The sequence below is a fragment of the Streptosporangium roseum DSM 43021 genome, assembly GCF_000024865.1.
Classification (GTDB): domain Bacteria; phylum Actinomycetota; class Actinomycetes; order Streptosporangiales; family Streptosporangiaceae; genus Streptosporangium; species Streptosporangium roseum.
This window is the reverse complement of record NC_013595.1, coordinates 8,682,843-8,739,119: the sequence shown is the minus strand read 5'-3', so window position 1 is coordinate 8,739,119 and position 56,277 is coordinate 8,682,843. Positions and strand designations below refer to the sequence as shown.

Genomic DNA, 56,277 nt, shown 5'->3' with positions numbered 1-56,277 from the left:
TTGAACGAGATCATGTAGGCGGCGGTGCTCAGGATGGTGACGGCGTACACGACCCACAGTTGCGGTTGCCTCATGGTGCGGAGCTCGCGCCTTACGCTGGGCTTCTCTCCCGCGTCTGTCGCGGGCATCGCGAGCAGGCTCAAGACCGCGCCGGCGGCGGTCAGGGCTGCCACGCCCCAGAATCCGCCCCGCCATCCCGTGAAGTAGCTGAGCAGTGCCCCTGCCGGGCCGCCGGCGATCATCGCGAGGCTGAGCCCGCTGACGACGACTCCGGAGGCGCGTGCGGTGCGGTCGGGCGTGACAAGGCCGATCGCGGTGACCGCCGCGACCGCCCAGTACCCCGCGTAGGCGAGGCCGCAGACGAAGCGGGTGGCCAGCAGCACCGTGTAGTCGTCGGTCAGAAGGCCGATGGTCACCGAGGCGGCGAAGATGGCTTGAGTGCTCACCAGCGTGGTCCGCCGCGGCCAGCGCAGCGTCATGATGGCCAGGGGAGGCCCTCCGACGACGACACCGATGGCGAATACCGAGATCAGCGCGCCGGCGGAGGACAACGTGATCCGGAGGTCGTCCGCGACCGCCGGCAGGACCCCGGCCAGCAAGAACTCCGCGCTGCCCATCGCGAACAGGCTCAACGCCAGCAGGTAGACGCCGAACGGCAGCCTCCCGCGAGCGGCCGGTGCCCGCCGCTGTGCGGTTTCGACGCTCACCGGCCATCACCCCGCACCGCTACGGCGGCAGAGGCGCGGTGCTGTTCGACGGCGCGATCGACGTCCTCGTCCAGCAGATCGGTGTTCATGGCGAAGGCGGCGGCGGACCCCATGCCGGCGGCGGTGATGACCTGGGCGCGCGGGTCGATGACGTTACCGGCGGCCCAGACGCCGGCGACGCCGGTCCGGCCGGTGCGGTCGGTGGTGACCCAGCCGTTGTCGCCCTTGTCGCAGCCCAGGCGGGTCAGCAGCTCGTCGCGCGGCACCATGCGGGGGAAGAGGAAGGCGGCGGCACGCGGGACGGCCCGGCCGTCGGCGAGCTCGATGCCGTGCAACCGGTCGCCGTCGACGACCAGCCGCTTGATCTCGCCCTCGACGATGCGCAGGCCGCGCGCCTCCAGCCGCTCCCGATCCTGCGCCGTCAGCTCAAGGGCGTGCGGGAAGAAGACGACGTCGTCGCTCCACGCCCGTAGGAGCAGCGCCTGGTGCACCGCGCCCGGATGGGTGCCGAGAACGGCGAGAGGCCGGTCACGGACTTCGTAGCCGTGGCAGTAGGGGCAGTGCAGGAGATCCTTGCCCCACCGTTCACGCACGCCCGGGATGTCGGGCAGTTCGTCGCGCAGCCCGGTCGCGACCAGGACGCGGCGGGCCCTGATCACCGGCCCGCCGACCATGCGGACGTGGTAGCCCTCGTCGATCTGCTCCACCCGGCCCTGGATGAGCCGGACGCCGTACCGGGCGACCTCGGCGCGGCCGAGTTCGAGCAGCATCGCCGGGGGCAGGCCGTCGCGGGACAGAAAGCCGTGCATATGCGCGGCGGGCGCGTTGCGCGGCTCGCCGGCGTCTATCACCGCTACCTTGCGGCGGGCCCGCCCCAGGATTAGGGCGGCATTCAGGCCGGCCGCTCCGGCGCCGACCACCACCACGTCGTAATCCTCATCGCCGGCGGCGTGCGGCGCGCCGCCGTTCTGGTCGTTCGTCGCCTTGATCATGGCGATCACCTCCGGGCCCGATGGTGCGCCGCCTCGTGGCGAATCGACAACTTTCGTTGCCATTTCTGGGACGCAGGAGGTGGAATGAGGGCATGGACGAGCAATCCCCGATCGCGGCCACGCTGGCCCAGGTCGGTTCCCGCCTCAAGCGCATCCGCACCCAGCGCGGCATAAGCCTGTCGGCGCTGGCCGAAGCCACCGGCATATCCAAGAGCACGCTGTCGAGGCTGGAGACGGGCCAGCGCCGCCCGAGCCTGGAACTCCTGCTGCCCATCGCGCAGGCCCACCAGGTGCCGCTGGACGAACTGGTCGGAGCGCCGGAGGTCGGTGACCCGCGGATCCGCAGCAAGCCCAGCGTCCGCAACGGCCGTACGGTGATCCCCCTGACCGTCCATCCCGGGGCCCTGCAAGCCTGGAAATCGATCATCCCGGCCGAGCAGAACCGGCCCGAGCCGGTCACGCACGAGGGCTACGAGTGGCTGTATGTCCTGTCCGGGCGCATGCGGCTCATCGTGGCCGGTCACGACCTGATCATGGGACCGGGTGAGGCCGCCGAGTTCGACACCCGCCTGCCGCACTGGTTCGGCCCCACGGGCGAGTCTCCCGTGGAGGTCCTCAACCTGTTCGGCCGCCAGGGAGAACGCATACACGTCCGCGCCAGGCCTCTCTCCCGAGAGGAGCCGGCGTCCTGAGCGGAAGAACGGGCCGGCCTCCGGCGGCGCCGGCGTCTTCTGGTCGCCGTTGTCGGGGCTGTGGGAAGGTGGGGCAATGACTGATCGGGGACTCAGGTTGTCGCGAGTCCTGCTGATCGCGGGGTTCGTGCTGGCCTCGCTCAACCTGAGGCCCGCGCTGGCCGGGGTCTCCCCGGTGCTGAGCGAGATCATGGCCGACCTCGGGCTGAGCGCGGCCGGCGGCGGGGCGATCACCACGGTGATGGTGGTCTGCCTGGGCGTGCTGGCCCCGCTCGCCCCGCTGCTGGCCCGCCGGTTCGGCCTGGACCGGACGCTGCTGGCCGGGCTGCTGATCCTGGCCGCCGGGGTGGCGCTGCGCGCCGCAGGGAGCGTCCCGGCCCTCTACGCGGGGGCGGCCGTCGCCGGTACGGCCATCGCCATCATGAACGTGGTGATGCCCGCCGTCGTCAAGCAGCACTTCCCCTCCAAGGTCGGCCTGTTCACCTCGGTGTACGTCTCCGGCCTCGTGCTGGGCGCCGCCGCCGCGTCCGGGCTGACGGTGCCGCTGGAGCGCGCCGGCGGGTACGGCTGGCGCGAGGTGACCGCGATGGCCGCCGTCCCGGCCGTGGCGGCGGCCGTGCTCTGGCTGCCCCAGGCGCTGCGGCGCCCGGCGCGCGGGGGAGCCGCGCCCCGGTCCTTCCGCGCGGTGCTGGGCAGCCGGACGACCTGGGCCGTCACCGCCTACATGGGCCTCCAGTCGCTGACCTTCTACATCATGCTCGCCTGGGTTCCCACGATCTTCCGCGACGCGGGGCTCCCCGCCGACCAGGCGGGCTACATGCTCGGCCTGACCAACCTCGCGCAGATCGCCGCCACGCTCACGGTCCCGGTCCTCGCGGGCAGGGTCCGGTCGCAGGTGCCGCACGTGACGGTCGCGGCCGTGCTCACCATCGTGGGATACGTCGGCGTGCTGGTCGCGCCGGCCACCGTCCCCTGGCTGTGGATGGTCGTTCTCGGCCTGGGGCAGGGCGCCTCGATCGCGCTCGCCCTGCTGATCATCGCGCTCCGCGCCCCCGACCCCGCCTCGGTCACCGCGCTGTCGGCCGTCGCCCAGTCCGCCGGATACGTGCTGGCGGCGCTCGGCCCCTTCCTGATCGGCGTGCTCCGCCAGAGCTCGGGCGGCTGGACGCTGCCGCTGCTGGCCGGGCTCGGCGCGTGCGGGCTGCAACTGGTCGCCGGGTTCCTGGCAGGCCGCCCGGTGGCCACCGCCGCGGAGAGGGCGCGGGCCGCCACCGTCACGGAACGGGGCTGAGCTTCCGCCCGTGGCGCCGGCCGTCCTCGTGAGCGGTACCGTCGCGGTTGTGCTGCAACAACCCGAACCTGCGACGGCCGATCGCCGTGAGCGCGGACCCATCGTCATCGGCCATCGCGGCGCCAGCGCGCACCGGCCCGAGCACACGCTGCTCTCCTACGAGACAGCGATCGCGCTCGGCGCCGACTACATCGAGCCCGACCTGGTCTCCACCAAGGACCACGTGCTGGTCGCCAGGCACGAGAACGAGATCTCCGGCACCACCGACGTCGGCGGCCACCCCGAGTTCGCGGACCGCCGTACGACCAAGACGGTCGACGGGCGCCCGGTGACCGGCTGGTTCACCGAGGACTTCACCCTCGCCGAGCTGAGGACGCTCAGGGCCGAGGAGCGCATCCCGGACCTGCGCCCGGACAACACCGTCTTCAACGGCATCGACCGGATCCCGACCTTCGAGGAGATCGTCCGGCTCGCGCAGCGCCACGGTGTCGGCGTCTACCCCGAGACCAAGCACCCCGGCTACTTCGCCTCCATCGGGCTCCCGCTGGAGGAGCCGCTGCTGGAGGTGCTCGCCCGGTACGGCTGGCGCGGGCGGCGCGACCCGGTCTTCATCCAGTCGTTCGAGACCGCCAACCTGCGTGAGCTCAGGACGAGGACCCGGCTGCCGCTGATCCAGCTCATCACCGCCACCGGCGCGCCGTACGACTGGACGGCGGCCGGAGACCCGCGCACCTACGACACCATGGTCACCCCCGAGGGGCTGCGCGAGGTGGCGGGCTACGCGGACGGCATCGGCGTGGACACCCGGCGGATCGTCCCGGCCGGGCCCGACGGCCGTCTCCTGCCGCCCACCACGCTCGTCGGCGACGCCCACCGGGCAGGCCTGAAGGTCCACACCTGGACCGTCAGGAACGAGAACTCCCACCTCCCGGTGGACTTCCGGCTCGGCGACCCGGCCAATCCCGCCTTCCCCCGCGCCACGGGCGATGTGATGGGCTGGCTGGAGAAGCTGTACCTGCTCGGCCTGGACGGCGTCTTCGCCGACGACCCGGGCATGGCCCGGGCCGTCAGGGAGCGGGTGCTCTAGCGGAGCCGGTACGGCTCCCGCGGGGCGGGTCGGCTGTTGTGCCCCTTCGGTCGCCGGATTCGATCAGAACCTCTCTGACCGAATCCGGCAACACCCGGGGCCGCCTCGCTGTCAAATCCCCGGTGGAGGCGGGTCGTCTCTAGGCGACGGCGACCTCGGCCTCGTCCATGGGGCGCAGCTCGTCGGCGTAGCTGACCGAGGCACGGCGCATCACGCCGCTGTCGCTGATGGAGTACTGGCCCAGGCGCCACAGCGGCGGCGAGTAGGCGTGGATGGAGACGCTGCCGTCCACCGCGCCGGTCAGCCGGTGGATGTGGTCGGGGCCGAAGGAGAACGACTCGCCCTCCGAGACGACGGTCTGCACGTGCTCGCCGCCGATGCGCGGGTTGCACTCCAGCAGCGTCCCCGCGACCACCCGGACCGCGCCGGAGGAGATGTCGTGGTCGTGCCAGCCGGTGTCGTCCTCCGGCCGCCAGCACAGCAGCCAGATGTCGACATAGGCGTCCCGGTAGAGGGAGGCGTAGTGGCGGCCCCCCTCCTCGGGGAAGTCCACCTGGTCCTCCCACCGGGACGGGTCGGCGGCCAGCTCGTTGACCAGGTCGCGGAGCTCGCGCCGGTCGAGGGCGCGGGCGGGCAGTGCTTCGTAGCTCATCGCCGGCCTCCTGGAGGCGCACAGCGCCCACGGCCCTGGGACTGGTTCACGTTCACTTGCGCGACTCCTTTCGGTTCAACAGACGGCTGGGATTGGTGACCGCGACGGCGTGCCGTGCGGCGTCGCCGAGCGCGGGGTCGGGGGCCCTGGCGTAGGGCTCGTCGGATCCGTTGACCACGACGTCGATGCCGAGCTCGCGGACGATCGCGTCGATGGCGCGCGGGCCGTAGGAGGAGGTCTCCAGGAACATGTCGGGATCCACCAGGCCCCGGCCCTCGCCGCTGCGGTTGATCAGCCGCTCGGAGTGGAGCGGCGCCAGCCCGGCCAGCAGTGCGAAGCAGACCCGAAGCCCGGGGTGGCGGGGACGGCCGAAGGTGGAGAAGGCGTACCAGGAGGCGTGCATCTGCTGCACGTACGGCACGACGGCGGGCCACCAGCCGGGTCCCCCGGGCTCGGCGGCGGGGCCGGGGTGCACGAAGAGCGGCAGGTCGCGCTCGGCGAGCACGTCGAGCAGCGGGGCGACCCTCGCGAGGTCCTCACCGGTCCGTACGGCCGTCGCGGGCAGCTGGAGCCCGGCGAACCCCTGGTCGAGGGCCTTGGCGAGCCTGGCGGGGTCGATGTCGACGAGACAGGTCGCGGCCCAGGCCCCGAACGGGGCCGGCAGGGCGAGGGCGTCCTCGTGGTAGGCGTCGATGATCGGCCAGGCGTCCTCGGGCGGCAGCGACTCGATGCCGAGCGGGCTGGACAGTGAGACCAGGGCCAGGTCGAGTCCCTCGTTCAGCGCCAGGCGGCCGGTGAGGTCGTGGTCGCCGGGGTCGACCTCGTAGGCGGGCTCGCCGTACAGGTGGAGGGTCCAGCCGTCGAGGCGCGGAGGGGCGGTGCGGCGCCGGAGCGCGTCGATGAGCGCGGGCGTCCACAGGTGCTGGTGCACGTCGACGGTCATTTTCCCTCCTCCCTTCGTGGTATTCCCTACCTAGAATATAGGTAACCGGTCTGACCTTACTACGTTTCCGGGTGACACGTTTCAGTGAACCGTTTCAGTGAACCGTTTCACCTTATGTGTGTCAATGCCCTGAATCGCCGCGATATAGCGGAGACCACCCCATGGAAGGGGGAGAGGCATAGGCTGGCCGGATGCCCCAGCCCCGGAAACGAGCGACGATACGCGAGGTGGCGAAGGCCACCGGCCTTTCCCCGGCCTCGGTCTCGTATGCCCTCCGAGGCATGCAGGTCTCCGAGGAGACCATCGAACGGGTGCGCCGGGTCGCCGCCGAGCTCGGCTACGAGGCCGACCCCATCGCTCGCGCGCTGGCCAGCGGCCGTACCGGGATGATCGGCCTGCTCTGCGGCTCCCTTGAGGACCTCTGGCAGCAGGCCCTGGCCGTCGGCATCGGCCGGGCGCTGAAGGACAACGACCGCTACGCGCTGATCCTGGACGCCACGGGCGACCCGTCACGGGAGCGCACGCTGGCCAGGCAGCTCCGTGACCAGCGGGTGGACGCCCTGATCGTGCAGCCGGTGGACCCGGCGGCGCCGCTCTGGGCCGAGCTGTGCGAAAGCCTGCCGGTGGTCTCGATCGGCGACTCCCTGGCCGGGGCGAGTACGGCGGGAGAGGTCGTGTTCGACAACCGCGCCGGCGTGACCCTGGCGCTGGAGCACATGCGCGACCGGGGGCACCGGCGCGTCGCCGTCCTCACCCCGACCCGGGCCAGCACCCCCGACCGCCCCGCCGACGTGCACGTCCTGGCCGAGGCGGGCCGGCTGGGACTGGACATCGAGGTGGTCACCGCGCCCCAGGCGCTGGTGGCCGCCACGGACGTCGCCCGGCGGATGCTCGCCGGCGGGCACCGGGCGTTCTTCTGCTTCGCCGACTCGATCGCCTACGGGGTGTACGCGGCGTCGGCCGAACAGGGCCTGCGGATCCCCTTCGACGTCTCCGTGATGGGCTACGACGACCACCCGATGTCGGGGCTGCTCAGCCCCGGGCTGACCACGGTCGACTGGGACATCGACGGCATCGTCCGCGCGGCCGTCCGCCTGGTGGTGGCCGCCGCCGACGGCAACACCCGCCGCCGCCGGATCGTCCAGGCCCCCGAGCTCCGCGAACGCGGCTCGGTGGGCTGACCCGAGACCCCGCCCGCGCCGCCCGCCGTGCGGGAGCCCTGTCGCTACGCCAGGGTCTCGGCTGCCAGGTGGGGGCTCGGTCCATCGGGTGAGGGGGCCGGCGGCCCGGCGAGGCCGGGCGGCGGCCCGTCCGGCACCGGGAACCCCGCCCCGGCGTGTGGCCGGTAGGTCAGGCCGGGCAGCAGCCCGCGTGCGGTGTCGAGGTCGGTGTCGAGAGGACGGTCGGCCGTCCGCAGGTCCAGGCCGACGTCGCAGGGGAGGCCGCGCTGGCGCAGCGCCCGGACCGCCGCGACCAGCTCGCAGGCCAGGACCGTTTCGAGCGGTTCGAGGGCGGAGAGGGTGGACCGCGCGGCCTGCGGGGTGAAGCTCGCGTGGTCCTCGGTCCCCAGGGAGAGCACGGCGGTGCCGAGGGTGACCGGGGCGGCGAGCTGGCGGAGGTCGGCCAGGGCCGAGTGGGCGACGTATTCCAGGATCATCACGCCGGACAGGCCGGGGCGCTCGGCGAGGAAGGGCAGCAGCCCGGTGTGGGCGGGGTCGGTCAGGGTGGCGAGCCTGGCGGCGCTCAGCGAGGCGGCCTGGACGAGGGCGGCCCTGAGGGCGTCGAGGGCGAGCGCGATCCGGGCCGAGTGAAAGTTGCCGTTGTGCCAGGCCCGGCCGTCGGCGATCAGCGGGTTCTCCGGGGCGGTGTTCAGCTCCTCGGTGACGGCCCGCTCCGCCCGGTCGAGGGCGTCGAGGGCGGCGCCGTGGACCTGGGGGAGGGCGCGGTAGCCGTACGGGTCCTGGACCCGTCGCGGGGTGGTGGCGCCGATCAGGGCGCGGAGCCCGGCCGCGACCGCCGCCTGGTCCGGCCTGCGCTGCACGGCCTGCGCGAGCGGTTCGAGCGAGGCGTCGATCGCCCGGAAGGAGTGGGCCGCGACGGCCGTCGCGGCGGTGAGGATGATTCTCAGGCGGTGGCAGGCCAGAGCCGCGTCCGCAAGGGTCGCCGCCCCGGAGCTGATGAAGGGGAGGGCGTCGCTGGAGGCCAGCGCGAACCGGGGCGCGACGCCGTCTCCCGGTCCGGAGGGCGGTGTCCAGGGGATCTCACCGAGGAGGCAGAGGGCGGTGGTGGCCAGCGCGGTGAGGTCGCCGGTCCCGATGGCGCCGTAGGTGCGGATCGGGGGAGTGAAACCCCGGTTGACGGCGGCGGCGAGAACGGGGAGGAGGCCGGGGTTGAGGCCGGAGCCGCCGGTGAGGAGCTGGTTGAGGCGGACCACGAGGGTGGCGCGGGCGCGCGGTTCGCCGATCAGGGGTCCGGCGCCGCCGGCGTGGCTGCGCAGCAGGTCGAGGCCGGTGGCCTCGACCGTGACGTCCTTGTTGGCGCCCACCCCGGTGGTCTGGCCGTACAGCGGGCCGCTGAGGGAGCGGGCCGTCCGCCAGGCGGCCTCGGCGTGTTCGGCGGAGCCCAGCAGGATCCCGGAACCGTGTGCGGCCCGGTGGACCTGCTCGCAGGTCAGGTGGGCGCCGTCAAGGACAACCGTCATCGGGTCAGTCGCCGAACACCAGGTCGAGCAGCCAGCTCACCAGACCGACGATGATCGCGCCCCAGAACGCGGCCCAGAAGCCGTCCACGTGGAAGGGCAGGTGGACCTGGGCGGCGATCCAGCTCGTGAGCAGCAGCAGGCCGGCGTTCACGACCAGCGCGAACAGGCCGAGGGTGAGCACGTAGAAGGCGCAGCCGAAGGTCTTGATGATCGGCTTGAGGACCGTGTTGATGACGCCGAACAGCAGGGCGACCGCGAGGAGCGTGCCGATCTGCTTGGTGGTGGTCTCGGTGGTCACCGTGATGCCGGCCACGAGCTGGGTGGCCACCCAGAGGGCGGCTGCCACAGCCAGGATCTTGATGATGATTTTCACGTTTGCGCATCCTCGCATGGGAGATCGGACGAGCGATAGATCCACACTGTTAAATGCGGATATATCAGGACACTGAACACTTCGCGACCATGGTGGCCGCCGGGACTGTGGTGTGCCGGGGCGGAGGCGCGGAGAGCCTCCTTCCGTGACCCTGTGTAGTTGGAAAGGGTAAAGGTTTCATGGCGGCCCACCGCTCCCCCCGTGGCGGGGGAATGGCTCCCGGGAAGAGCGTGTGCCGCCCCAGGAAGGCTTCATCATGTCCAACGACACGTCCAACGGCTCCGGTTCCGCCGGCCGTACGGCATCGCGGGAGATCCGGCTCGCCTCGCGGCCTTCCGGCTGGCCGACGGGGGAGAACTTCGAACTGGCGGAGGTGGAGCCGCCCGCTCCCGCCGACGGCCAGGTCCTCGTCCGCAACCTCTACATGAGCGTCGATCCGTACATGCGAGGACGCATGAACGACGCCAAGTCCTACACCCCGCCCTTCGAGCTCGGCAGGCCCCTGGAGGGCGCCGCCGTCGGCGAGGTCGTCGAGTCGCGCGCGCCCGGCCTCGCCGCCGGCGATCTCGTCCTGCACGGGTACGGCTGGCGGGAGTACGCCGTCGTCGACGCCGGTCAGGTCAGCAAGGTCGAACAGATCCCCGGAGTGCCGCTCTCCGCCTACCTCGGCGTGCTCGGCATGCCCGGTCTGACCGCCTACGTGGGCCTGCTCGACATCGCCGCGTTCAAGGCGGGCGACGCGGTGTTCGTCTCCGGCGCGGCCGGCGCGGTCGGAAGCCTGGCCGGGCAGATCGCCCGCCTGAAGGGCGCCTCCCGGGTCGTGGGCAGCGCCGGCTCGCAGGAGAAGATCTCCTACCTGACCGGGAAGCTCGGCTTCGACGCCGCCTTCAACTACAAGACGGCCCCCGTCCGCAAGCAGCTCGCCCAGGTGGCCCCCGACGGGATCGACGTCTACTTCGACAACGTCGGCGGCGACCACCTGGAGGCGGCCCTCGACGCCTTCAAGGACTACGGGCGGGTCGCGATGTGCGGGGCGATCTCCGTCTACAACGCCGCCGAGCCGGTCCCCGGCCCGAGCAACCTGTTCCTGGCCGTCGGCAAGCGGCTCACCCTGCGCGGGTTCATCGTGACCGACCATTTCGACCGCATGCCCGACATGGTCGCCGAGGTGGGCGCCTGGCTCCGTGACGGCGAGATCACTTTCGAGGAGACCGTCGTCGACGGCCTGGAGAACGCTCCCAGGGCGTTCATCGACATGCTCCGCGGAGCGAACACCGGGAAGATGGTTGTCCGGTTGGTCCACTGATCGTGCATGATCGCCATATTCCGGGGGCAGAAGGGGCGAAAGGAGGTGGGTCAGTTGGAAACGGATGAACTTGAGGCGCTGTCGGCCCAGGAACTACATGATCGGGCGGTCCGCTACGCCGTCCACCACGGGGACTTCGCCTTCCTGTGGGAGCTGCTGAAGGTGATTCCCGCGGCGGAGGCCTCCACCGGGAACAAGGACGAGACGGCGAACGACCTCAGCCGGGTCTCCGCCCTGCTCAGCGACGCCATGGTGTCCGGCGAGGGGCAGCTCGGCGAGGCGTTGCGCCCGTTCTACATCGACTACCTCTCCAAACACCCCGAAGCCTAGGCGGCTGCCCCCTCCGGCCTGTTCGGTAGGGTGATCGGCAGGGTTACGGGAGGAGCCGTCATGGCACAGGTGAGAGTCGAGCGGACCGACGACGGGTACGTGGCCCGCAACGATCGCGGGGCCGAGGTCGCCATGGGCAGCGGCGACGAGCAGGGGGTGTTCACCCCCGTCGAGCTGCTGCTCGCGGCGCTCGGCGGCTGCAACATCGTCACCGTGGAGCCGCTCACCGCCCAGCGCGGCCACAGGCTGGTCCGCCTGGCGATGACCGTCCAGGCGGAGAAGGTCGAGCCGACGCTGCTCGGGCCCATCACCATCACCTACGACGTGGAGCTGCCGGAGGGCGACGAGAAGGCCGCCGAGGTCTTCCGTGCGGTGGCCCACCGTGTGGAGGAGAAATACTGCACGGTGAGCAGGGCGCTGCGGGAGAAGACCGAGATCCTGCTCGAACTGCCCGAGCGACCCGACGCGTCCGAGTGACCCGACGCGTCCGGCGGGTGGTCTCCCGGACAGGCTGACGCGGTCCACTCTGTTCGATCGGCCCGGTGTGTCCGGCGGATGTCATCCGGACGGTCTGACGGGGGTCGCTCCGCGAGAGTGGCCCTTCCTGTCCGGCCTCCGGTGGCCTGGCGCCGTTGGTCCGGCTATACCGGGTCAACCCCGGGTGTAGGCGCAAAATCAACCCGTGGATGACGTGCTCGTTACATTTGGTTCTGTAATGTTGAAGCAGGTCAAGGGGTTCTGCGAAGCCCGGGGGGAGCATTGCAGAGACTTTTCACCGGATACAGGACGCGAGGGGGATCGCGTCCCTGAGCGGAGCCGCCGGAGTCTTGGGGGAGACGAAGGAGAGGCCCGCGAGGAGGCCGGGGCCGGACAGTTGGGGGACTGTCCGGCCCCGAGTCTGTCCAGGGATTGGCGCCGACGGTCGAAGGACCGTCTGGCCCCTCGCCGGATCGGGCCGGGCGGCCGGGGGACCGTCCGGCTCGATTCCGTCCGGCCCGAATCCGTCCGCGACGTCGTCCCGTGGTCGCCTGATGTGCGTCTCCGTCGGGTCTGCTGCTAGAGTTACCTCCGTTGCAAGCGCCGCTAGCTCAGTTGGTTAGAGCAGCTGACTCTTAATCAGCGGGTCCGGGGTTCGAGTCCCTGGCGGCGCACAGCACGGAGAAGCCCGGTTCGGTGGCCACCGAACCGGGCTTCTCCGTTTTCAGGCATCTCCGGGCCCCGATCTCCGGCCCCGCCGTTCCGGCCCCGCCGTTCCGGCCTGGCCTCCCGCCGCCATGCCCGGCCCTCGCGCCCGCACTCCGCGCCCGACCGCCGTGCCCCACCACTGCCCGCGCCGTCACGGTGACACCTGTTTGCCGGGCTTTTGCCTGTCTGCGGCACCGGGCGCACCGTACACACAGGGGCGGACTTATGGGGTGTGTGCGTCGTTTGTCCGTTACTGTGCCGGGGCAGAGGCCTGTCATGGGGATCGGGGGCGGTGCCGGCGCCTGCGTGGTGACGGCGCTCGTCTTGCCGGCCGGACCGGCGAGCGCGGCGGATCTGGTCGCGGCGCGCCTGCAGATGGCCATCTCGCTGGGCTGGCACATCGTGCTGGCCTGCCTGGGGGTCGGCATGCCCGCACTGCTGCTGTTCGCCGAGTGGCGGGCGATCCGCACCGGTGACGGCGACTCCATGCGGCTGGCCCGGCGGTGGGCCAAGGCGATGGGGGTGCTGTTCGCCGTCGGCGCGGTCTCGGGGACGATCCTCAGCTTCGAGATGGGCCTGCTGTGGCCGGGGCTCATGGGGACCTACGGCGAGGTGATCGGCCTGCCCTTCGCGCTGGAGGGGATCGCCTTCTTCGTCGAGGCCATCTTCATCGGCGTCTACCTGTACGGCTGGGACCGGCTGCCGCCCAGGATCCACCTGCTGAGCGGGGTGCCCGTGCTGATCGCGGGGGTGGCCTCGGCGTTCTTCGTGGTGACCGCCAACGCGTGGATGAACCAGCCGGTCGGGTTCGTGGTGGAGGACGGCCGGGTGCGGGACGTGGCCCCGTGGAGGGCGATGTTCAACCCGGCCACGCCGCCCCAGACGCTGCACATGATCGTGGCGGCGTTCATGGTCGCCGGGTTCGCCACCGCGGGGGTGTACGCGGTGGCGATGCTGCGCGGGCGGCGCGACCGCTACCACCGCCTGGGCTTCATGATCCCTTTCACGATGGCGGCCGTGTTCGCCCCGATCCAGATCCTGCTGGGCGACTACGCGGCCAAGTTCCTGGCCGAGTACCAGCCGGCCAAGCTCGCCGCGGCGGAGGGGCTCTTCCTGACCCAAGCGGGCGCGCCGCTCAGCGTGGGCGGCTTCGCGGTCGACGGCGAGCTGCGCTACGCGATCGAGATCCCCAACGGCCTGTCCCTGCTGGTCGGCTACAGCCCGCACACCGTCGTCCAGGGGCTCGACCAGGTGCCGGTGGCCGACCGCCCGCCGGTCACCCCCGTCCATCTGGCCTTCGACACGATGGTGGGGATCGGTTTCTTCCTGCTCCTGCTGTCGGCCTGGTACGCCCTGGCGTGGGGGCGGCGGCGTGACCTGCCCCGCTCCCGCTGGTTCCTGAGGCTCGCGGCCGTCTCCGGGGTGGCGGCCGTCGTCGCGGTGGAGGCCGGCTGGGTCGTGACGGAGGTCGGCCGGCAGCCGTGGGTGGTCTACGGCAGGCTGCGCACCTCCGACGCCGTCAACCCGGTGCCCGGCCTGTGGGTCGGGTTCGTCGTCGTCTCGCTGGTCTACGTCGTGCTCACCGTCGCCACCGTCTACGTCCTGCGGCGCATGGCGCGCGCCCCCCAGGAGCTGACGCACGCCCCCCAGGAACCGGAGTGATCCGATGGACGCGGCGCAGATCCTGCTGGTCGTGATGTGGGTGGGCGTGACGCTCTACGCGTTGCTGGCCGGAGCCGACTTCGGCGGCGGCGTCTGGGACCTGGTGGCGGGGCGCAGCCGTGCCGGCATGCCGCAGCGGCGCCTCATCGAGCACTCCATCGGCCCGGTGTGGGAGGCCAACCACGTCTGGCTGATCTTCGTGATCGTCGTGCTGTGGACCGGTTTCCCGCCGGTGTTCGCCGCGGTGATGTCCACGCTCTACATCCCGCTGACGCTGGCGGCGCTCGGCATCATCGCCCGGGGGGCCGCCTTCGTCTTCCGCAAGGCCAGTACGGAGCTGTGGCAGCAGCGCCTGTTCGGCGCCGCCTTCGCGACCTCCTCCGTGCTGACGCCCTTCTTCCTGGGCGCGGTCGCCGGAGGGATCGCCTCGGGGCGCGTCCCTCCCGGCCTGGCGGCCGGGGATCTCGTGACGAGCTGGCTGAACCCGACCTCGCTGCTCGGCGGGGTCCTCGCGGTCGGCGTCTGCGCCTATCTCGCCGCGGTGTACCTGTGCGACGACGCGGGGCGGGCGGGCCTGCCCGGCCTGGCCGAGGGGTTCCGGCGCCGGGCGCTGTCCACGGGCCTCGGTGTGGGGGCCGTCGTGCTGGGCGGCATCGCCGTGGTGCGCTGGGACGCCCCCCGGCTGTTCGACGGCCTCACCCACCGGGCGCTGCCCCTCGTCGTCGCCGCGGCCGTGCTGGGCCTGCTCTCGCTGGTCCTGCTGTGGCGGCGGAGCTACCTGTCCGTCCGGGTCACCGCCGCGCTGGCCGTCACGTCGGTGATCTGGGGGTGGCCGCTCGCGCAGTATCCGATCATGCTCCCTCCCGATCTCACCGTAGACGTGGCCGCGGCGGATCCGGCGGTGCTCGGCGCCACGCTCGTCGTGCTCGCGGTGGGCGCGCTGCTGGTGGTGCCGTCCATGACCTGGCTGTTCCTGCTGCAGCGGCGCGCGCCGTACGACCCGGGCGCGCACGGCTGACGATCGTACGGCAGGGCGCGCGGCTGACGGCCGTACGGCGGGGCGCGCGGCTGACGGCCGTACGGCGGGGCGCGCGGCTGACGGCCATGGACCCGTACGGCTGACGGCCCGATGAGGGCGCGCCGCTGATGGCTGCGGCGCGCGGCCGACCGGTCGTACGGCGCGGCCGACCGGCAGTACGGCGCGGGCGCGCCCGGCCCTCTCCGGCGCGGACCTTTCCCGCTGGTCGTCCGCTGTCCCCACCGCCCTTTCCGCGATTCTTTTATGATCATGAAGGGAGCGCTCCCTCGCAAAGGGTGATTCCAATCGGGTCCCTTGTCAATGGCTTTCCCGGTGGCGGAACGATCCAGGTGAACAGCCGTCTCGCCCGGGTCGGGAAAAAGCTTCAGGGTATAAGCCCTCGTGTCTCCAGCTCAGCACCCATTGGCCCGTTGTGATTGCCTTCAGGGTGGTGCCCCTGGAGATGGCCGGGCGATTTCCCGGTGGTGTGCGAGCCGTTTCCGGCGGGTTAACCGGACCCTTGACACATCTTGTCCGGTAGGGGCAATCTCTCGATGAGAGAGCGCTCCCCGACTTTTTGCCGCCAAGGCACCCCCCTCGCGAGGAGACGCGATGCACTCTTCCCGGAGCCCCGGCCGCCACCGCCACCGCCACCGCCTGATCCCGCTCGTCGCCGCGGTGGCCCTTCTGATCATGTCCCCGTCCGTCATCCCCGCCGCCCCGGCCGCCGCCGCCCCGCCCGTCGATCCCGCCGGATTCCAGCAGGTCACGCTGGCCAAGGGCGTCGCCGAGGTGGGGGAGCCCATGTCCCTGGCGGTGCTGCCGGACCGCTCGGTCCTGCACACCGCCCGCGACGGCACGGTCCGGATCACCGACGCCGCGGGGGCCACCAAGGTGTCGGGCAAGATCCCTGTCTACTTCAACGACGAGGAGGGCATGCAGGGCATCGGCGTCGACCCCGGCTTCGCCGCCAACCGGTTCGTCTACCTCTACTACGCGCCGCCGCTGTCCACCCCGCCGAACGGGGCGCCGCTCGAAGGCACCGCGGCCGACTTCGCCCGCTTCGACGGCGTCAACCGGCTGTCGCGCTTCAGGCTGAACACCGACGGGACGCTCGACACCGCGAGCGAGAAGACCGTCCTGGACGTGAAGACCAGCCGGGGCGCCTGCTGCCACGTCGGCGGCGACATCGACTTCGACGCCGCGGGCAACCTCTACCTGACCACCGGCGACGACTCCGAGCCCGGTTTCAACGACGGCTACGCGCCCCTCGACGACCGGCCCAACCGCAACCCCTTCCTCGACGCGCAGCGGGGCGCCGCCAACACCAACGACCTGCGCGGCAAGGTGCTCCGCATCAAGGTCGGCGCCGACGGGTCGTACACGATCCCGGCCGGGAACATGTTCCCTCAGGGAACGCCGGGCACCCGCCCGGAGATCTACGCGATGGGCTTCCGCAACCCGTTCCGGATGAGCGTCGACAAGGCCACCGGTGTGGTCTACCTCGGCGACTACGGTCCCGACGCGGGCGCCGCCGGTCCCCGGGGGCCGGGCGGCCAGGTCGAGTTCAACCGGATCACCGGGCCCGGCTTCTACGGCTGGCCGTACTGCACCGGCGGCAACACCCCGGCCGAGACCTACGCCCGCTACGACTACGCCACCGCGACCGTCGGGGCGAAGTACGACTGCGCGGGCGGGCCGGAGAACACCTCGCGCAACAACACCGGCCAGACCAGGCTGCCCGCGGCCAAGCCCGCCTGGATCGCCTACGACGGCTGCTCGCTGCCGGAGTTCGGCTGCGGCGCGGAGTCGCCGATGGGCGGCGTCGTCTACCGCTACTCCGCCGCGCTGAACTCGCCGGTCAAGTTCCCGCAGTCGCTCGACGGGCACTTCCTCGCCGGCGAGCTCCAGCGCAAGTGGATCAAGGACATCGAGGTCACCGCGGGCGGCGGCCGCGGCACCATCCAGCCGTTCCCGTGGTCGGGCACGCTGGTGATGGACATGGCCTTCGGCCCGGACGGCGCCCTCTACGTGCTCGACTACGGCACCGGCTGGTTCAACGGCAACCAGGACTCCGCCCTCTACCGCATCGAGCACATCGGGACCGGCGGGCGGGCGCCCATCGCCAAGGCGGCGGCGGACCGCGTCTCCGGGAAGGCGCCGCTGACCGTGGCGTTCTCCTCGGCGGGCAGCTCCGACCCGGACGGCGGTGCCCTCACCTACTCCTGGACGTTCGGTGACGGCGGCACCTCCACCGCCGCCAACCCCACCCACACCTACACCGCCGACGGCAGGCGCACGGCCACGCTGACCGTCAGGGACGGCACCGGTCTGACCGCGACGGCCGACGTGGTGATCAACGTCGGCAACACCGCGCCGACCGTGACCGTCCAGCTCCCGGCCGACGGCCAGGTGTTCTCCTTCGGGGACGCCGTGCCGTACCGGATCACCGCCACCGACCCGGAGGACGCCGCGATCGACTGCGCGCGGGTGAAGATGACCTACATCCTCGGTCACGACACCCACGGCCACCCGCTCGCCTCGGCCACCGGCTGCTCCGGCACGATCCAGACGCCCGCGAACGGCGAGCACGACGGAGCCGCCAACCTCTTCGGCGTCTGGGACGCCGAGTACACCGACGGCGGCGGCCTGACCACCCACGCCCAGCACGTCACCCAGCCGAAGAACCGGCAGGCCGAGCACTACACGGCCTCCCAGGGCGTCGCCCTGTTCGACAAGGCGGCCGCGCACGGCGCGAAGACCGTCGGCAACATCGACAACGGCGACTGGATCGCCTTCGAGCCCTACGTCCTCAACGGCGTCTCCAAGCTCACCGCCCGTGTCTCCTCGGGCGGGATCGGCGGGACCATCCAGGTCAGGGCCGGATCGCCGACCGGGACGTTGCTGGGCACCGCGACCGTGCAGCCGACGGGCGGCTGGGAGACCTTCACCGACGTCACCGCCACGCTGTCGGGCGCGCCGCCCGGAACGACGGCGCTCCACCTGGTCTTCGCCGGCGGGACGGGCGCGCTGTTCGACGTGGACGACTTCACCCTGACCGTCGGGTCGGGCCCGCCGCCCACGCCCGTGCTGCTGTCGTCGGGCCGTCCTGTCACCGCCTCCTCGACGGAGGGAGCGGGGTTCGCGGCGGGCAACGTGGTGGACGGCAACGCCGGGACGCGGTGGTCGTCGGCGTTCTCCGATCCGCAGTGGGTCTCGGTGGATCTGGGTTCGGTCAGGCAGGTCAGCCGGGTGAGGCTGCAGTGGGAGGCGGCCTACGGGAAGGCTTACCGGGTCGAGACGTCGGTCGACGGCGTGAGCTGGTCGCAGGTCCATTCCACCGTCGCGGGTGACGGTGGTGCGGACGACATCGCCTTCCCGGCGGTGGGTGCCCGTCATGTGCGGGTGTACGGCACGCAGCGCGCCACGGTCTGGGGCTACTCCCTGTGGGAACTGGAGGTCTACGGTGCGTAATCTCATCGCGGCGGTCGCCGCCGTGCTCGTCGTCACAATCGGATTCGGGGCGCCGGTCGCGATGGCCGCCGACCCGCCCTACAAGGTGCTGGTCTTCTCCAAGACCGCCGGATTCCGGCACGACTCCATCCCCGCCGGCGTCGCGGCGCTGCGCGAGCTGGCCGTCCAGGGGGGCTTCACCGTCGACGCCACCGAGGACGCCGCCGCCTTCACCCCGGCCAACCTGGCCGGATACAGGGCGGTGGTCTTCCTGATGACCACCGGCGACGTGCTGAACGCCACCCAGCAGACGGCGTTCGAGTCCTACATCGCGGCCGGCGGCGGATACGTGGGCGTCCACGCGGCGGCCGACACCGAGTACGACTGGGCCTTCTACGGAGGCCTCGTCGGCGCCTACTTCGCCTCCCACCCCGCCATCCAGCGGGCGACGGTGCGGGTGGAGGACCAGGCGCACCCCTCCACGGCCCACCTGCCGGCGGCCTGGGTGCGCACCGACGAGCTGTACAACTATCGCACCAACCCCCGCTCCACCGCCCACGTGCTGGCCACGCTGGACGAGTCGACCTACTCCGGCGGGTCGATGGGGGCCGACCACCCGATCGCCTGGTGCAAGCCGTACCAGGGCGGCCGGGCCTGGTACACCGGCCTCGGCCACACCACCGAGTCCTACGCGGAGCCGAACTTCCGGGCGCACCTGCTCGGCGGGGTCCGCTACGCGGCGGGGGCCGTCCCGGCCGGCTGCGGGACCACCCCCACCCCCACCCCCACGGTGACGCCGGGAGTCACGCTGCTGTCGTCGGGCCGTCCGGTCACGGTCTCCTCGACGGAGAACGGGGCGTTCGGGGGAGGCAACGTGGTGGACGGCAACGCCGGGACGCGGTGGTCGTCGGCGTTCTCCGATCCGCAGTGGGTCTCGGTGGATCTGGGTTCGGTCAGGCAGGTCAGCCGGGTGAGGCTGCAGTGGGAGGCGGCCTACGGGAAGGCTTACCGGGTCGAGACGTCGGTCGACGGCGTGAGCTGGTCGCAGGTCCATTCCACCGTCGCGGGTGACGGTGGTGCGGACGACATCGCCTTCCCGGCGGTGGGTGCCCGTCATGTGCGGGTGTACGGCACGCAGCGCGCCACGGTCTGGGGCTACTCCCTGTGGGAGCTGGAGGTCTATGGCAGGTAGGTCCCGCAGGCGGGAGTCCCGGGCCGCGCCGCCGGTCCGGGACTCCCGCGTCGCTCGGCCGCCGCCGGGGACTCCGGCCGGTTGACCTCAATCATGGTTGAGGTTGCAGAGTGGGTCCGGCAGGCATGAGCGAAGGAGTTTCCGATGAGAGCTGCTGCTTTTTCCGAGTTCGGCGGGCCCGAGGTGCTGCGGGCCATGGAGATCGAGACCCCCGAGGCGGGGGAGGGGCAGGTGCGGGTGCGGGTCCGGGCGGCGGGTGTGCAACCGTTCGACCTGGCCGTGCGCGAGGGATGGACGCCGGCCGGGGTGAGCGGGGATCTGCCCCGGATTCCCGGTAACGAGTTCGCCGGGGTCGTCGACCAGGTGGGCGAGGGAGTGCGCGGGATCTCCGCGGGAGACGAGGTGCTGGGCTTCAACCTGCTGAACTCCTACGCCGAATACGTCGTGGTCCCGGCCGAGAACGTCACGGCCAAGCCCGCGAACATGCCCTGGGAGGTGGCGGGCGGTTTCACCGCCGGAACCCAGACCGCCTACATCGCCCTGCGGCAGCTCGGGGTGGGGGAGGGCGACACGGTCCTGGTCCACGCCGCCGCAGGCTCGGTCGGCACCGCCGCGGTGCAGCTCGCCCGGATCTGGGGGGCCACGGTCATCGGCACCGCGCGCGAGGAGAACCACGACTACCTGCGCTCGCTCGGCGCGACCCCCGTCGCGTACGGCGAGGGCCTGCTGGAGCGGGTGCGCGCCCTGGCCCCCGGCGGGGTGGACATGGTCCTGGACGGCGCGGGAGGCGAGGCGCTCGACGTCTCGCTGCAGCTGGTCAAGGGCGACCGCATCGTCACGCTGGTCGAGCACGGCAGGGCGGAGGAGCTGGGCGTCCAGCTGACCAAGGGGGTGCGGCTGGCCTCCCGTCTCGCCGAGCTCGCCGAGCTCTACTCCGACGGCAGGCTCACCTTCCCCGTCCGCCGGACCTATCCGCTGGACCGGGCCGCCGACGCCCACCGAGAGGTCGAGACCCGCCACGGCCGCGGCAAGGTCGTTCTCACCGTCGGCTGAAAGCCCGCGTCGGAGGAAGGGCCGGTCGTGAGCGGTGGATTTTAGATCATCTTGACGCTCGATCAGGAGATTCGATCAGGAGAACAGTGTCGACACGCACACAACAAGTGACGTTTCCCCTGTAAAGTCCGATTTGAGGACCGTATGGCGGGGGGAGCCATCGTGAGAAGACTCATGTATGCGGCGGCGCTGTTCATCGTCGTCACTTCTGGAATCGTCGCCACGGGGACGTCGGCACAGGCGCTGGACGATGACACGCCGGTGGGCCGGGACCAGTACCAGGTTCTGATGAACCAGTGCCAGTATGCCGACACGGAGCAGTTGCGCAGCCAGTGCCGTTCGGCGGTCGAGAACGACTACCGGATCGGGGCGGAGAACTCCAGCCTGGACTGCCGGACATATTCCGGGGTCACGGTCTGCGGAAATCTGACGCTCAGCAAGCGGGAGGCCGCGTGCGTCCAGCACTCGGTGGAGGCGGGGCTGACGGAGCGTCGATCCGAAGTCGAGTGTTACGCCTTCCACTGACCTCGGACGGGAGATCGGGCCTCACCGCGGGGAGCGGGACCGGAGGGGAACCAGTGCCGGGCCGGTGCCGCCGTGCGCCGCTCCAGCCAGCGCCCGGCGCCCGGCCGCCTGCCGTCTGTCGCCGACCGCCTGCCGTCTGCCGTCTGCCGTCTGTCGCCTGCCGTCTGTCGCCTGCCGTACGGCCTCGCCGCCGCGGTCCCGCCGGCGACGGTAACGGCCGGCGGCGGGGGGAGCGGGCTCCGGGACGCCGTGGGGTCATGACCGCGGACTCGGGAATCCTTCTTCGGATGCGCCGGAACCTATGGCATCGGAGGCCGAATTTTTAGTAAGGTTTCTTGTTAATAACGTGCTATCCGTCGGCCGTTGGACATGTCCCACCTCCATCCCCCCTGTAGGAGGAGTCCACGTGCACCTGCGACACAAGGCGGCCACCGCGGCCGCCGCACTCACCGTTGGATCTCTGCTCGCCCTGTTGCCGTCCGCTCCGGCGGTCGCCCACGGATCCATGTCGAACCCGCCCAGCCGCGCCTACGTCTGCAAGACGGAGGGTCCGGAAACCCCCAAGTCGGAGGCGTGCAAGGCGGCCGTCGCGGCCGGTGGCACCCAGGCGTTCTACGACTGGCACGAGGTCTCCCGCCTTGAGGCCGGCGGCAACCACCGCGCGATCATCCCGGACGGCAAGCTGTGCAGCGCCGGGCGGGAGAAGTATCGCGGGCTCGACCTCGCCCGGACCGACTGGCCCGCCACCCGGGTCTCCCCGGGGCCGCTGACGATCACCTACCACGCGACCGCGCCCCACTCGAACAGCAACTTCGAGTTCTACATCACCAAGCAGAGCTGGAACCCGACCCAGCCGCTGCGATGGTCGGACCTGGAGCCCATCAAGACGTTCAACAACCAGAACCCCAGCACGTTCACCAACTGGACGATCAACCTCCCGCAGCGCAGCGGCCGCCAGCTCGTCTACTCGATCTGGCAGCGCGTGGTGGGCAGCACCGAGGCCTTCTACACCTGCTCCGACGTGGACTTCGGCGGCGGCACCACCCCGACGCCCACGCCCACGCCCACGCCGACTGTGACTCCGACCCCGACGCCCACGCCGACCCCCAGCACCCAGCCGGGCGGCACCTGGAGCGCGGGCGCCGCCTACACGGCGGGCACGCGGGTGACCTACGGTGGCCTGACCTACCAGTGCCTGCAGCCGCACACCGCGCTGCCGGGCTGGGAGCCGCCGAACGTCCCCTCCCTGTGGCAGCGCGTCTGATCCAGCGGAGCCGGGGCGGTCGCGGCCGCCCCGGCCCCACCCCCGAGAGGAGTCCATGGTGAAGCGCGCGGGCCCGATCGTCCTGGCCGCCTTCCTTCTCACCGGCTGCGGCGCCCACAGCATCCAGGAGCTCAAGGGCGGCGGCAGCGGCCACGCGGCGCACGGTGCCGCGCCCACCCCGGGCGGGACGGCCGTCCCCGGCAGGGACTACAACCCGGCCGACGTGATGTTCCTCCAGATGCTGATGGCCCACAACGGCCAGGGCGTGCAGCTGGCACGGCTGGCGCCGGACCGGGCCACCCGCGAGGAGGTCAGGACGCTGGCGGCGGCGATCGCCACGACCCAGGAGACGGAGGCCGCGTCGATGTCCGAACGGCTGATCGGCTGGCGCCAGCCCGCCACGGCCAGTGCCGACGCGCACGCCGCCCACGGAGGCATGCCGGGGGTGGGCAAGGAGGAGATCGCCGCGGTCGCCGAGGCCGCTCCGGCCGACTTCGAGAAGAAGTTCCTCAACATGATGATCGCCCAGCAGGACGACGCCGTCCAGCTGGCCAGGATGGAGGTGGCCACCGGCCTGAACGCCGAGGTCAAGGCGATGGCGGAGCGGGTCGAGGCCTCGCGTTCCGCACAGATCGAGCAGATGCTGGCGCTGCTGGACCGGTGACCGGGTCTCGAAATCGTTGATCGATTTGTTCGCACGCTCTCCCGTATGCAATATTTCCTACCTAATGTAAGGGAAATAGGGGAGAGTAATGCGCAAGTTGTTCGGGGTCGTGGCCGGCTTGATCCTGGCCGGGAGCCTCGCCGCGTGCGGTGGGGCCTCGACCGACACGGCCGAGCCCGCCGCCGCACCCAAGGCCGACGCCCCGCTCAAGGTCGGGGTGAACCCCGTGCCCCACGGCGAGGTGCTCAAATACGTCAAGGACAACCTCGCCGCCAAGGCCGGGCTGAACCTGGAGATCGTCGAGTTCACCGACTACGTCCAGCCCAACACCCAGCTCGACGAGGGCAACCTGGATGCGAACTACTTCCAGCACATCCCGTACCTGGAGGAGTTCTCCAAGGGCAAGGACATCAAGCTGAGCTGGGTCGCCCCGGTTCACATCGAGCCGCTCGGCCTCTACTCCAAGAAGATCAAGAACGTCACCGAGCTCGCGCAGGGCGCCTCGGTGGCCCTGCCGAACGACACGAGCAACCTGGGCCGCTCGCTCAAGCTCCTCGCCGACAACGGCGTGATCACCCTCAAGGAGGGCGTCGGCGTCAAGGCCACCGAGCGCGACGTGGCCGACAACCCCAAGGGCCTGCAGTTCAAGCCCCTGGAGGCCGCCCAGCTTCCCCGCTCCCTGGAGGACGTGGACGCCGCGATCATCAACGGCAACTACGCCCTGGAGGCCGACCTTCAGCCCGCGACCGACTCGCTGATCCTGGAGAAGGGCGAGGGCAACCCCTACGCCAACGGCCTGGTGACCGTGCCGGCCAAGGTGGACGATCCCCGCGTCAAGAAGCTCGCCGAGGTCCTTCAGGGCCCCGAGGTCAAGAAGTTCATCGAGGACAAGTACAAGGGTGCGGTGCTGCCCGCCCAGCAGTGACCCCGGGCCGCCGGCGGGAGGTGCCCCTCCCGCCGGCTCTCGCCGTCCGCGCGTCCGTCCCGCTGATGCGGTGAGACGCCGGGCCGCGTGCCCCGGTGCCGGTTCCCCCGCTCCCGGAGCGCCTTCATGCCGTACGGCATGGCCGCCCCCACCACCGGTTTTCCCGCTCCCGCCAGGCCCGCGACGACGACCGGGCGCTCATCATCGGCCGCGGCCTCCGCGGCGCGACGTTTGAGATCCGTGTGGGGGATAGGTGATGAGGCGTTGGCTCGAAGGAGGGAATCCCATGACCATCGCAGGCGGCATCATCCTCATCATGCTCGGCGCCATCTTCACCTGGGCGGTCGAGTTCGACATCGCCGGGTTCGACATCAACGTCGTCGGCGTCATCCTGATGCTCGGCGGTCTCGCGTGGTTGCTGTTCGCGATCTACCGGATCAGCGTCGCCCGGCGGGCCGTGGCACCCACCACTACCACCACGGTGGTCGAGGACCCGGTGACCCACCGCCGCGTGTACGAGGAGCGCGGCTACACCGACCCTCCGGTCGTGTGATCCGGTCACTCCCCGGTACGAGAGCTGAGGTTCCAGGGGCCTCACCTGCCCGATCCGACCTGGGCACACCCGTTAGCGCCCGGCCGTCTCGGGTAGATGAGGTCTTTCAACGAGTGTGAACGGAGGACGGGACGTTGAGCAGGGTCGTATCCCGAGGGACGAGCGCCGTGAGCGGAATGATCGGCGGTGCCATCGCCGGCGCCATCTTCAAGCAGGTCTGGAAGTTCGCGTCGGGCAAGGACGACGCGCCCCAGGCGACGTCCGATGAGTACGGCTGGCGAGAGATCCTGGTCGCGTCGGCCATCCAGGGCGCGATCTTCGGCGTGGTCAAGGCCGCGATCGACAGGTCCGCGGCGCGGAGCATTCACCGAGCCACCGGCAAGTGATCTCGCGCGAAGAACCCCCGCCCCTTCGAAGAGGGGCGGGGGTTCTTCGCGTCCGGAGCGTCCGGAGCCTCCGGGGGCGCGCCGGACCCGTCAGGACCTTCCCCGGCGGGCGAGCGCGGCGACGGCGGCTCCACCGGCCAGGGCGAGGGCCGCCAGGCGGCGGTGGCGGGAGAGCCACGCCTGCGCGCTGCGGGCGTGGGAACGGTGGTCGAAGGTGCCGTGGGCGCCGTAGTCGTCGTCCTCGTCGGCGGGCTTCCACAGGTTGGCCACGCCGGTGGGAGCCTGGGCCTTCGTCTGCTGGCTCTCCCGGCCGGAGCGGGCGAGACAGCGGTCGAGCAGCCCGGGGGCGATCCGCTGTGCGAGCAGGGTGGCGGCCGTCGAACCGCCCACCCAGTATTCACGCCGCCCTGGATGCTCGGCCGCGAACACCAGCGCCCGCGCCGCCACCTCGGGATCGTAGATCGGCGGAACCGGCTGGGGATGACGGCCCAGCCTGGACAGCACCCAGGAGAACTGCGGGGTGTTCAGCGCGGGGAGCTGCACCATGGTGATCTTGATGCCGCTCCCCTCGCCGAGCAGCTCGGTCCTGACCGACTCGGTGAACCCCTTGATCGCGTGCTTGGCCCCGCAGTAGGCCGCCTGCAGCGGGATGCCCCGGTAGGCCAGCGCCGATCCGGCCTGCACGATCGTCCCCCGGTCGCGGGGACGCATCAGATCCAGCGCCACCCGCGTCCCCCAGACGTAGCCCAGGTAGGTGACCTGGGTGGCCCGCTCGAACTCCTCCGGCGTGATCTCCGAGAAGGGGGCGAAGACCGAGGAGAAGGCCACATTGATCCAGACATCGATCGGCCCTACGTCCCTCTCGATCCGTTCTGCGGCATCTCTGACCTGCTGGTAGTCGGACACATCGGCCTCGTAGACCAGACCGGTGCCACCCGCCGCGCCGGCCTCCACCGCGGCGGAGCCCAGACCGGTCGTACCCCGGGCGATCAGCGCCACGGTGGCGCCGCGGGCGGCCAGTCGCCTGACCACCGCCCGGCCCACCCCGCCGCTGGCCCCGGTCACCACCACGATCTTGTTCTTCATGGCTGTTCCTCCTCCGGCTCAGGCGGCCCCCGTACCCGGGAAGACACCGGTCATGCCGGGCGACCGGCCGAGCGAGGTGAGCACGTCCGTGTAGACGGCGACGGTCTGGGCGGCGACCCGGCCCCAGTCGTAGCGGGACCTCGCCCGGTCGGCGGCGGCGATGCCGTACGCCGTGAGCAGGAACGGGTCGGCGAGCAGGCCGCGCAGGGCGCGGCCGAGAGCGGCCGGCTTGCGCGGCGGGACCAGCAGGCCGGTGACGCCGGGGACGACCGTGTCCAGATGCCCGCCCACGGCGGAGGCGACCACCGGCACGCCGCAGGCCATGGCCTCCAGCGGCACGATGCCGAACGGCTCGTACCAGGGCACGCTGACCACGACGTCCGCCGCGCGCATCAGTGCCGGGACGTCGTCGCGGTCCACCTTGCCGAGGAACCGGACACGGTGCGCCACACCGCACATCTCGGCGATCCGCGCCAGGCGGGCCGGCTCCGGCTCGCCGGGAGCGCCGCCCGCGACCACGAGCGTGGCGTCCGGCACGTGGCGCAGTGCCCGGATCGTGGTCTCCACGCCCTTGCGCGGGACCGCCCGGCCGATGGCGAGCAGGATCGGCCCGGGGCCTAGGTCCATCTTCGGGCCGGTCGGGGTGAAGGCGTCCAGGTCCACGCCGCAGGGGACGATGCTCGTGGAGTTGCCCGGCATCCGCATCCGGCCCAGCTCCGCCACCTCGTCGGCGCAGGTCGCGATCACCGCGTCCGCCTGGCGGGCGACGAGCGCCTCGGTCTCGATGCGCTCGCGCGGACTGGTGTCGGCCTTCCCCTGGTGGCGCCGCTTCACCGTGCCGAGCGCGTGGAAGGTGTGCACGGTGGGCACCGCGGTGTCCCGGGCGGCGGCCAGCGTGGCCAGGCCGCTCATCCAGAAGTGGCTGTGCGCGAGGTCGGGCGGTCCGGCATGCCAGCGCCGGGCGAGCCACCGGCTGAAGTCCGGCATCCAGGGGAGCAGGTCGTCCTTGGCCAGGACCACGGCGGGACCGGCCGGGACGTGGACCACGGTGACCCCGGGGGCGAAGTCGACCTCTTCCGGCTGGGAGGGGGCCTCCCTGCGGGTGTAGACGGTCACGTCGTGTCCCCGAGCGGCGAGGGCGCGGGAGAGGGAGGCGACGTGGACGTTCTGTCCTCCGGCGTCGGCACCGCCGACGGTCGCCAGAGGGCTGGCGTGCTCGGACACCATCGCGATCTTCATGGGCACGGCTCCATGTCGTGACATGTGAAAGCAACGTGCCTGCGTCTTAGGCATCCGATTGGCTCTCCTTCCCCCCAAGAGCGTTTTAAACGCGTTTGACCTTGGGTTTCTCGGGAACGCGATCGTTTTGAACGAGAGGAGTTCGACGATGGAGGCTCCGCAATACGTCGCCGCGCGCGTGCAGCGCGCGCTGGCTGAGGACGAGAGAACCCATGAGCTCGGCATCCGGGTGGACGTCCGGGGCGAGCAGCTCTTCCTGCGCGGTCAGGTGACCGGCGACGAGCGCCGTGCGCTGATCGCCGACGTGGCGGGCGAGGCGGCCCCCGGCCTGACGGTCCGCAACGAGATCACCGTCATGGAGGTCCGGGGCCCGGGAGAGGAGGAGAAGCTGTGAGAGAGCTGCGGATCGCGGCGGTCGGAGACGTGCACCTGGACGAGAGTCTCAGGGGGCGCTACCGCGAGCGGCTGGACGGCATCGAGGAGCACGCCGACGTGCTGCTGCTCGCCGGAGACCTGACCCGGCACGGCACGCTGGAGGAGGCGCGCGTGGTGGCGGACGAGTTCCGCGACCTGCCGATCCCCGTGGTGGCCGTGCTCGGCAACCACGACCACCACTCCGACCTGCCCGCCGAGATCGCGTTCATGCTGACCGAGGCCGGCATCGCGGTCCTGCACGACGACGCGACCGTGCTCGACATCGACGGAGTACGGCTCGGCGTGGTCGGCGGCAAGGGCTTCGGTGGGGGATACGCGGGCAAGTGCGCCAGCGATTTCGGCGAGCCCGAGATCAAGGCGTTCGTCGGGCACACCAAACGGATCGCGGAGCGCTGGCGGGTGGCGCTCAAGGAACTGCAGGCCGACCGGAGGGTCGTGCTGTCGCACTACTCCCCGGTCAAGGACACCCTTCACGGGGAGCCGCTGGAGATCTACCCCTTCCTCGGCAGCTACCTGCTGGCCGAGGCGGTGGACGCGGAGGGCGCCGACCTGATCATCCACGGTCACGCGCACGCGGGGACCGAGAAGGGCGTGACCCCCGGGGGCATCCGGGTGCGCAACGTGGCGCTGCCGGTGCTGGGACGGGCGTACGGGGTTTACTGCCTGTAGTCCCGGGTCGCCCCGGTGCCGGTATCGGCGCCGGGGCCGGTTTATGTTGCGGGCCGTCAAGGCGTGCGGACGTGAAACCGTTGACGCGTGAAGCCGTCGGCGCATGAAATCGTTGACGCGCGAAGCCGTGAGATTTCAAGCAGTGGGCCCTGAAGTAATGGGCGGTAAGGCTGTGAAGCGGGCTGCGCGGTTTTTCGTGAAGGCATGAAGAAGCGGGCCGGGCGAGAACCCGGCCCGCTGAGGCTTCTGGTGGTAATTCGGGGCGACTTGAAGTTCGGTGTGGATTCTGACGGGAACTTACGCGAGCCATCAGCCCGCGTCAGACATTGAAGATGCTCACACCTCCGGGACCGACCAGGAAGCCGAGGACGATGAGGACGATCCCCCAGAGGAGATCGCGACGGGCCAGGATGACATAGATCCCGGCGACGACGAGAACAACTGCGATGATCCAGAGCAAGGTAGCCATAAGAAGCCACTGCCCTCACAATTCACGACTTAACATCCTTGGTTCGGTACAGATCGACAATCGGCTGCAGGATCCAGAGCCAGCCGCTGGCCAGCGCGATCACGCCGCCGAACAGCGCGGCCGGCCACGCGTTGATGACCGTCTCCGCGACGAGCGCCACCGAGCTGGTCATCGCGATCGCAAGCCCGACGGCACCGGCGACGCCGAGCTCGTTGGCGCGGTGCAGCATCTTCTCCTTCAGCCCGGTCCGGAACAGCAGGCGGTGCTGGGCGGCGGGGGTGATGAAGCAGATGGAGGCCAGTGCGGCGCTCAGCAGCGCGATGAAGAACAGCCAGCGGCCGAGGGCGTCCACCTTGTGGAAGCCCGCCGCGAACGGCAGCGTCAGCAGGAAGGCGAACAGGACCTGGACGCCGGTGACGGCGACCCGCAGCCCTTGCATGAGCTCGCCGAGCTCCCGGTCCACCCGCTCCTTATGGCTCTCACCCGGCTCCGCTTCCTCTTCACTGCGGCTCCCATCGGGCTCTCGCCCTTCGTTTCGTACCTGTTCGGGCTGAATCATGCAGGGCATTTACCCGAGTCAAGGTTTGCCATGCCTAGCTGGGGATCTACGGGGTAAGCGGGGGTCATGGGAAGCCACAGTCACGAGGTAACCGACGCGATTCTGGAAACACTGAAGCGTGCGAGCAGCGGCCTGAAGGACGCGGACGTCAGGTTCGCTCTCGCCGGAGGCTGTGCGGCGTACGCGCGCGGGGCGGCCCCCTCGCTGCACGACGTGGACTTCGTCCTTCCCCAGGAGGATGTGCCGACCGCCCTGGAGGCACTACGTGGACTGGGTTTCGAGACGGCCAAGCCGCCGGAGGACTGGCTGGTCAAGGCTTATGACGAGGGCAGGCTGGTAGACCTGATCTTCTCGATCTGCGACCATCCCGTCACCCCGGCGCTGCTGGAGCGGGCCGAGCCGATGAAGGCGTCGGCGGTGATCCTGCCCGTCCTGGAGGCCACCGACCTGGTCATCTCGTGGCTGCTGCCGCTCTCGGAGCACAGCTGTGACTACGGCTCGCTGCTGCCCCAGGTGCGGGCACTGCGCGAGCAGGTCGACTGGGACCGGGTCGCGGCGGTCGCGCAGGCCTCGCCGTACGCGTTCACCTTCCTGACCCTGCTGGAGCGGCTCGAGGTGATCCCCGGTGCCCTCGATCCGACCGGCGACCCGTCCTGGCCCTGATCTGACCTGGTCCTGACTCTTCCCCGGCCTGGTCGTGACCCGTCCCTCGGTGTGAACGCCCAGATCTGAACGCCCTGGCCCCGAGCCTCCGTCCGGCGGAGGCTCGGGGCCTCGGCTGTCCCACCGGGCGCGCCGGGGGTACGACCGGCGGAACCGGGCGCGCGGCGGAAGGGCGTACAGAACGGCGGAGGGGCCCCGCCTCGCGGCGGGGCCCCTCCTGTTCACCGTGCGGGGTCAGTAAGTCCCGCCAGGGCCGGCCCCGAAGGGGAAGCGGCCGTAGTACTCACCGACGGTGTCGCGGTAGGTGGGCTCCTTGAAGGTCGCCTCGTCGAACTCCGGAGCGTGCTTGATCTCGTCCTTGGTGCGCGCGACGTAGATCTTGCGCTCCTGCGGGTCGATCCGGGTCACCGTGCTCGCCGGAAGCAGGACCTTCTTGCCGAAGATCCACGGACCGGTGTCGACGACGATGTAGCTCTCCCCGACGTCGTAGGTCGCCTCGTCGACGGAACCGATTTTTCCGTCGGTGGCCTCTACGTGGTAGCCCGCAATGTCGAGGCTCTTGTTGACGTCATAGACATCGGCTCGATAAGTCCAGAGCTCAGACATAGTGCGTATCTCCCTTTCGGTTGATTCTCCGGGCTCAACTCTCGTACCCGAGAGAAGGGGGATAAACGGACCGTGCTGAGTTCTACGGAATCAAAGCCGTGGCTTGTCCTCCTCCGAGGGGAATCATGGAATCCGCCCGCGGTGTCCGCGAGGGCCTCGATCAGGTGCCGACGTAGGCCGCGAGGTGCTCGCCGGTGAGGGTGGAGCGGGCGGCGACGAGGTCGGCGGGTGTGCCCTCGAAGACGATCCGGCCGCCGTCGTGGCCGGCACCGGGACCGAGGTCGATGATCCAGTCGGCGTGCGCCATGACCGCCTGGTGGTGCTCGATGACGATGACCGACTTGCCGGAGTCGACGAGCCGGTCGAGCAGGCCGAGCAGCTGCTCGACGTCGGCGAGGTGGAGGCCGGTGGTCGGCTCGTCGAGGACGTAGACGCCGCCCTTCTCGGCCATGTGGGTGGCCAGCTTGAGCCGCTGCCGCTCGCCGCCGGACAGCGTGGTGAGCGGCTGGCCGAGGCTGAGGTATCCGAGCCCGACGTCGGCGAGCCGGTTGAGGATGGCGTGCGCTGCCGGCGTGCGCGCCTCGCCGGCGCCGAAGAACTCCTCGGCCTCGGTCACCGACATCGCGAGCACCTCGCTGATGTCGCGGCCGCCGAGGTGGTGGTCCAGCACCGATGCCTGGAACCGCTTCCCGTCGCACTCCTCGCAGACGGTGGCGACGCCGGCCATCATCGCCAGGTCGGTGTAGATGACGCCGGCACCGTTGCAGTTGGGGCAGGCGCCCTCGGAGTTGGCGCTGAACAGCGCCGGCTTCACGCCGTTGGCCTTCGCGAACGCCTTGCGGATCGGGTCGAGCAGGCCGGTGTACGTCGCCGGGTTGCTCCGTCGCGAGCCGCGGATCGCGCCCTGGCCGATCGACACCACACCCGCGCCGGCGGGGATCGACCCGTGCACGAGCGAGCTCTTGCCGGAGCCGGCGACGCCGGTGACGACGCAGAGCACCCCGAGCGGGATGTCGACGTCGACGTCGCGCAGGTTGTGCGCCGTCGCGCCGCGGACCTCCAGCGTGCCCTTGGGGGTGCGCACCGTCTCCTTGATGGCGGCCCGGTCGTCGAGGTGGCGGCCGGTGAGGGTGCCGCTGCCCCGCAGTCCTTCGAGGCTGCCCTCGTAGCAGACGGTGCCGCCCGCCGTACCGGCGCCGGGGCCGAGGTCGACGACGTGGTCGGCGATCGCGATCGCCTCCGGCTTGTGCTCCACGACGAGCACCGTGTTGCCCTTGTCCCGCAGCCGCAGCAGCAGGTCGTTCATCCGCTGGATGTCATGGGGGTGCAGGCCCGTGGTGGGCTCGTCGAAGACGTAGGTGACGTCGGTGAGCGAGGAGCCGAGGTGGCGGATCATCTTGGTGCGCTGTGCCTCGCCGCCCGACAGCGTGCCCGACGGCCGGTCGAGCGAGAGGTAGCCCAGCCCGATCTCCACGAACGAGTCGAGGGTCTGCCGCAGCGTGGCGAGCAGCGGCGCCACCGACACCTCGTCGAGGCCGTGGACCCATTCGGCCAGGTCGCTGATCTGCATCGCGCAGGCGTCGGCGATGTTGACGCCCTTGATCCGCGAGGAGCGGGCGGCCTCGTTGAGCCGGCTGCCGTCGCACTCGGGACAGGCGGTGAAGGTGACGGCCCGGTCCACGAACGCCCGGATGTGCGGCTGCAGCGCATCCCGGTCCTTGGACAGCATCGACTTCTGGATCTTCGGGATCAGGCCCTCGTACGTCAGGTTGATGCCGTCGACCTTGATCTTGGTCGGCTCCTTGTGGAGCAGGTCGTGGAGCTCGGCCTTGGTGAACTTGCGGATCGGCTTGTCGGGGTCGAAGAAGCCGCAGCCGCTGAAGATCCGGCCGTACCAGCCGTCCATGCTGTAGCCGGGAATCGTGAGCGCGCCCTCGGCGAGCGACTTGCTGTCGTCGTAGAGCTGGGTCAGGTCGACGTCGGTCACGCTGCCCATGCCCTCGCAGCGCGGGCAGGCGCCGGCGGGCGTGTTGAAGCTGTAGTGGAACGACGGCCCGGCACTCGGCTCGCCGAGCCGGCTGAAGACGATCCGCAGCATCGCGTTGGCGTCGGTGGCGGTGCCGACGGTGGAGCGGGAGTTGGCGCCCATCCGCTCCTGGTCGACGATGATCGCCGTTGTCAGCCCCTCCAGCAGGTCGACCTCCGGCCGTGCCAGCGTCGGCATGAAGCCCTGCACGAAGGTGCTGTAGGTCTCGTTGATCATCCGCTGCGACTCCGCGGCGATCGTGCCGAACACCAGCGAGCTCTTGCCCGAGCCGGAGACGCCGGTGAACACCGTCAGCCGGCGCTTCGGGATCTCGATGCTGACGTCCTTGAGGTTGTTCTCGCGCGCGCCCTGCACACGGATCAGATCGTGGCTGTCGGCAACGTGTGGTGCAGGCGACTGTGTGTCCGTCCTCGGGGTCATGCTCATCCTGTCTCCATCTGTTACGTGGGGCCGCCTTCGTGGCCTCCGTCGGCGTCGCCTCGCTCGATCTAACCAGCTTTGAGTAGTACGTCTGGTTCTCTTTTTTTGCCTGCGCGGTCGTGGCAACGGGCCCCTGCCCACCTGATCGGCGGTGTCGGCCGGGGTGGCGCCCGGGTCGTTGTACGGAAGCCCGCGTGGACGGAGATGTCCACGGCAATCACGCTAGATGCGGCTCGGGGGGCGGCGCTTCTTGATTCCTGATCGGTCCGGCCGCCTGTTCCGCCCCGCAGGACGGCGGCCCCGCCGTCGTGTGCTCGACGCGCCGCGTAAGCAGGTAGCCGCCGCTGATATGCCGTGACCGACACATGTCATCTCATGTACGGATTACAGAGCTGAATCCGGTACTCTTGTCGTGGTCAAGCGCCGCTAGCTCAGTTGGTTAGAGCAGCTGACTCTTAATCAGCGGGTCCGGGGTTCGAGTCCCTGGCGGCGCACCGGTGAGAAGCCCGGATCGACATGGTCGATCCGGGCTTTCTCCGTCTCCGGGTGCCTCCGGCGGCAGCCGCGGAACCGCGTGCTCGTGATCCGTCCCCGGCGTGCCGGCGGGCGTCCACGCCGACCTGGTCACCGGACGGCACCCGTCTGGTGACCGGCTCCCGCGCGGAGGACGCCGCGAGGCCCTGCTCGACGTGCATGGGAAGCCGCGAGGCCCTGCTCGACGTGCATGAAGTCTGATTCGCCGGAAATGTCAGTCTCAGGAGAGACGATGAAGATGTGAACACGAGGTGAACGATCAACCGGGCTCCGCCGAGGTTCCACGGAACCGGCGGGCCCCGGGGAGAGAGGCGCACGATGCCGACAACGATGAGCGTGTCCGAGCTGGCACAGGTTCTCTTCGCCTCCGCGCTGCAGGCATCCGACGATCCCTCGCCGGACCAGGTGCGTACGGTCATCGAAGACGGGCTCCGTGCCTGTCACGAGGACCTCACCTCCTGTGCGGCCTGTGTCGCGCAGGAGGCCGGGGATCATCCCGAGGCGTACGCGACCCGGATGCGCTGGGCCCTCTGCGCCGCCCACCAGGTCGACCCCGCCACCCTCGCCACGGCCTGACCCCTGCCGGCGGGCCCCGGCGTGGTGGTGACAGGCCTCGGTCGTCCTCCGTCCAGGAACCGTGGAACCCGGCCGCCGCACGGCCGGATGCCGTGGCGGGTGAACCGGTGGCGGGGCCGGCGCGGCGGCTCAGGCGTGCTCGACCCGGCGGGCTCCCGCCGGGTGGGGCCCCCGCCCGGGGTGGAGGGCGCCGTCGGCGAGCACGATCACCGCGTCGCCGGGGTGGAACGTGAGGTCTGTGCTCTTCGGCGGGTTCAGGACGATGCCGCCTCCGACGGTCCCGGTGGCCGCGCCGGCGGCGCGATAGCCGATCGCCACCTCGTCGTACGCGCGCGCCGCCGCCACCACGGTCGCGTAGTTGACCGGGACCGACAGCCGCACGTAGTCCTCGGCGGGCCGGATGTAGATCTCCTGGCCTCCGGCGTCGAAGAGGTCGGCGAACAGCCCGTAGCGGTGGGGGTTCTCGGCGATCTGGATCATCAGAAGGCTGGTGATCTTGGAGCTGACGATGAAGTCGTCGACCTCGGTGACCTCGACGAGCCGCCTGTCGCAGTCTCTGGCGATCTCCGTCACCAGGCTGTGCCGCCAGCCGTTGTCCCTGCTCATGTCCCTGACGTGGAGGAGGGTGAGGAGCGTGCGCGAGTCGGCGACCTGGGCGTCGACCCGGTCGCCGGCCAGGATCAGGACATGGTCGTAGGATCCCAGGCCCAGCGAGTCGAGGGTGTCGCGCCGCGTGACGTCCTCGGTCGCGTAGCTCAGGGTCAGGTTCCCCAGCCGGGCCGACAGGCTGCTCACCTGGGAGGTCACCCGGGGATCGTCGGCCACCACCGTCACCTGCGAGCCCGGTGGGATGTAGTGGTCGAACTCCGTGACGATCGCGGCCCCGCAGGCGTTCCAGCCGAGGACCAAAACGCGGCGCGCCGCGGGTCCGTCCCGGCCGGTGACGGCTATCGCGTCCCGGTCCACCCCGGCGGACGTGTGGAGCGGCGCGGTGCCGTCGTCGTCCGCGATGACGACGAGCCGGTCGCCCACGCCGATCTGCGTCTCCCCGGCGGGGTTGAGGACAGCCTTCCCGCCCTGTTCCAGGCCGATGAGGGAGCAGTTCTCCAGGGCCGTCAGGGCGTCGCCGAACCTCCTGCCGGCCAGTTCCCCGGGCGGGCAGAAGTAGATCTCCTCCCCCTCGAAGCTGAGAAGGTCGCTGTAGACCATGGAGAGACCGGCATGCAGGCAGGTCTGCACCATGATCCGTGCGGCGATCTCGCCGACGTCGACGACCTGCGTGTTCGCCCCGCCCGCCAGGCGGGCCGCCGCGAGGTTGCGCGGGTCGCGGACGCCCGCCACCAGCTGGACCTCCGGCCGCACCCCCGCGGCGTCGAGGGCCAGGAGGGTCTTGACGGTCCTGGCGTCGGAGTCTCCGTCCTCGGCCCCCAGCACGATGACCGCGTGTGCCCGCTCGGGGCTGACGATGGCCACGTCGACCGGGTCGGTGGGGTTTCCGGTACGGCACACGACGCGCATGCGGCGGGGGAGGGCAGCCCTCTCCCTGATGGCCTCCTCCATGGTGACCCGGTCCATGTCGGCGAGGATCGCCACGCAGCTCCTTCCCCGGCTGGCGTTGGCGACGGCGAGCTCCGACAGGATCAGGAACACCTGCTCCGACCAGCCGAGCACGACGGTGTGGTCGTGTTCGATGACCCGGGAGCGGCCTTTCCGCAGCCGGGCCAGCTTCCGGTCGAGCCCGGTCTCGATCAGCCCGATGAGCGTGCTGAAGATCACGACTCCGGCCAGGGCGAGGACCAGCATGCTCGTCAGGAACACCGGGGAACCGATGTCCCGGGCCACCATGCCCGGCGACATGGTGCGCATCAGGCCCGACCACAGGGCCGAGGGCAGGTCCATGGAGTGCGGGGAGAGGGCGAGGATGGCCATCGCGCCGACGGCCGCCATGACCAGCGCCACGACGGCGAGCAGGCCGATCATGGTCCAGGCGCCCCGGGAGATGAGGTTGTCGAAGCGGTACCGCAGGCGCCTCAATCGCGAGCCCCCCTGCCCTTACCTGTAGTTATCAAGCAGAACGGAAAGTAATTATGACCCGTCTCAGGGGACGGCCGGGGGTTCTGCGGCAAAAAGGCGCCGGCCGGACCTCGTCAGGTCTGACCGGCGCCGGGGGGCGGATGGGGCTAGCTGACGTTGGCGCAGATCACGTAGACGCTGATGCCGACGTCGTTGTAGTTGTTCTGGCGGCCGAGGCCGATCCAGCCGGCACCGTCATCGGTGGGGAAGGAGCCGACCAGGATCGCGTCGTTGCCCTGCGCCTCGGCGCCGCCGCCGATGGCCCGCTTCCCGGAGGGGCACCGGACCGTGCGGCGCTGGAAGTTGGGGACGTTGGCGTTGGGCAGCTTGACGACCTGGTAGCCCGTGAAATCGGCGGCGGTCGGGGCGGCCGGGACGGAGGCCGTGGCCGGCGTGGCGGCCGCCACCGTGGTCAGGCTCGCGCAGCCGACGAGGGCGGCGAGGGCGATGGTCGTGAGCCTCTTGCTTCGCATGCTGTCTCCTGGGGCAGGTGGTGCTGGAGTGGTCACGGAAAGTAAATAAGTTGCTACGCAGAGTGTCCAGCCTTGGTTCTGTCACCGTACGGCCAGTTGTGCCTGGTGCGGTGAATGTGATCCATCCCGGCCTCCGGACCTCCTCGCCGCCCCGCCGGCCGGGTGGCCCGGGGCGTTACGGACCGGCCGGCCGGCGGCGGACGGCTCCGGAGGGAGAGCGCTCTCACGTCAGGGTACGGCCGGCGCCCGGCGCCGGCCAGGGTCGCGCCGGGGCCTTTTCTCGCCGCCGAGACGCGTGCTCGGTGCAAGAATCACCTATTTCATGGGGCGATTCCCTCCCGTCTGCGCTTCCTTCTTCCGGCTTTCCGTTACCGGCGCGAAACGTTGACGTCCCTGACACGGGCCGTTACTTTCGCGGTAAGAGAGCGCTCTCTCGCACGGTCCGCCTCAGATCATCGACTCCTCCCCGGAGGCACCCCCCATGCATCCCTCCATCCGGACCACGGGTCCGGACAGTGCGCAGCCCCGTGAAAGGCGACTCATCCACCGTCCGTGGGCCCGCAGGCGCGCCCTCGTCGCCGGCGTGGCCGTCGCGATGGTGGCCGGCATGTTCGGCCTCGGTCTCGCCCGGTCCGCCGAGGCGGCCACGGTCGGCGCCGGCAGCTATGCCGACACGCTGCCCGCCGGCCGCTCGCTGCCGACCGGCTGCGGTTCCATCTCCACCAACCCGCGCCAGTGGGTGACGGCCAACGCTCCCGCGGGAGCCGTTCCGACCAACGACTGGTGGTCGTCGATCCTCTACAAGAAGACCGACTGCTCCTACGGCGAGCCGCTGCACGCCCACCCGATCTCCTACGACACCTCCGGCACCGGCCTCAGCTTCTCCTACACCACCACGCCCGCGATCAGCGGGACGGCCACCGGGGTAGGGGAGTTCCACTACCCCTACGTCCAGGACATCCAGGTCGGCGTCGCCGGGCTGAACTCACCCGACGTCAAGGTCGACGGCTGGAGCGACTGGACCGTCACGCCGTACTGGAGCGGCGGCGGCCGGACCATGAAGGCCACCATCGGCCACGGCCTGCCGTTCGGCTACTTCCAGATCACCGGCGGGGACGCGCGGATCACCGCGGCCGGCACCCCGTCCGTCTGGTCCAACAGCGGCGCCACCATCGGTTTCACTGTCAACGGGCACGACTACGTCGCCTACGCGCCGACGGGCGCCACCTGGGCGGTCAGCGGGACGACAATCAGCTCCTCCCTCGCGGGCCGGGGCTTCTTCTCGGTGGCGGTCCTGCCCGCGGGCGGCGACCGCGCGGCCCTCGCGAACACCTACGGCCAGTACGCGCACGCGCACGTCACCGGCACCCGGGTCTCCTACTCGTACAACCCGGCGAGCAGCACGCTGAGCACGACGTACGCCTTCACCACCACGGCCCGGCAGGGCGGCGCGACCGGCACGGTCACGGCCCTCTACCCGCACCAGTGGAACCATCTGACCGGCTCGACCCCGCTCGCGCAGACCTACGTCTCCGCGCGCGGCCAGATGAAGATCGTCACCGGGACGCAGTTCACGACGTCCATGAAGTACACCGGCGTGCTGCCCGAGGTGCCCGCCGTCGGCGACGGCACCGGAGCCGACCTGGCCACGGTCACCGGCCTCCTCAACGCCGAGCTCGGCAACCCGATGGACAACCGGGGCGACGACACCTACTGGACCGGCAAGGGACTGGGACGCGCCGCGCGCATCGCCGAGATCGCCGACCAGCTCAACCTGACCTCGGTGCGCGACGCGGCCCTGGGCGCCATCCGCACCCGCCTCAACGACTGGTTCACCGCATCGCCGGGCAAGACCTCCCGGGTCTTCTACCTCGACCCCGCCTGGGGGACGCTGATCGGCTACCCGGCCTCCTACGGCTCCGACCAGGAGCTCAACGACCATCACTTCCACTACGGCTACTACGTCGCGGCCGCCGCGACCCTGGCCAAGTACGACCCGAACTGGGCGAAGACCAGCCAGTACGGCGGCATGGTCGACCTGCTGATCCGCGACGCCAACAACTACGACCGCGGCGACACCCGCTTCCCCTACCTGCGTGACTTCGACATCTACGCCGGCCACGACTGGGCGTCGGGCCACGGCGCGTTCGGCGCGGGCAACAACCAGGAGTCCTCGTCCGAGGGTATGAACTTCGCCAACGCGCTGATCCAGTGGGGGCAGGCCACCGGGAACACCGCGGTCCGCGACGCCGGCGTCTACATCTACACCACGCAGGCGGCGGCGATCCAGGAGTACTGGTTCGACGTGCGCGACCAGAACTTCCCGGCGGCCTTCGGTCACAGCACGGTCGGCATGGTCTGGGGCGACGGCGGCGCCTACGCCACCTGGTTCAGCGCCGAGCCGGAGATGATCCAGGGCATCAACATGCTCCCGATCACCGGCGGCCACTTCTACCTGGGCGACAACCCCGCCTACGTGACCACCAACTACAACGAGCTGACCAGGAACAACGGCGGGCCGCCCACGGTGTGGCGGGACATCCTCTGGGAGTTCCTCGCGCTCGGCAACGGAGACGCCGCCCTGGCGAACTTCCGCGCCAACAGCGGCCTCACCTCCGAGGAGGGGGAGAGCAAGGCCCACACCTTCCACTGGATCCGGAACCTGGCCGCGCTGGGCACGGTGGACACCTCCGTCACCGCCAACCACCCGCTGGCCAAGGTGTTCAGCAAGAACGGCGCCCGGACCTACGTGGCTGCCAACATCACCGGCGCCGCGATCACGGTGACCTTCTCCAACGGCACCACGCTCAACGTGCCGGCGGGCAAGACGGTCACCTCGGGCGCCCACACCTGGAGCGGCGGCAACGCCGGGGGCGGCACCGGCCCGAGCCCCCAGCCCACCCCGACGGTCACGCCGACCGTGGGCCCCTTCGCCGCGACGCGCTATCCGCAGGCGGGCGGGGGCCTGCCGGGCGCGGCGGGTACGGCGGGCACCGTCACGCTCGCCGCCGCCAACGGCAACCACGACGGCACGCCCGTGAACGCGCAGATCTTCACGGCCACCGGCCTGACCGCCGCCCACAACGGCGGGGCCACCGCGTTCGACCTCTTCGTGGACGCGGGCACCACCGTCGCCAACGGCGTCCAGGCCCGGGTCTCCTACGACCTGACCGGCGACGGAAGCTGGGACCGGGTGGAGACTTACCGCTACTTCGCCACCGACCCGGTGGCCGGCTGGGAGCACTACACCCAGGCAGCAGGCCTGCAGTCCTCCTCCGGCACGCTCGGCAACCTGTCCGGCGGCCGGGTGAGGGTGGAGGTCTGGAACGCCATCGGCGGCGGGGTGACCACCCTCGGCACCGGCGACCGTTCCGTGGTGCGGCTGCCGTTCGGCTGATCCGCGCACGGGTGCCGGTCCCGCCGGCACGTGATCGGCTGATCCGCCGGCCTCCGGCTGATCGGCCGGCACGTGCCGGTCCCGCCGGCACGTGGGGTGGCCGGGAGCGGGGACCCCGGCCACCCCCTCCGCGTGCCACCACCCGTGGCTGTTACGCACATGTCTCCTGACCGTCGCCCAACCCGCCGTACGAGGCGGGTATACCTTGATCAGTCTGGACAGCAGCCGGCGCGGGCCGAATCGTCGGCACGTGGGAGAGACAGGGCGATGAGTAGAGAGCTGGTCATCCGCGTCACCCATCACGAGGAGACGGGCTGCGCCGTGCTCACCGTGAGGGGGGACATCGACCGCAACTCCAGCCCTCTCCTCAGGGAGGCCATCGGAGAGCTGGTCTCCGACCGGCGCGTCAGGATCGTCCTCGACGTCGAGGGGGTCACCTTCTGCGACTCCAACGGCCTGCGGACATTCCTCAGCGGGATGACTTCGACCTTCGAGGCGGGCGGATGGCTGCGGCTGGCGGGGGTGCGGGGCCATTTCGAGCGGCTGCTGCGCATGACCGACCTCTACAATTTCTTCTCCATCGACGCCGACGTGCCCGGCTCGCTGGAGCACGCCTCCCGAGGAGGCTTCCGGCCCTCCGGATGAGAGCCGGAGGCGGTGCGGGCCCGCACCTGCCGGACATGTATTAACACCGCATTAACTCTGATTTAGCGCTTCCGGAACAGGCGAGTTCCACGCTCTCACCACGGTGTGCTTCACCGATCTCACGGCCCCTCTAGAACTCCGAGGCCCATCGGGGATATTAAGGGATTTGTTGCCGGCGATCTTCGAGGTCCGTGCACAGTGAGGAGCGGTACGTGGCGGAGTCAGCCCCGGCGCAGGGCCAGTCCGAGCCCATGTCGTACGACCACGACCAGTTGGAGAAGAGGGTCGCACCCGGCTTCGGCATGGTCGGCGGCGATCTCCACGAGGCGGTCAAGCGGGCGGCGGACGCGCTGAAGGCCCTCGGCGACCTGCCGAGCGGCGAGGAGACCGACCAGAAGTTCCTGCGGTGGTTCACTCCCAAACGCGACCAGATGCTCGCCCTGACGGACGACCTCGCCGACGCCTACGGCGACATCGGGGACGGCCTGCTCGCGATGCACAGGGGCGTTCTGGTCCTCGACTGGGGCATGGCGGACGACCTGACGAAGCTGCCGGACTACCTGGCCGACGGCCCGGCGGCGAAGCGGGACGGCGCCTGATGGCGATCTCGCCGATGCTCGGGCTCAAGGTGCTCTTCGGCGCCGGCATGGGCTACCTGGTGGCCCTGCGGATCTACGGCGGCGTGACGGCTCCGGAGATCCCGCCCGACAAGCTCCGGGAGATCGCGCGGATCTTCAACCGGCTCGCCGACGACCTCGACGGCGGGACGGGGGAGAACGCCGACAAGGGCATCGCCGATCGCGCCGACGCGCTGGCCGCCTCGGTCTGGGACAACGGGCGCAACAGCGGCCAGGCCGTGGATGCGTTCCGCGGGCTCTACCAGGGGGCCGTCTCCGGTTACGCGCCGCTGCTCGCCAAGGACTGCCGTGTCGTGGCCATCGGCTGCCAGGCCTACGCGGAGCTGGTGGAGGACGCCCACGAGGGCCTCGCCCAGCTGGAGGACCTGATCCTGCAGATCATGTGGGTGGTGACGTTCCAGCCGATGACCACCGCCCTCTACGGGGTCGCCGCCGCGCGGATCGCCGCACTGATCAAGGCGGCGAAGGGCCTGAAGTCCACCTTCGCCCTGAACGCGGCGAGGATCATGGAGATGACGGTTCCCAAGTACGCCATGACGACGCTCTTCTACATGGCCATCGACGGCGCGGCCTACGCGGCCGGCTCGATGGCGATCACCAAGGGCGTCCAGCTCGCCCACGACCGTCCGCTCGGCTCGGCGGGGGAGAACGCGGAGGAGTTCGGCAAGATCGTCGGCGCGAACGGCGCGTACGTCCTCGGGTACGACCTCGCCAAGCTTCCCTTCCGGGGGATGCCGACCACCCGGGGCATCGAGCTCGGGGCGCGCCTGATCGGCTCGGGGCTGGGATACACCCCCGCCTACAGCGCCATGGACGGCGACGGGGAGCTGCTGCCCACCTACGACGAGTGGGCGGCCAAGTTCAGCGGGCACGGACTGCGGGCGGTCATCTTCCCGCCCGGGTGGAAGTTCAAGTAGCGAAGGAGCATGCCGTGGGTTACCCGGACGAGGCGGCCCTGCGCCGGATGGAGGACGGCCTGGGCGACATCGTCGGCGAGGGGGAGGCCGCCGACGGGCTGGTCCGCGCCGTCACCGACGCGGCCGGCCGGCTCGTGAAGATCACCTTCAATCCGCGGGTCATGCGCATGGACAGCCAGGCGCTGGCGGAGGAGACCGGCGCGGCCGTACGGCGGGCGCAGGAGGACGGGCAGCGCAGGACGCACGAGCTGGTCGGCGGGGCGCTCGGCAGGTCGGCGCCGGAGCACCTGCCCGATCACACGGAGTTCTGGAACGGGCTGCGGGAGATGCGGGAGGCGTTCGACCGGTCGATGACCGACCGGGAGGCGGAGGTCGCGCGGCGGCTGCGCGATCTGGACTAGCTCCGCGGGCCCGGACCGGAGGCCGTTCCCCTTTCGAAGTCCATCGCATCGGTGCGGGCCGAATATTGACTACAGGAGAGTCATTTCAGTCAGGGCCGGAAGAAAGGTTGGGTCTTCTCAAGGGGTGGCGGGCGAGCTATCAAGAGCTCAGAGCCAGTTGTGAACCAGGCATTCCAGCGCCGCGACCTGCTTGTCGTACGGCGTCGCGGGCGTGCCTGGTCGCCCAAGCCCCCCAAGTGGAACGAGGCCGACATGCACAGGTTACGAAAAGCGATGTTCAGGATCCTCTGTGTGACGTTCATGCTCGCGGCCGGTCTCGTGACCGTCGCCGCGAGCGCCCAGGCCTCCGTCCCCAACCGATGGGGATTCGCCCACGTCAACGTCAACTCGGGCATCCCCGACCCCGCCCGCCAGGCGGGGAGCTGGGGCGCCGGGTTCAACGTCACGGTCGCACCCGGCGGGGTGGGGCAGACATACGTGACGTTCCCGCAGCTCGCGATCGACGGCGGCGTCGTGCACGTCACGGCGATCTCCCAGACCGCCTACTGGTGCCAGGCCCAGAAGTGGGGTCCGGTGGGGCCCGACCTGGTCGTGGTGGTGCAGTGCTACAAGTACGGCGGCGGACCGGTGTTCACCCCGTACAGCATCGTCTTCGAGCAGAGCACGGGCACCCTGCCCGCTCCCCAGGCGTTCGGCTACGTCCACTACGACGGCGCGTCCATCGCCAGCCAGTTCAACTCGGCTCCGGCCGTGAACACCGTCGCCGGAGGCGGAGGGGTCTGGACGGTCACCCTGCCGGGGCTGGGCTCGGCCGGGCCCGCCGGGAACATCCAGGTGACCGCGGTCAACCCGGTCCAGCCCGCCCGCTGCAAGGTCGGCGGCTGGGCCTCGGCCGTCGGCGCGCAGACGGTCCAGGTCCGCTGCCACAACGCGACGAACGTCCCGCTGAACACCGGCTGGACGCTGACCTACCAGCGTGAGCGGGCGATCACCGGGGCGGCTGTCCCGCCGAAGAACTTCGCCTACACCTTCGACAACACCCCGGCCAACCCCGGGCCCTACTCACCGGTGCCGGCGGCGGTCAACTACAACTCCCAGCTCGGGATCAACACCGTGCAGAACGCCGGGCTGGGCCAGCGGCTGGTGACCTTCCCGAGAGTCGGCGTCCTGCCCGACGACGTCCAGGTCACCGCCTACGGCCCCGGCCCCGAGTACTGCAACCTGCAGACCCTGTGGAACACCAGCGGAAGCGTCGCGATCGTCCGCAACGTCGTCTGCTACAACGGCACCACCCGTGTGAACCAGCCATCTTTGACCACCTACACCTCGGCCTTCTGACCGGTCCCTGAGCTCCGCCGCGGGTCCCGTACGGCATGCCGTACGGGACCTCTGCCGGTCAGGGGGCGCTTCCGGCGGGCCCGGCGAGAGACACCCCCGGCCTCGTTCGGATCTGCCTGACCTGCACTGATGCAGGACGCTGGGATTGAAGGCTCAGTGCGTTTACGATGACAAGCCGGGGTTCGGGTTCGAGTACGGCGCGGGCGGCCGCCCGCTATGGACGGCGCGGGACCCGCTGAGGTCATCCGGGCGGTGTTGCGCAAGGCGGGACGGCGGGAGTTCAGCGAGCGCCGCGTCTCCCTCGTCGTCGAGGAGGCGGCGAGTCGTTCGCAACCGGGCCTCGGCGGCCCAGTGAGGTGCGTTCCACCGGTCGGCGATGGTGGCGGCCTGGGTGAAGTGGGCGGCGGCCTCGTGATCGCGGCCGAGGAAGACGGCCAGTTCACCGAGGGTGTGGGCGACCGGGCGCAGCGCCACCGACAGGCTCGCGGCGCCCGCCGGGGGACCGTTGCGGTGCGGAAGCAGCGTCGCGTAGATCTCCTCGGCGGCGTCGCGGTCGTTCAAGGCGACGATGGCCATCGCGCGCAACGTTGTGAGGAAGGTGAAGAAGAAGTCGGGGCGGATCGGGCTGGGTGACGCACGGACCTGGCGGGCTTCGGCGTCCAGGCCGTTGGCGTGGAGGGCGAGCGCGAGCAGGTCGGAGGTCATGGGGCCGAGCGCGGCGTGGAGGGCGCGCACGTCGTCCAGGTGCGCACCGAGCGTGCCCTCGTTCAGCCAGATCGTGGCCAGAGCGAGTTGGAGAAAGCCCGTGTGGACCGATCCGGCGCGCCGCATGCCCTCGTCGGCCTTGATGTAGAGGAGTTCGGCGTCGGCGAATCGGCCTTCGATGAGCGCCAGGCTCGCCAGCGTGATCTCGGCGGCGGCGATCGCCTCGCGCATTCGGTAGGTGCGCGCGAGTTCCAGGGCCTCGGTGGTCACCTGGTGCGTGGTCACCGGGTCGTTGGCGGCGGCGGCGACGCCGGCATGATTGAGCAGCCCGGTGACGCGGTAGACCGGCAGGTCGTGCTCGGTGCCGATCTCCACGAGCTCCCGGCAGAGCTCGGCGTCGCCGTGGACTTCGGCCAGGATCTGGAGTGCCGCGGCCCGCAGCCGGGGTTCGGTGGCGAGGTCGAGTGCCTCCTGCGCTGCCTCCACAACCGTCGGGTCGTCCTCGCCGACCAGTTCGTGCGCGTAAGCCGTCAGGAGCCGGGACCGCACCGAAGGGGTCAGGTCGCGCTTCAGCAGGCGGCTCAGGCGGTCGACGATGGGCCGGTCCACCGTGCCGTACGTACGGGCCTGCCAGGGGGTCGGCTCTGTCCACGCGGTGAATGCGGCGATCATCAGGTCGTCGCGGCCCAGGGACTCTGCGTACTCCACGGCTTCACGGCGTGTCTCGCGGGCGGCTGCGACGGCTCCCGCCCGGATCTGCGCGCGCAGCAGCCTGCCGAGCAATTCGACGCGTTCGTCCGGTCCGGTCGAGTTGGCGACGGCGTCGGTGAGGAGGTCGGCCGCCACGTCGTGGGCGTAGCGGGCCTCGGCACGCTCGGCGGCCTGGACGCAGTAGCCGACGGCCTTCGGTGAGCCGGCGCGCGCGTAGTGGTGGGCCAGCGCCGCGATGTCGTCGGTGCCTTCAAGAGCGGCGGCGATCCGGGCGTGCATGCGGGCTGTGCGGAGGCGGCTGAGGTCGGTGACGAGCGTGTCCCTGACGAGGGCGTGGACGAAGCGGATGAGGCCTGGGCCAGGCTCGTCGAGGAGCCCGGCGATGACGCCCGCGTCCAGCGCGTCCATCACGCCGTCCTCGTCGGTGTCGGCGGCCTTGACGAGGACGTCCACTGAGCTTTCCCGGCCTGCGACCGCGGCCAGCCGGAGGATGGACACGCCGCCTTCGGGCAGGCGCGCGAGCCGCCGGCGGAGGACGTCCCGTACGCCTTCGGGAACCTCGGAGAGGGCGACCAGCGCGCCTTCGCCGTTCAGCAGCCGGGCGCTTTCGCGCACGTAGAACGGGTTGCCGCCGGTGCGCTCGGCGATCCCTGCGATGGCCTCCTCGTCGGCCTCGCATTCGGTCCGTACGAGCTCTGCGACGGCCTCGTCGTTCAGCCCCGGCAGCGCTAGGCGCAGGGGCGTGGCGCGCGCGAGGGAGGCCAGCGTTTCGGTGAGGTGCCCGCTTTCGTCCGCGCGGTACGCGGCGACGATCAGGATCGGGGCCCGCATGCGGAGGCCGCCGCCGAGCAGTTCCAGCGTGGCGGCGTCCGCCCAGTGCAGGTCGTCCAGCACGACGGCGACCGGGCGTTCCGTGGCGACCGCCGCGAGCCACTTCCACACGGATTGGCGCAGCCGGAACCGTCCCGCGGTGGCGTCGTAGTCCGCCGGCCCGGTGTCGGTGAGCAGCGGCGCGAGGTCGTCCGCGAACCCACCCGGGGACGTGGTCGCGGCAACGGCTCTCAGCGCCTCCGTCCAGCCCCAGGCGGGCGGCGCGCTGTCGACCTCGGGGCAGCGGCCGACGGCGACCAGCCACCCGTCACGTTCGAGCCGCCTGCCGAGGTGTTCCAGCAGCGTCGACTTGCCGAGCCCTGCCTCGCCGGTGACAAGGGCGATGCGGGCGCCGTCGGCGGCGGCCTCGGCGGCGGCCGTGACCAGTGCCGACAGCTGTGCCTCGCGTCCGACGAACGGCGCCTCGATGCTCGGAGCCGGCCGCGGTAGCGGTGCGGTCGGCGGTGGCGGGGGCACGGACGCGCGCATGACGTCCGTGCGCTGGGTGAGGATCGCCTCCTCCAACGCCGTCAGGTCCGGGCCAGGGTCGAGCCCGAGCTCCTCGGCGAAGATGCCGCGGGCGCGGCGGAGCGTCGCCAGCGCGTCGGCTTGGCGGCCACTGCTCCACAGTGCCAGGGCGTGCAGCCGCCAGCCCTCCTCGCGCAGCGGCTCATCGCGGGTGAGCCGCTCGGCCTCGGGAACCACCGCGGCGGGGTCGCCGATTCGCAGACCCGTCGCGACGTGCAGCTCGGTGGCGACCAGGCGCAGCTCGTTCAGCCGGGCCGTCTCGGCGCCGGCCCACGGCTCGTCGGCGACCTCGGCGAACGCCGGCCCCTGCCACAGCCCCAACGCCTCGGCGAGCCGAGCCTGGGCGACGCGCGGGTCGGTGACCGTACGGGCCTGGTCGAGCAGGCCCTCGAACCGCCACGCGTCCACGGACTCCGGCGGCAGCCGCAGCGCATAACCGGGAGACGCGCTCACCAGCAGCCGGGCCGGCGTGCGCGGCGGACGCCCGGGCTCCAGCGTCCGACGCAGGTTGGACACGTACGCCTGCAAGGACATCAGCGCCCGCGCGGGCGGCTCCCCGCGCCACAGATCCTCGATCATCCGGTCGACCGGCACGACCTGCCCACGCGCCGCCACCAGCAACGCCAGCACGCCCCGCTGCCGCGGCCCGCCCAGGGGAACGGGCTCGCCGCCGACCTCGGCCCCGAAAGAGCCCAGCACCCGGATGAAGACCATGATCCGCACATTTTACGTGGACGTTCCAAGTCGGCTCCAAATCCCCTCCAAACACCCGGGAGCAGCCTGAACACGTCGCAACTGATGAAGGGCAGGAACAGATGAGCGTCAACACCCAGGACATGGAGATCGTCCACCGCGTGCTCCGCCGTGAGTCACGGCTGCTGATGGAGCTCGTCGCGGCCGTCACCCCGGGTGACACCGCTCGCGCCAAGGTGATCGCCGACCACTTCCACGTCTACCGGCTGGGCCTGCACAACCATCACGAGGGCGAGGACGAGCTGCTGTGGCCGCCACTACTTTCCCGGGTGGACTTAGAGGCCGACATCGTCCTGCGCATGCAGGCCCAGCATGAACGCGTCGCGGCCACCCTGACCAGGCTGGACGCCACGGTCCCCGCTTGGGAGGCCACCGCGGGCGCCGACGAACGCGACACCCTCGTGGCCGCCCTCTCCGAGCACCGCGCGGTCCTGCTGGAACACCTCGACGACGAGGAGACCACCCTCCTTCCGCTGGCGGCCAAGCACATCACACAACAGGAGTGGGCCTCCCTGGGCGACCACCTGGTGAACAACACTCCCAAGCTCACCCTGCTCACGCTCTTCGGCGCCGTTCTGGAAGACGCGAACCCGGCCGAGCGCGCCATCGTCCTCAGCGGCCTCGCCGCTCCGGTCCGCGTCATCTGGCACGTCATCGGCCGCCCCCGCTACGCCCGCCACATCCGCCGTGTCCGCGGCTGAACCCTGCCCAGTCTGAACATCAAGGAGAACAACCATGTCGCTGAAGAAGCTCAACACCGTCCTGGCCACCGCCGTCGTCCTGTTCACCCTCTACCTCGGGTTGTCCTTCGTCCTGCCCCTCGAGACGTCCTTCCCGGGCCTGCCGAACTGGCCCTCTGGCGACAGCGGTTTCCCTGTCGTGAAGGGCAGCCGCGAAATCGCGATGGGCCTGGCCATGGGCATCCTGCTGGTGACGGGCCACCGCCGCGCCCTGGGCTGGGTCCTGCTGATGGTGGCCGTCGCCCCGTTCGGCGACATGGTCAACGTCCTGGCCCACCACGGCTCCACGGCCGCCGCGTTCGGCATCCATGGCCTGACCTCGGCGCTGATCGCGGTCACGGGGTTGCTGACCCTCCGCGAGACCAGCAAGGCGCGCAAGGCCCAAGAGACCGCCACCCCAGCGCCCGCCGCGCAGCCCGCCTGACGTCCCCGCAGTGCAGCACGGTATTCCTTCGCATTTTCTGACAACTCGAAAAGGGAGACGACGATGACGATCAACGATCTGCGCGGTGTCCTCAAAGGGCGCGTGCTCCTGGCCGATGACGACGGTTTTGAACAGGCGGCCACCGCGTGGAATCTGACCGTCAGGCAGCCGGTCGCGGCTGTGGTGGAGGCCGCGGACGCCGATGACGTGGCGGCGCTCGTGCGTTACGCGCGGCGGGCGGGTATGACGGTGACCGCGCAGCCGAGCGGGCATGGCGCCTCGGGTGATGTGGACGGCTTGATCCTGTTGCGTACCGGCCTGCTGAACGAGGTGGAGGTACGCGCGCAGGAGCGCGTGGTCCGGGTGGGCGCGGGCGTGAAGTGGGGGCAGGTGCTGGCGGCGGCCGGCCCGCTGGGTCTGACCGGCCTGTCCGGCAGCGCGCCGGGGGTCAGCGTGACCGGCTACACACTGGGCGGCGGGGTCGGCTGGTTCAGCCGTAAGTACGGCTTCGCCTCCGACAGCGTGCGGGCTATCGACATCGTGGACGCCGATGGCGAGCCGGGCCGGGTGACCGCCGAGTCCGATCCCGAGCTGTTCTGGGCGCTGCGCGGCGGTGGCGGGGACTTCGCGGTGGTGACCGCCCTCGAACTCGAGCTGTATCCCGCGCCAGTCCTGTACGGCGGGCGCGTGATCTGGCCTGAGCACCGGACCAGGGAGGTGTACGACGCGTTCCTGGAGACCACCGCCGAGGCGCCACGTGAACTCAGTGTCTGGATCAACCGGCTCCAGCCCCCCGGCGCGCCGCCGATGGTGACGCTGGATCTGGCCTACCTGGGTGAGGCGGCTCAGGGGGAGGACCTGCTGGCGCGCATCGACAAGATCGAGGGCGCGATCTCCGACAGCCGCGGCGTCGTCCCGGTTGCCGACCTGGGTGACATCGCCGCCGAGCCCACCGATCCGGCCCCATCCATCGCTCGTGCGGAGTTGCTCACCGGCCTGGACGCGGACGCGGTGGAGCTCCTGCTGGCCAAGCCGGTCGAACCGCTTATCAACGTGCAGATCAGGCACCTGGGCGGGGCGCTCGCCGATCCGGGTGGCGGGGCCGGTGCGAGCGGCGCGGTGGCTGAGCCGTACCTGCTCGGCCTGGTGGGTCTCGGCCTGCCGCACGTGGCCGATGCGACGCGCGCCAAGCAGGCCGAGGTCGTGGCCGACCTGGAGGCCTACATCAGCGGCCGCAAGCCGTACACCCTGCTGACCCCAGGCGACACGGCGGCGAAGTCCTTCTCCGGCAGCGCGCTCGCGCGGCTGCGGGAGATCAAGCGGGCCCGTGACCCGCACAACGTGTTCCGCGCGAACTACCCGGTGCTCGGATAGATCGGTTCCCAGCAGGTCACGGCCCCGCCGCCCACCGGGGCGGCGGGGCCGCACCGAACCCGCGTGACAGATGTCGCCGCGAGCACTGTGAAGGGCACACCCACACAGGAAGGACTCGCACAATGAGGGGTTTCCGGTGCACCGTGGCGATCAGCAGATCCACCGGCGCATCGGTTCGCCGCATGCAGCGTACGGCGCAGCATGCCCCACTCCTTCAAAGCCGCGGCCAGGGTGTTCTTCCGGGACGCGGCCGACCACTTGCCCACTACCAGCGAGGCGGTCGCCTGGCCGTACTTCAGCGACCCGGCCATCCGCGGATATTGCGCTTGAGATCGGCCGAGCGGGCCTGCTCACGGCCGCCGGCGTGGGTGAAGCAGTCCAGAAAGTGCGTGCGCACGTCCGGCTCGATCAGCAGGGAGGCGATCGGCGCGAGCACCAGCGGGGTGAACTGGCGCAGGTAGGTGTAGGAGGCGTGCAGCGCCGACAACCGGCCGCCATCAGGTACTCGGTGGCCAGGTTGAACAGCAGCGTCGGTGAGTCGTGTTCCATCGCCCGGTCCAACAGGAACTGCTCCAGCTCCTTCATCGCCGTGCTCTCAGCCAGGGCAAAGTGGCGAGCTGGACGGCAAGCCCGAGGCGATCTCCAGCGCCTCGGCCACGACCCGGATCCATGAAGACGACGTCGGCGGGCGTCAGGGTGAAGCACCTGATCAGATCGTCCCGGCCGATGTCCGGGAACGAGCGCAACCGCTCCAGCTGATCGTCGGAGAACATCCGGGTCGACATCGACCACCTCCACACCGCACCGGTCAGGACCGTAGCGGAAGTGATCAACAATCGGAACAGGCCCGCATCAGTGCAGGTCAGGCAGATCCGTTGGAAATTTCCCCAGGACTACAACGAGGCCCCCATGGGTTTTGGGTGGCCGCTTCGCCGCCTGGCTGCGTGAGCATCCCGGCATCGAGGTGATCTGCCGGGACCGGGCCGGCGCCTACGCCGAGGGTTCCAGAGCCGGGGCACCGGACGCGATCGAAATGGCTGATCGCTGGCATCTGTGGAACAACTTATGCAAAGCAGTCGAGGCCGTCGTCCGAGCGCACTGCGGTGCACCTCATCAACGGGCCGCGCTCCCGGACCCGTTCCTTCGAGGAGTTCATCCCCTGTCTGCGGCAACGCGTTACTGAAGACGAGATCATCAATGCCGCCCAGCTGTATGCCGAACTCCGGGAGCGCGGCTATCGCGGCAGCCGCCGCACTGTGCGCCGCTACCTGGAGCCTTTGCGAGCCGCGGCCACCACCCCCGATCTCCCGCCACCACCTCCAACGGTCCGGGAGACCACCCGCTGGATCACCAGCCACCCCGGCCACCTCACCGACGATGAGAACACCCGGCTCAAAGCCTCCAGCCCGGCGACGTCGATGAAGTCCAGCGCGGCCGGGGCGCGACGACCTGCACGGTCCAGCCTTCGGCCTGGGCCGTCGCGACGAGACGGCCGACCTCCGCGGCCGGGCCCGCGGCGCACACGATCATGTAGAGGACCTTGCCTGCACGGCTCACGCGGTGACTCCGGACATAGGGACGAACGTGGCGGCCTCCGCCGGCATCCGCGCTGCTCCCGCCACGACCGGAGCACCTGACATCGATCCGGACCAGTCATTTCCGGCCCGTCTCAAAGATGCCATAGTTCTCCATCCGTAATCATGTGTCACTACGATCTCCGCCTGTGAGTGACAGGCAACACCCCACCGGCGCCGCTGTGTTCGTCGATCAGACAGGCAGGCGCAGGCGGTTCCTGAAGATCGCCGGAGTCGTCGTCGGCACGCTGATGCTCGCGGCGGTGGCGACCGTGGTCGGTGGACTGTTCACCGGCACGCCGCTGTCGGTGGTCGGCTGGCCCGGAAACGATTCCGTCCGGCCGACGCCCGCCGCCACCAGGGCCGAACCCACGAGATCGGCCAAGCCCACGCCAGCCCCGGAGATCACCAGGACTTCCGCCCCTCCGCAGCCGACGACGGTCCGCCGTACGCCTCGGCCCACCACCTCCTCCCGATTTCGGGTGACGCCCCTGCCTCCGCCTTCGACCAGGCCGTCCACGCCCACCAAGGCTCCCTCCCCGTCCACACCGCCGGAGCCGTCCACGCCGCCGGAGCCGACCGCACCGCAGCAGTCGGCTGAGCCGACCTTCGAGCAGACGGTGCCGCCGGGTCAGACGAAGACCCCGCCCGGCCGCGACCCGAACAAGACTGCGGGACCGAAGAAGTGAGGCCGCAGGAAACCATGGGCACACAGGTGTGGCCCCCGCCGAACCTGTCCGGGACGAACCCGGCCGAGACGGCGAGACTCGACGTCTCCGCCACCATGCCCCTCACCGACCTGAGGCCTCCCCCTCGCGAGCAGCCCCCCGGCAGAGGGAAGCGCCCCGTCCGGCGGCGCCGCCAGGGCCAGGCCGACCCGCGCGGACACTGGTTCCTCGTCGCGGTCGGCATCGTGCTGATGGTCGGAGCGCTGGTGCTCAACGGATACGCCACCAACGCGGTGGGCGAGACGCACGCGGCCCCGCCCCCGGCCGGCCGGCCTTCCGCGGACCTCGACCTCGTACGGCGCAGCGGTCCGGTGCTCAACCTCACCGGCGACAAACCGGACAGCGCCCGCCTCCCGGCCCGCACGGTGGCGCTCACCTTCGACGACGGCCCCGACCCGCGCTGGACCCCTCAGCTCCTCGATGTGCTGGCCCGGCACGGCGCCAAGGCGACGTTCTTCGCCGTCGGCGCCCGGATCGCCGAGAACCCGGAGCTGACCCGGCGGATCATCGCCGAAGGGCACGAGATCGGCAACCACACCTACGCCCACGCCGACCTCACCGCCGTGCCGGAGTGGCGGCTGCGGCTGGAGCTGTCGCTGACCCAGAAGGCACTGGCCGGTACGGCGGGCATGCACACCCGCCTGGTGCGCCCGCCGTACTCCTCCTCGCCGGCGGCCGTCACCGGCCCCCAGTTGCGGGCGCTGCACGCCATGGGTGGTGAGGGATATCTCGTCGCGCTTACCGACCTGGACACCAAGGACTGGGCCAGGCCCGGCGTCGAGCAGATCGTCCGCGCCGCACTTCCCCGCCGGGGCAGAGGCGCGGTGATCATGATGCACGACTCCGGAGGGGACCGCGGCCAGACGGTCGCTGCGGTGGATCGGCTGCTCACCCAGCTCGCCGAGCAGAGATACCGGGCGACGACGCTCACCACCGCGCTCGGCATGCCGTCGGCCCTCACCCCGGCGGGAGGCATAGACCGTTTCGTCGGCACCGGCCTGAGCCTCGCCCAGCGCGGCGCGACCGGCTTCGTTACGGCGATGTCGTGGATCCTGGTCGTCGCCGGCGTGATCACCTTGCTGCGGCTGCTGTTCTTCCTGGTCCTGGCCTGGGTGCACGCCCGGCGGGTGCGGGGTGGCAAGAGGCGCGCCGGGCGCGCTCCGGCATGGCCCGAGCCACCGGCCGTCACCGTAATCGTCCCCGCCTACAACGAGGCGGCCGGGATCGAGGCGACCGTACGCTCGCTGGTGAACACCGACTACCCAGGCGTGCTGGAGGTGGTCGTCGTGGACGACGGCTCCTCCGACGACACCGCCGCCATTGCCGCCTCCCTCGGCCTGCCCGGAGTGCGGGTGATCCGTCAGGAGAACGGCGGCAAACCCTCGGCGCTCAACACCGGCATCGCGCACGCCTCGCACGACATCCTGGTCATGGTGGACGGCGACACCGTCTTCGAGCCCGCCACCATCGGGCACCTGGTCCGGCCGCTCTCCGACCCGGCCGTAGGCGCGGTCAGCGGCAACACCAAGGTCGGCAACCGACGCGGCATGATCGGCCGCTGGCAGCACATCGAATACGTCATCGGCTTCAACCTCGACCGCCGCGCCTTCGACCTGCTGGGCTGCATGCCGACCGTACCGGGGGCGATCGGAGCCTTCCGCCGCTCGGCGCTCCAGGAGATCGGCGGCGTCAGCGTCGACACCCTGGCCGAGGACACCGACCTGACCATGGCGATGTGCCGGGGCGGTTGGCGGGTGGTCTACGAGGAGAACGCCCTGGCCTGGACCGAGGCGCCGACCTCGCTCAGCCAGCTGTGGCGCCAGCGTTACCGGTGGTGCTACGGCACGTTGCAGGCGATGTGGAAGCATCGCCGCGCGATCACGGAGCCGAGCCCCTTCGGCCGTCGCTGCCTGGGTTATCTGACGCTCTTCCAGGTGGTGCTGCCGCTGCTCGCCCCGGTCGTGGACGTCATGGCCGTCTACAGCGTGGTGATGGGAGATCCGTTGCCGGTGGTGGCGGTCTGGGCTGGATTCGTGCTGGTCCAGGCGTTCAGCGGCTGGTACGCGCTGCGGCTGGACCGCGAGCGGGCCTCGGTGCTGTGGGTGCTGCCGTTGCAGCAGTTCGTCTACCGGCAGCTGATGTACCTGGTGGTGATCCAGTCGGTGGCGACCGCCGTACTCGGAGTGCGCCTGCGCTGGCAGACGATCCGCAGGGAGGGCACCTTCGCGGCCTGAGGTGCCCCTCCGGCTCAGGTCGGTCCCGGGCCGGACGCGCGTACCGTCGGCTCTTGCTTGGGTCGGGTTGAGGCCGCGCGTTAGCCGGACGCCGAGAGCCGCCTCATGGGCCCTTCACTGTTGCTTCGAGCACGCGGATTAGATTCGCTCCTTCCCTTTGCGGCTCTTGCGAGCACTCTGCGGGGTTGGCGCAAGGGCGAGCGGAAGAAGGACGTGGTACTGGAGGAATCCAAGGATCATGAAGAGATCGTCGAGCGGATCGCGGCGCTGGGCATCGGCAAGGCCGGCCTGGTCTGCTGTGTACGAGTACCCGATGAGCAGCGGGCTGGGCGGTGGCTGCAGGAGGCGCAGGCCTACTCCACGATGACCCGATCGCTGCTACGTGGCCCGCATCCTGGGCGAGGTGTCCGTGGTCGTGCAAGTCCAGCCGCCCGCGACCTCGAGATCGACAGAGCGCCGCTCTACCTGGGCTCCTACGTCGGCGAGTCAGCTCGATGGTGGTCATGCACATGTCGATCCGGCCAAGGTGGCGGCGTCGACCGGTGCGGCGCGGGTGAGGCCGGCTGCAGCCGCTGATCAGCGGTCTTCGCCACGGCGAGGCCACGGCCCCGGCCACCGCCGAAGGATCTCCACCTCAGCAGCACCCGGCCGACGCCGAGACCTCGCGCGGCTGGGGCATGCCTGACGCGGTTCGGAAGAGACCCGCAGCACTGTGATCGTGCGGGTTTCGCCACGTCCCGTCTGCGTTGTGGTGTCAGCTCCACGCCACTGGCAGCTCTATCGGGCCGCTGACGGCGTGCCCGGCCTTGTACCGGATGTCATGGGTTGAGATGGCCAGGCGTAGCGCGGGTAGTTCGCGGATGAGCAGGCCGATGGCCACCTCGACCTCCATATGGCCGAGGTGGCGGCCGACGCAGTGGTGGGGGCCGTAGCCGAACGACAGATGCTTGTTGGGGCTCCGGGCGAAGTCGATGCGGTGCGGGTCGGGAAAGACCCGCGGGTCGAAGTTGGCGGCGTCATGGGAGGGGATCACCACCTCGCCCGGCTGCAGGTGCGCGCCGCTGGGGAGCCGCATCTGCCGCATCACCCGCCGGGGCATGTCGTCGCCGGCGGAGGTGGAGAACATCCGCTCCAGCTCGGTCACCGCGCCGGGGATCATCTCCGGGTGGTCGATGAGATATTTGTAGGCGCTCTCGTGTTCTGCGTAGGGGTGGGTCAGGAGCACCTGGGTGAAGGTGCCGATCGAGCTGGCGGCGGTCTCCCAGCCGCCCAGCACCAGGGCGATCGGCAGCATGAGCAGGCGGTCGGGGGGCAGGTGTGCCCCGCCGACGGCGATCTGTGACAGCAGGTCGGCTGCCGGTTCCTGGCGCCGCTGCTCGATGAGGGTTGCCAGGTAGCCGGCCATCGCCAGCGCCGAGGCGTCCGTATCGGCTCGGGTCAGGGCGCTGTTGGCCAGGAAGGCCTCTCCCCACTGGCGAAACTGCAGCCGGTCGGGCT

General features: G+C 70.6%; 53 protein-coding genes, 2 tRNA genes and 1 pseudogene (2 of these 56 running past the window's edge). 36 read left to right on the top strand and 20 right to left on the bottom strand.

Features of this window, described 5'->3' with window-relative positions:
* On the bottom strand, positions 1-707 hold the 5' portion of the coding sequence (locus SROS_RS38210) for a Cmx/CmrA family chloramphenicol efflux MFS transporter (protein WP_012894313.1). It extends 523 nt beyond the left edge of the window; 707 of the gene's 1,230 nt are visible here — the first part of the coding sequence; its start codon is at positions 705-707; its stop codon lies beyond the left edge, outside the window.
* Positions 704-1,699, bottom strand: a complete 996-nt coding sequence (locus tag SROS_RS38205; protein ID WP_012894312.1) for an NAD(P)/FAD-dependent oxidoreductase — start codon at positions 1,697-1,699, stop codon at positions 704-706. Before SROS_RS38205 ends, SROS_RS38210 begins: the two co-directional genes overlap by 4 nt.
* 92 nt (positions 1,700-1,791) lie before the next feature.
* Between SROS_RS38205 and SROS_RS38200 the strand changes: the two genes are divergently transcribed.
* The 3 genes from SROS_RS38200 to SROS_RS38190 all read left to right on the top strand — a co-directional run bounded on the left by SROS_RS38200 (position 1,792) and on the right by SROS_RS38190 (position 4,769).
* Complete coding sequence (locus SROS_RS38200; RefSeq protein ID WP_012894311.1) at positions 1,792-2,391, top strand: helix-turn-helix domain-containing protein; 600 nt, start codon at positions 1,792-1,794, stop codon at positions 2,389-2,391.
* Between the two features lie 76 nt (positions 2,392-2,467).
* Positions 2,468-3,682 carry a CynX/NimT family MFS transporter gene (locus SROS_RS38195; protein WP_012894310.1) on the top strand — a complete coding sequence of 405 codons (1,215 nt, stop codon included), beginning with the start codon at positions 2,468-2,470 and terminating at the stop codon, positions 3,680-3,682.
* 49 nt (positions 3,683-3,731) lie between these two features.
* Complete coding sequence (locus SROS_RS38190; protein ID WP_245564432.1) at positions 3,732-4,769, top strand: glycerophosphodiester phosphodiesterase; 1,038 nt, start codon at positions 3,732-3,734, stop codon at positions 4,767-4,769.
* A gap of 139 nt (positions 4,770-4,908) precedes the next feature.
* On the opposite strand, the gene SROS_RS38185 is transcribed toward SROS_RS38190, so the two are convergent.
* Together SROS_RS38185 and SROS_RS38180 are read right to left on the bottom strand one after the other, a co-directional pair.
* Complete coding sequence (locus tag SROS_RS38185; protein WP_012894308.1) at positions 4,909-5,421, bottom strand: cysteine dioxygenase; 513 nt, start codon at positions 5,419-5,421, stop codon at positions 4,909-4,911.
* A gap of 52 nt (positions 5,422-5,473) precedes the next feature.
* Positions 5,474-6,364, bottom strand: coding sequence for an amidohydrolase family protein (locus tag SROS_RS38180; protein ID WP_012894307.1), 891 nt, complete (start codon positions 6,362-6,364; stop codon positions 5,474-5,476).
* 191 nt (positions 6,365-6,555) lie between these two features.
* Between SROS_RS38180 and SROS_RS38175 the strand changes: the two genes are divergently transcribed.
* Positions 6,556-7,545, top strand: a complete 990-nt coding sequence (locus tag SROS_RS38175) for a LacI family DNA-binding transcriptional regulator (RefSeq protein ID WP_012894306.1) — start codon at positions 6,556-6,558, stop codon at positions 7,543-7,545.
* A 44-nt stretch (positions 7,546-7,589) separates the two neighbouring features.
* Here SROS_RS38175 and SROS_RS38170 read toward each other — a convergent pair whose 3' ends face one another.
* Both SROS_RS38170 and SROS_RS38165 read right to left on the bottom strand, forming a co-directional pair.
* Entirely contained in the window at positions 7,590-9,065 is a 1,476-nt protein-coding gene (locus SROS_RS38170) for an aromatic amino acid lyase (protein ID WP_012894305.1), read from the bottom strand.
* 4 nt (positions 9,066-9,069) lie between these two features.
* A complete protein-coding gene (locus SROS_RS38165) occupies positions 9,070-9,438 on the bottom strand; it encodes a phage holin family protein (protein WP_012894304.1) in 369 nt (122 codons plus the stop codon).
* Positions 9,439-9,694: 256 nt separating this feature from the next.
* Between SROS_RS38165 and SROS_RS38160 the strand changes: the two genes are divergently transcribed.
* From SROS_RS38160 to SROS_RS38090, 15 genes are all read left to right on the top strand, one after another.
* The gene (locus SROS_RS38160; protein WP_012894303.1) at positions 9,695-10,744 is read left to right on the top strand and encodes an NADP-dependent oxidoreductase; all 1,050 of its coding nucleotides are present in this window, start codon (positions 9,695-9,697) and stop codon (positions 10,742-10,744) included.
* A gap of 45 nt (positions 10,745-10,789) precedes the next feature.
* Positions 10,790-11,074 carry a hypothetical protein gene (locus tag SROS_RS38155; RefSeq protein WP_345681486.1) on the top strand — a complete coding sequence of 95 codons (285 nt, stop codon included), beginning with the start codon at positions 10,790-10,792 and terminating at the stop codon, positions 11,072-11,074.
* A 60-nt stretch (positions 11,075-11,134) separates the two neighbouring features.
* On the top strand, positions 11,135-11,551 hold the full coding sequence (locus SROS_RS38150) for an OsmC family protein (protein WP_012894301.1): 417 nt from the start codon (positions 11,135-11,137) through the stop codon (positions 11,549-11,551).
* Between the two features lie 600 nt (positions 11,552-12,151).
* Positions 12,152-12,225: transfer RNA gene (locus SROS_RS38145), tRNA-Lys, on the top strand.
* Positions 12,226-12,535: 310 nt separating this feature from the next.
* Complete coding sequence (locus SROS_RS38140; protein ID WP_012894300.1) at positions 12,536-13,921, top strand: cytochrome ubiquinol oxidase subunit I; 1,386 nt, start codon at positions 12,536-12,538, stop codon at positions 13,919-13,921.
* Between the two features lie 4 nt (positions 13,922-13,925).
* Positions 13,926-14,939, top strand: coding sequence for a cytochrome d ubiquinol oxidase subunit II (locus tag SROS_RS38135; protein ID WP_012894299.1), 1,014 nt, complete (start codon positions 13,926-13,928; stop codon positions 14,937-14,939).
* Between the two features lie 612 nt (positions 14,940-15,551).
* A complete protein-coding gene (locus tag SROS_RS38130; RefSeq protein WP_012894298.1) occupies positions 15,552-18,413 on the top strand; it encodes a PQQ-dependent sugar dehydrogenase in 2,862 nt (953 codons plus the stop codon).
* Positions 18,406-19,584, top strand: coding sequence for a ThuA domain-containing protein (locus SROS_RS53515; RefSeq protein ID WP_012894297.1), 1,179 nt, complete (start codon positions 18,406-18,408; stop codon positions 19,582-19,584). The genes SROS_RS38130 and SROS_RS53515 overlap by 8 nt, the downstream gene beginning before the upstream one ends.
* Before the next feature lie 144 nt (positions 19,585-19,728).
* Positions 19,729-20,637, top strand: coding sequence for an NADP-dependent oxidoreductase (locus SROS_RS38120; RefSeq protein WP_012894296.1), 909 nt, complete (start codon positions 19,729-19,731; stop codon positions 20,635-20,637).
* Between the two features lie 162 nt (positions 20,638-20,799).
* The gene (locus tag SROS_RS38115) at positions 20,800-21,162 is read left to right on the top strand and encodes a hypothetical protein (RefSeq protein WP_245564431.1); all 363 of its coding nucleotides are present in this window, start codon (positions 20,800-20,802) and stop codon (positions 21,160-21,162) included.
* 406 nt (positions 21,163-21,568) lie between these two features.
* A complete protein-coding gene (locus SROS_RS38110) occupies positions 21,569-22,426 on the top strand; it encodes a lytic polysaccharide monooxygenase (protein ID WP_012894294.1) in 858 nt (285 codons plus the stop codon).
* Between the two features lie 55 nt (positions 22,427-22,481).
* Positions 22,482-23,090, top strand: coding sequence for a DUF305 domain-containing protein (locus SROS_RS38105; protein WP_012894293.1), 609 nt, complete (start codon positions 22,482-22,484; stop codon positions 23,088-23,090).
* A gap of 88 nt (positions 23,091-23,178) precedes the next feature.
* A complete protein-coding gene (locus SROS_RS38100; protein ID WP_012894292.1) occupies positions 23,179-24,015 on the top strand; it encodes a MetQ/NlpA family ABC transporter substrate-binding protein in 837 nt (278 codons plus the stop codon).
* A 286-nt stretch (positions 24,016-24,301) separates the two neighbouring features.
* On the top strand, positions 24,302-24,568 hold the full coding sequence (locus SROS_RS38095; protein ID WP_012894291.1) for a DUF6458 family protein: 267 nt from the start codon (positions 24,302-24,304) through the stop codon (positions 24,566-24,568).
* Between the two features lie 167 nt (positions 24,569-24,735).
* Entirely contained in the window at positions 24,736-24,954 is a 219-nt protein-coding gene (locus tag SROS_RS38090; RefSeq protein ID WP_269324029.1) for a DUF4235 domain-containing protein, read from the top strand.
* A gap of 90 nt (positions 24,955-25,044) precedes the next feature.
* On the opposite strand, the gene SROS_RS38085 is transcribed toward SROS_RS38090, so the two are convergent.
* Together SROS_RS38085 and SROS_RS38080 are read right to left on the bottom strand one after the other, a co-directional pair.
* Complete coding sequence (locus tag SROS_RS38085; RefSeq protein WP_012894289.1) at positions 25,045-26,040, bottom strand: SDR family oxidoreductase; 996 nt, start codon at positions 26,038-26,040, stop codon at positions 25,045-25,047.
* An 18-nt stretch (positions 26,041-26,058) separates the two neighbouring features.
* Positions 26,059-27,279: a glycosyltransferase gene (locus SROS_RS38080; RefSeq protein WP_012894288.1), complete on the bottom strand. Its 1,221-nt coding sequence runs from the start codon at positions 27,277-27,279 to the stop codon at positions 26,059-26,061.
* Positions 27,280-27,427: 148 nt separating this feature from the next.
* On the opposite strand from SROS_RS38080, the gene SROS_RS38075 reads away from it, so the two are divergent.
* Entirely contained in the window at positions 27,428-27,673 is a 246-nt protein-coding gene (locus SROS_RS38075; RefSeq protein ID WP_031171137.1) for a BON domain-containing protein, read from the top strand.
* The gene (locus SROS_RS38070) at positions 27,670-28,383 is read left to right on the top strand and encodes a metallophosphoesterase family protein (RefSeq protein ID WP_012894287.1); all 714 of its coding nucleotides are present in this window, start codon (positions 27,670-27,672) and stop codon (positions 28,381-28,383) included. Before SROS_RS38075 ends, SROS_RS38070 begins: the two co-directional genes overlap by 4 nt.
* Before the next feature lie 319 nt (positions 28,384-28,702).
* Here the strand turns inward: SROS_RS38070 and SROS_RS51440 are convergent, their stop codons facing one another.
* Together SROS_RS51440 and SROS_RS38065 are read right to left on the bottom strand one after the other, a co-directional pair.
* Positions 28,703-28,852, bottom strand: a complete 150-nt coding sequence (locus SROS_RS51440) for a GPGG-motif small membrane protein (protein WP_012894286.1) — start codon at positions 28,850-28,852, stop codon at positions 28,703-28,705.
* A gap of 22 nt (positions 28,853-28,874) precedes the next feature.
* On the bottom strand, positions 28,875-29,411 hold the full coding sequence (locus SROS_RS38065; RefSeq protein WP_281047978.1) for a DUF6328 family protein: 537 nt from the start codon (positions 29,409-29,411) through the stop codon (positions 28,875-28,877).
* A 66-nt stretch (positions 29,412-29,477) separates the two neighbouring features.
* On the opposite strand from SROS_RS38065, the gene SROS_RS38060 reads away from it, so the two are divergent.
* Positions 29,478-30,074 carry a nucleotidyltransferase family protein gene (locus SROS_RS38060; RefSeq protein ID WP_012894284.1) on the top strand — a complete coding sequence of 199 codons (597 nt, stop codon included), beginning with the start codon at positions 29,478-29,480 and terminating at the stop codon, positions 30,072-30,074.
* 234 nt (positions 30,075-30,308) lie between these two features.
* Here SROS_RS38060 and SROS_RS38055 read toward each other — a convergent pair whose 3' ends face one another.
* Entirely contained in the window at positions 30,309-30,680 is a 372-nt protein-coding gene (locus tag SROS_RS38055; RefSeq protein WP_012894283.1) for a PRC-barrel domain-containing protein, read from the bottom strand.
* A gap of 160 nt (positions 30,681-30,840) precedes the next feature.
* Positions 30,841-33,147: an ATP-binding cassette domain-containing protein gene (locus tag SROS_RS38050; protein WP_012894282.1), complete on the bottom strand. Its 2,307-nt coding sequence runs from the start codon at positions 33,145-33,147 to the stop codon at positions 30,841-30,843.
* A 420-nt stretch (positions 33,148-33,567) separates the two neighbouring features.
* On the opposite strand from SROS_RS38050, the gene SROS_RS38045 reads away from it, so the two are divergent.
* Positions 33,568-33,641 (top strand) — tRNA-Lys (locus SROS_RS38045).
* 370 nt (positions 33,642-34,011) lie between these two features.
* Positions 34,012-34,257, top strand: a complete 246-nt coding sequence (locus SROS_RS38040) for a hypothetical protein (RefSeq protein WP_043653769.1) — start codon at positions 34,012-34,014, stop codon at positions 34,255-34,257.
* 129 nt (positions 34,258-34,386) lie between these two features.
* Here SROS_RS38040 and SROS_RS38035 read toward each other — a convergent pair whose 3' ends face one another.
* Both SROS_RS38035 and SROS_RS38030 read right to left on the bottom strand, forming a co-directional pair.
* Entirely contained in the window at positions 34,387-36,291 is a 1,905-nt protein-coding gene (locus SROS_RS38035; protein ID WP_012894281.1) for a CASTOR/POLLUX-related putative ion channel, read from the bottom strand.
* A gap of 146 nt (positions 36,292-36,437) precedes the next feature.
* Positions 36,438-36,803: a hypothetical protein gene (locus SROS_RS38030; RefSeq protein ID WP_012894280.1), complete on the bottom strand. Its 366-nt coding sequence runs from the start codon at positions 36,801-36,803 to the stop codon at positions 36,438-36,440.
* A 583-nt stretch (positions 36,804-37,386) separates the two neighbouring features.
* Here SROS_RS38030 and SROS_RS38025 point away from each other — a divergent pair.
* The 6 genes from SROS_RS38025 to SROS_RS38000 all read left to right on the top strand — a co-directional run bounded on the left by SROS_RS38025 (position 37,387) and on the right by SROS_RS38000 (position 44,139).
* Positions 37,387-40,200, top strand: coding sequence for a glycosyl hydrolase (locus tag SROS_RS38025; protein ID WP_218919751.1), 2,814 nt, complete (start codon positions 37,387-37,389; stop codon positions 40,198-40,200).
* Between the two features lie 267 nt (positions 40,201-40,467).
* Complete coding sequence (locus SROS_RS38020) at positions 40,468-40,845, top strand: STAS domain-containing protein (protein ID WP_012894278.1); 378 nt, start codon at positions 40,468-40,470, stop codon at positions 40,843-40,845.
* A 212-nt stretch (positions 40,846-41,057) separates the two neighbouring features.
* Positions 41,058-41,444, top strand: a complete 387-nt coding sequence (locus SROS_RS38015; protein WP_012894277.1) for a hypothetical protein — start codon at positions 41,058-41,060, stop codon at positions 41,442-41,444.
* Positions 41,444-42,400 carry a hypothetical protein gene (locus SROS_RS38010; protein WP_012894276.1) on the top strand — a complete coding sequence of 319 codons (957 nt, stop codon included), beginning with the start codon at positions 41,444-41,446 and terminating at the stop codon, positions 42,398-42,400. The genes SROS_RS38015 and SROS_RS38010 overlap by 1 nt, the downstream gene beginning before the upstream one ends.
* 14 nt (positions 42,401-42,414) lie before the next feature.
* A complete protein-coding gene (locus SROS_RS46545; RefSeq protein ID WP_012894275.1) occupies positions 42,415-42,801 on the top strand; it encodes a YbaB/EbfC family nucleoid-associated protein in 387 nt (128 codons plus the stop codon).
* A gap of 291 nt (positions 42,802-43,092) precedes the next feature.
* A complete protein-coding gene (locus SROS_RS38000; protein WP_148269334.1) occupies positions 43,093-44,139 on the top strand; it encodes a hypothetical protein in 1,047 nt (348 codons plus the stop codon).
* Between the two features lie 162 nt (positions 44,140-44,301).
* Here SROS_RS38000 and SROS_RS37995 read toward each other — a convergent pair whose 3' ends face one another.
* Complete coding sequence (locus tag SROS_RS37995; RefSeq protein WP_012894273.1) at positions 44,302-47,667, bottom strand: ATP-binding protein; 3,366 nt, start codon at positions 47,665-47,667, stop codon at positions 44,302-44,304.
* Between the two features lie 101 nt (positions 47,668-47,768).
* Here SROS_RS37995 and SROS_RS37990 point away from each other — a divergent pair, with 101 nt between their 5' ends.
* The 3 genes from SROS_RS37990 to SROS_RS37980 all read left to right on the top strand — a co-directional run bounded on the left by SROS_RS37990 (position 47,769) and on the right by SROS_RS37980 (position 50,244).
* Positions 47,769-48,407: a hemerythrin domain-containing protein gene (locus tag SROS_RS37990; RefSeq protein ID WP_012894272.1), complete on the top strand. Its 639-nt coding sequence runs from the start codon at positions 47,769-47,771 to the stop codon at positions 48,405-48,407.
* 34 nt (positions 48,408-48,441) lie between these two features.
* Positions 48,442-48,870, top strand: a complete 429-nt coding sequence (locus SROS_RS37985; RefSeq protein WP_012894271.1) for a DUF4267 domain-containing protein — start codon at positions 48,442-48,444, stop codon at positions 48,868-48,870.
* A 63-nt stretch (positions 48,871-48,933) separates the two neighbouring features.
* A complete protein-coding gene (locus SROS_RS37980; protein WP_012894270.1) occupies positions 48,934-50,244 on the top strand; it encodes an FAD-binding oxidoreductase in 1,311 nt (436 codons plus the stop codon).
* Here the strand turns inward: SROS_RS37980 and SROS_RS54665 are convergent.
* The 3 genes from SROS_RS54665 to SROS_RS37970 form a co-directional block, all read right to left on the bottom strand.
* Positions 50,226-50,555, bottom strand: coding sequence for a Tn3 family transposase (locus tag SROS_RS54665; RefSeq protein WP_148269333.1), 330 nt, complete (start codon positions 50,553-50,555; stop codon positions 50,226-50,228). The genes SROS_RS37980 and SROS_RS54665 overlap by 19 nt on opposite strands.
* A complete protein-coding gene (locus SROS_RS51435) occupies positions 50,540-50,731 on the bottom strand; it encodes a hypothetical protein (RefSeq protein WP_043653766.1) in 192 nt (63 codons plus the stop codon). The genes SROS_RS54665 and SROS_RS51435 overlap by 16 nt, the downstream gene beginning before the upstream one ends.
* 94 nt (positions 50,732-50,825) lie before the next feature.
* A complete protein-coding gene (locus tag SROS_RS37970; protein WP_012894268.1) occupies positions 50,826-51,029 on the bottom strand; it encodes a DUF4158 domain-containing protein in 204 nt (67 codons plus the stop codon).
* A gap of 146 nt (positions 51,030-51,175) precedes the next feature.
* Between SROS_RS37970 and SROS_RS54660 the strand changes: the two are divergent.
* Positions 51,176-51,343 (top strand): annotated as a pseudogene (locus SROS_RS54660) (ISL3 family transposase); the annotation flags it as partial.
* Between the two features lie 293 nt (positions 51,344-51,636).
* Here the strand turns inward: SROS_RS54660 and SROS_RS48255 are convergent.
* Positions 51,637-51,801: a hypothetical protein gene (locus SROS_RS48255; protein WP_218919750.1), complete on the bottom strand. Its 165-nt coding sequence runs from the start codon at positions 51,799-51,801 to the stop codon at positions 51,637-51,639.
* A gap of 166 nt (positions 51,802-51,967) precedes the next feature.
* Here SROS_RS48255 and SROS_RS50355 point away from each other — a divergent pair, with 166 nt between their 5' ends.
* Positions 51,968-52,507 carry a hypothetical protein gene (locus SROS_RS50355; RefSeq protein WP_148269331.1) on the top strand — a complete coding sequence of 180 codons (540 nt, stop codon included), beginning with the start codon at positions 51,968-51,970 and terminating at the stop codon, positions 52,505-52,507.
* Positions 52,508-52,521: 14 nt separating this feature from the next.
* A complete protein-coding gene (locus SROS_RS37960) occupies positions 52,522-54,780 on the top strand; it encodes a bifunctional polysaccharide deacetylase/glycosyltransferase family 2 protein (protein ID WP_012894266.1) in 2,259 nt (752 codons plus the stop codon).
* Between the two features lie 754 nt (positions 54,781-55,534).
* Here SROS_RS37960 and SROS_RS37955 read toward each other — a convergent pair.
* A protein-coding gene (locus SROS_RS37955) for a cytochrome P450 (protein WP_043653761.1) crosses the window boundary here: on the bottom strand, positions 55,535-56,277 show its 3' portion. 352 nt of this gene lie beyond the right edge of the window; only the last 743 of its 1,095 coding nucleotides appear in the window; its start codon lies beyond the right edge, outside the window — the gene reads right to left on this strand; its stop codon occupies positions 55,535-55,537.

Coding starts and splice junctions, on each gene's coding strand:
- SROS_RS38205 (WP_012894312.1), bottom strand. CDS start 1,699: ATGATCAAGGCGACGAACGACCAGAACGGCGGCGCGCCGCACGCCGCC.
- SROS_RS38200 (WP_012894311.1), top strand. CDS start 1,792: ATGGACGAGCAATCCCCGATCGCGGCCACGCTGGCCCAGGTCGGTTCC.
- SROS_RS38195 (WP_012894310.1), top strand. CDS start 2,468: ATGACTGATCGGGGACTCAGGTTGTCGCGAGTCCTGCTGATCGCGGGG.
- SROS_RS38185 (WP_012894308.1), bottom strand. CDS start 5,421: ATGAGCTACGAAGCACTGCCCGCCCGCGCCCTCGACCGGCGCGAGCTC.
- SROS_RS38180 (WP_012894307.1), bottom strand. CDS start 6,364: ATGACCGTCGACGTGCACCAGCACCTGTGGACGCCCGCGCTCATCGAC.
- SROS_RS38175 (WP_012894306.1), top strand. CDS start 6,556: ATGCCCCAGCCCCGGAAACGAGCGACGATACGCGAGGTGGCGAAGGCC.
- SROS_RS38170 (WP_012894305.1), bottom strand. CDS start 9,065: ATGACGGTTGTCCTTGACGGCGCCCACCTGACCTGCGAGCAGGTCCAC.
- SROS_RS38160 (WP_012894303.1), top strand. CDS start 9,695: ATGTCCAACGACACGTCCAACGGCTCCGGTTCCGCCGGCCGTACGGCA.
- SROS_RS38150 (WP_012894301.1), top strand. CDS start 11,135: ATGGCACAGGTGAGAGTCGAGCGGACCGACGACGGGTACGTGGCCCGC.
- SROS_RS38140 (WP_012894300.1), top strand. CDS start 12,536: ATGGGGATCGGGGGCGGTGCCGGCGCCTGCGTGGTGACGGCGCTCGTC.
- SROS_RS38135 (WP_012894299.1), top strand. CDS start 13,926: ATGGACGCGGCGCAGATCCTGCTGGTCGTGATGTGGGTGGGCGTGACG.
- SROS_RS38130 (WP_012894298.1), top strand. CDS start 15,552: ATGCACTCTTCCCGGAGCCCCGGCCGCCACCGCCACCGCCACCGCCTG.
- SROS_RS38120 (WP_012894296.1), top strand. CDS start 19,729: ATGAGAGCTGCTGCTTTTTCCGAGTTCGGCGGGCCCGAGGTGCTGCGG.
- SROS_RS38105 (WP_012894293.1), top strand. CDS start 22,482: ATGGTGAAGCGCGCGGGCCCGATCGTCCTGGCCGCCTTCCTTCTCACC.
- SROS_RS38100 (WP_012894292.1), top strand. CDS start 23,179: ATGCGCAAGTTGTTCGGGGTCGTGGCCGGCTTGATCCTGGCCGGGAGC.
- SROS_RS38095 (WP_012894291.1), top strand. CDS start 24,302: ATGACCATCGCAGGCGGCATCATCCTCATCATGCTCGGCGCCATCTTC.
- SROS_RS38085 (WP_012894289.1), bottom strand. CDS start 26,040: ATGAAGAACAAGATCGTGGTGGTGACCGGGGCCAGCGGCGGGGTGGGC.
- SROS_RS38080 (WP_012894288.1), bottom strand. CDS start 27,279: ATGAAGATCGCGATGGTGTCCGAGCACGCCAGCCCTCTGGCGACCGTC.
- SROS_RS38075 (WP_031171137.1), top strand. CDS start 27,428: ATGGAGGCTCCGCAATACGTCGCCGCGCGCGTGCAGCGCGCGCTGGCT.
- SROS_RS51440 (WP_012894286.1), bottom strand. CDS start 28,852: ATGGCTACCTTGCTCTGGATCATCGCAGTTGTTCTCGTCGTCGCCGGG.
- SROS_RS38065 (WP_281047978.1), bottom strand. CDS start 29,411: ATGATTCAGCCCGAACAGGTACGAAACGAAGGGCGAGAGCCCGATGGG.
- SROS_RS38060 (WP_012894284.1), top strand. CDS start 29,478: ATGGGAAGCCACAGTCACGAGGTAACCGACGCGATTCTGGAAACACTG.
- SROS_RS38055 (WP_012894283.1), bottom strand. CDS start 30,680: ATGTCTGAGCTCTGGACTTATCGAGCCGATGTCTATGACGTCAACAAG.
- SROS_RS38050 (WP_012894282.1), bottom strand. CDS start 33,147: ATGACCCCGAGGACGGACACACAGTCGCCTGCACCACACGTTGCCGAC.
- SROS_RS38040 (WP_043653769.1), top strand. CDS start 34,012: ATGAGCGTGTCCGAGCTGGCACAGGTTCTCTTCGCCTCCGCGCTGCAG.
- SROS_RS38030 (WP_012894280.1), bottom strand. CDS start 36,803: ATGCGAAGCAAGAGGCTCACGACCATCGCCCTCGCCGCCCTCGTCGGC.
- SROS_RS38020 (WP_012894278.1), top strand. CDS start 40,468: ATGAGTAGAGAGCTGGTCATCCGCGTCACCCATCACGAGGAGACGGGC.
- SROS_RS38010 (WP_012894276.1), top strand. CDS start 41,444: ATGGCGATCTCGCCGATGCTCGGGCTCAAGGTGCTCTTCGGCGCCGGC.
- SROS_RS37995 (WP_012894273.1), bottom strand. CDS start 47,667: ATGGTCTTCATCCGGGTGCTGGGCTCTTTCGGGGCCGAGGTCGGCGGC.
- SROS_RS37990 (WP_012894272.1), top strand. CDS start 47,769: ATGAGCGTCAACACCCAGGACATGGAGATCGTCCACCGCGTGCTCCGC.
- SROS_RS37985 (WP_012894271.1), top strand. CDS start 48,442: ATGTCGCTGAAGAAGCTCAACACCGTCCTGGCCACCGCCGTCGTCCTG.
- SROS_RS37980 (WP_012894270.1), top strand. CDS start 48,934: ATGACGATCAACGATCTGCGCGGTGTCCTCAAAGGGCGCGTGCTCCTG.
- SROS_RS54665 (WP_148269333.1), bottom strand. CDS start 50,555: ATGGCCGGGTCGCTGAAGTACGGCCAGGCGACCGCCTCGCTGGTAGTG.
- SROS_RS37970 (WP_012894268.1), bottom strand. CDS start 51,029: ATGTCGACCCGGATGTTCTCCGACGATCAGCTGGAGCGGTTGCGCTCG.
- SROS_RS37960 (WP_012894266.1), top strand. CDS start 52,522: ATGGGCACACAGGTGTGGCCCCCGCCGAACCTGTCCGGGACGAACCCG.